The sequence below is a fragment of the Salegentibacter maritimus genome, assembly GCF_016236915.1.
Taxonomy (GTDB): Bacteria; Bacteroidota; Bacteroidia; order Flavobacteriales; family Flavobacteriaceae; genus Salegentibacter; species Salegentibacter maritimus.
In genome coordinates, this window is record NZ_JAEHOK010000027.1 from 1 (window position 1) to 41,897 (window position 41,897).

Annotated in this window: 30 protein-coding genes and 1 pseudogene; 11 read left to right on the forward strand and 20 right to left on the reverse strand. The window is 35.8% G+C overall.

Features of this window, described 5'->3' with window-relative positions; translation table 11 throughout:
- Positions 1-11: 11 nt before the first annotated feature.
- The 11 genes and pseudogenes from I6U49_RS14995 to I6U49_RS15045 form a co-directional block, all read right to left on the reverse strand.
- The gene (locus I6U49_RS14995; RefSeq protein ID WP_262894938.1) at positions 12-1,277 is read right to left on the reverse strand and encodes an IS256 family transposase; all 1,266 of its coding nucleotides are present in this window, start codon (positions 1,275-1,277) and stop codon (positions 12-14) included.
- Positions 1,278-1,547: 270 nt separating this feature from the next.
- Complete coding sequence (locus I6U49_RS15000) at positions 1,548-2,369, reverse strand: 3-keto-disaccharide hydrolase (protein ID WP_198629444.1); 822 nt, start codon at positions 2,367-2,369, stop codon at positions 1,548-1,550.
- 119 nt (positions 2,370-2,488) lie between these two features.
- Positions 2,489-3,244 (reverse strand): annotated as a pseudogene (locus I6U49_RS15005) (3-keto-disaccharide hydrolase).
- A 334-nt stretch (positions 3,245-3,578) separates the two neighbouring features.
- Positions 3,579-4,553 (reverse strand): sugar phosphate isomerase/epimerase family protein, encoded by a 975-nt coding sequence (locus I6U49_RS15010; protein WP_198629445.1) that lies wholly within the window; start codon positions 4,551-4,553, stop codon positions 3,579-3,581.
- A 61-nt stretch (positions 4,554-4,614) separates the two neighbouring features.
- Positions 4,615-5,958: a Gfo/Idh/MocA family protein gene (locus I6U49_RS15015; protein ID WP_198629446.1), complete on the reverse strand. Its 1,344-nt coding sequence runs from the start codon at positions 5,956-5,958 to the stop codon at positions 4,615-4,617.
- Positions 5,959-5,976: 18 nt separating this feature from the next.
- Positions 5,977-6,951 carry a formylglycine-generating enzyme family protein gene (locus tag I6U49_RS15020; RefSeq protein ID WP_198629447.1) on the reverse strand — a complete coding sequence of 325 codons (975 nt, stop codon included), beginning with the start codon at positions 6,949-6,951 and terminating at the stop codon, positions 5,977-5,979.
- 50 nt (positions 6,952-7,001) lie between these two features.
- Positions 7,002-7,688, reverse strand: a complete 687-nt coding sequence (locus I6U49_RS15025) for a 3-keto-disaccharide hydrolase (protein WP_198629448.1) — start codon at positions 7,686-7,688, stop codon at positions 7,002-7,004.
- Positions 7,689-7,727: 39 nt separating this feature from the next.
- Positions 7,728-9,569, reverse strand: coding sequence for a RagB/SusD family nutrient uptake outer membrane protein (locus tag I6U49_RS15030; RefSeq protein ID WP_232804740.1), 1,842 nt, complete (start codon positions 9,567-9,569; stop codon positions 7,728-7,730).
- A 30-nt stretch (positions 9,570-9,599) separates the two neighbouring features.
- Positions 9,600-13,091, reverse strand: a complete 3,492-nt coding sequence (locus tag I6U49_RS15035; RefSeq protein WP_198629450.1) for a TonB-dependent receptor — start codon at positions 13,089-13,091, stop codon at positions 9,600-9,602.
- Positions 13,092-13,247: 156 nt separating this feature from the next.
- Positions 13,248-14,462, reverse strand: a complete 1,215-nt coding sequence (locus I6U49_RS15040; protein WP_198629451.1) for a FecR family protein — start codon at positions 14,460-14,462, stop codon at positions 13,248-13,250.
- Positions 14,463-14,567: 105 nt separating this feature from the next.
- The gene (locus I6U49_RS15045) at positions 14,568-15,152 is read right to left on the reverse strand and encodes an RNA polymerase sigma factor (protein WP_198629452.1); all 585 of its coding nucleotides are present in this window, start codon (positions 15,150-15,152) and stop codon (positions 14,568-14,570) included.
- Between the two features lie 777 nt (positions 15,153-15,929).
- Here I6U49_RS15045 and I6U49_RS15050 point away from each other — a divergent pair.
- The 7 genes from I6U49_RS15050 (at position 15,930) to I6U49_RS15080 (ending at position 24,072) form a co-directional block, all read left to right on the forward strand.
- A complete protein-coding gene (locus I6U49_RS15050; RefSeq protein WP_193711219.1) occupies positions 15,930-16,343 on the forward strand; it encodes a response regulator in 414 nt (137 codons plus the stop codon).
- Position 16,344: 1 nt separating this feature from the next.
- Positions 16,345-16,935, forward strand: a complete 591-nt coding sequence (locus I6U49_RS15055; RefSeq protein ID WP_198629453.1) for a heme NO-binding domain-containing protein — start codon at positions 16,345-16,347, stop codon at positions 16,933-16,935.
- Positions 16,886-19,258, forward strand: a complete 2,373-nt coding sequence (locus I6U49_RS15060; protein ID WP_198629454.1) for a PAS domain-containing sensor histidine kinase — start codon at positions 16,886-16,888, stop codon at positions 19,256-19,258. The genes I6U49_RS15055 and I6U49_RS15060 overlap by 50 nt, the downstream gene beginning before the upstream one ends.
- Before the next feature lie 66 nt (positions 19,259-19,324).
- On the forward strand, positions 19,325-19,657 hold the full coding sequence (locus I6U49_RS15065) for an Hpt domain-containing protein (protein ID WP_198629455.1): 333 nt from the start codon (positions 19,325-19,327) through the stop codon (positions 19,655-19,657).
- Positions 19,654-20,361: a LytR/AlgR family response regulator transcription factor gene (locus I6U49_RS15070; RefSeq protein WP_198629456.1), complete on the forward strand. Its 708-nt coding sequence runs from the start codon at positions 19,654-19,656 to the stop codon at positions 20,359-20,361. The genes I6U49_RS15065 and I6U49_RS15070 overlap by 4 nt, the downstream gene beginning before the upstream one ends.
- A gap of 126 nt (positions 20,362-20,487) precedes the next feature.
- Positions 20,488-21,567, forward strand: coding sequence for a mannose-1-phosphate guanylyltransferase (locus I6U49_RS15075; RefSeq protein WP_198629457.1), 1,080 nt, complete (start codon positions 20,488-20,490; stop codon positions 21,565-21,567).
- Positions 21,568-21,624: 57 nt separating this feature from the next.
- Positions 21,625-24,072 carry a DUF4114 domain-containing protein gene (locus tag I6U49_RS15080; protein WP_198629458.1) on the forward strand — a complete coding sequence of 816 codons (2,448 nt, stop codon included), beginning with the start codon at positions 21,625-21,627 and terminating at the stop codon, positions 24,070-24,072.
- Positions 24,073-24,674: 602 nt separating this feature from the next.
- On the opposite strand, the gene I6U49_RS15085 is transcribed toward I6U49_RS15080, so the two are convergent.
- Positions 24,675-26,729, reverse strand: coding sequence for a tetratricopeptide repeat protein (locus tag I6U49_RS15085; RefSeq protein ID WP_198629459.1), 2,055 nt, complete (start codon positions 26,727-26,729; stop codon positions 24,675-24,677).
- Positions 26,730-26,878: 149 nt separating this feature from the next.
- On the opposite strand from I6U49_RS15085, the gene I6U49_RS15090 reads away from it, so the two are divergent.
- From I6U49_RS15090 to I6U49_RS15100, 3 genes are all read left to right on the forward strand, one after another.
- Positions 26,879-27,190 carry a hypothetical protein gene (locus I6U49_RS15090; RefSeq protein ID WP_198629460.1) on the forward strand — a complete coding sequence of 104 codons (312 nt, stop codon included), beginning with the start codon at positions 26,879-26,881 and terminating at the stop codon, positions 27,188-27,190.
- Between the two features lie 13 nt (positions 27,191-27,203).
- Complete coding sequence (locus tag I6U49_RS15095; RefSeq protein WP_198629461.1) at positions 27,204-28,454, forward strand: oligosaccharide flippase family protein; 1,251 nt, start codon at positions 27,204-27,206, stop codon at positions 28,452-28,454.
- An 89-nt stretch (positions 28,455-28,543) separates the two neighbouring features.
- Positions 28,544-29,749 carry a glycosyltransferase gene (locus I6U49_RS15100; protein ID WP_198629462.1) on the forward strand — a complete coding sequence of 402 codons (1,206 nt, stop codon included), beginning with the start codon at positions 28,544-28,546 and terminating at the stop codon, positions 29,747-29,749.
- 48 nt (positions 29,750-29,797) lie between these two features.
- On the opposite strand, the gene I6U49_RS15105 is transcribed toward I6U49_RS15100, so the two are convergent.
- The 6 genes from I6U49_RS15105 to I6U49_RS15130 all read right to left on the reverse strand — a co-directional run bounded on the left by I6U49_RS15105 (position 29,798) and on the right by I6U49_RS15130 (position 37,621).
- Positions 29,798-30,205, reverse strand: coding sequence for a response regulator (locus I6U49_RS15105; protein ID WP_198629463.1), 408 nt, complete (start codon positions 30,203-30,205; stop codon positions 29,798-29,800).
- Positions 30,202-31,431 carry a PAS domain-containing sensor histidine kinase gene (locus I6U49_RS17220; protein WP_317191886.1) on the reverse strand — a complete coding sequence of 410 codons (1,230 nt, stop codon included), beginning with the start codon at positions 31,429-31,431 and terminating at the stop codon, positions 30,202-30,204. Before I6U49_RS17220 ends, I6U49_RS15105 begins: the two co-directional genes overlap by 4 nt.
- The gene (locus I6U49_RS15115; protein ID WP_198629465.1) at positions 31,386-31,691 is read right to left on the reverse strand and encodes a PAS domain-containing protein; all 306 of its coding nucleotides are present in this window, start codon (positions 31,689-31,691) and stop codon (positions 31,386-31,388) included. The genes I6U49_RS17220 and I6U49_RS15115 overlap by 46 nt, the downstream gene beginning before the upstream one ends.
- A 99-nt stretch (positions 31,692-31,790) precedes the next feature.
- Positions 31,791-33,341: a cellulase family glycosylhydrolase gene (locus I6U49_RS15120; RefSeq protein ID WP_198629466.1), complete on the reverse strand. Its 1,551-nt coding sequence runs from the start codon at positions 33,339-33,341 to the stop codon at positions 31,791-31,793.
- Positions 33,342-33,347: 6 nt separating this feature from the next.
- Positions 33,348-34,535, reverse strand: a complete 1,188-nt coding sequence (locus I6U49_RS15125) for a hypothetical protein (RefSeq protein WP_198629467.1) — start codon at positions 34,533-34,535, stop codon at positions 33,348-33,350.
- Entirely contained in the window at positions 34,532-37,621 is a 3,090-nt protein-coding gene (locus I6U49_RS15130; protein WP_198629468.1) for a hypothetical protein, read from the reverse strand. The genes I6U49_RS15125 and I6U49_RS15130 overlap by 4 nt, the downstream gene beginning before the upstream one ends.
- Positions 37,622-37,795: 174 nt before the next feature.
- Between I6U49_RS15130 and I6U49_RS15135 the strand changes: the two genes are divergently transcribed.
- On the forward strand, positions 37,796-38,998 hold the full coding sequence (locus I6U49_RS15135; RefSeq protein WP_198629469.1) for a response regulator: 1,203 nt from the start codon (positions 37,796-37,798) through the stop codon (positions 38,996-38,998).
- Positions 38,999-39,112: 114 nt separating this feature from the next.
- Here I6U49_RS15135 and I6U49_RS15140 read toward each other — a convergent pair whose 3' ends face one another.
- Positions 39,113-39,991: a hypothetical protein gene (locus I6U49_RS15140; RefSeq protein WP_198629470.1), complete on the reverse strand. Its 879-nt coding sequence runs from the start codon at positions 39,989-39,991 to the stop codon at positions 39,113-39,115.
- 46 nt (positions 39,992-40,037) lie between these two features.
- On the reverse strand, positions 40,038-41,897 hold a 1,860-nt coding region (locus I6U49_RS15145; RefSeq protein ID WP_198629354.1), incomplete at its 5' end, for a T9SS type A sorting domain-containing protein.

A 41,897-nucleotide genomic window follows, 5' to 3' on the forward strand; every position in this document is an offset into this window, starting at 1 on the left:
GGGTCTGTAAATTAAACTCTGTCTGATGTTTCAATTCCTCTGGGGCTAGCCCCAGAGGAATTGGCGTTTATGTCCAGCGGTATCCGGTCTCCAAATTTAATATAAAATTGCTGAATCGTAAGGCTCCAATTATGCAAAGGAGCGGTCCATTTCTTCTCAATGTTTCGTGTGGCCAGGTAGACTAGCTTTAGCAGCGACATATCAGTGGTGAAAGCACCCTTGGTTTTGGTAACTTTCCGGATTTGCCGATGGAAGCCCTCTACGGCATTAGTGGTGTAAATAATCTTCCTAATGGGTTCTGTATACTCAAAATACTGGGATAGCTGTTCCCAGTTACGCTGCCAACTTTCAATAACTACAGGATATTTATTACCCCATTTCCCTTCCAGGTTCAATAGCTCATCTTCGGCTACATCTTTAGTGACAGCCCTATAGACCTTTTTCAGGTCTTTCATAAACTCTTTTTGATCTTTAGAGGCAATATACTTCAATGAATTACGGATTTGGTGTACAATACAAAGCTGAACCTGAGCCTTTGGATAAACGCTTAAGATGGCTTGTGTAAAGCCTTTGAGATTATCTGTACAGGCTATTAAGATATCCTGTAATCCACGGTTATGAAGGTCGGTTAAAACCTGTAGCCAGAAATTAGCACCTTCGCTCTCAGAGATATACATCCCCAGGATTTCCTTTTTCCCTTCTTTGGTAATACCCAGGATGTTATAAAGTGCTTTGTGGGCAATCTTTCCATCCACTTTAACTTTATAATGCATGGCATCAAGCCAAACAATACAGTAAAGGGGTTCTAAAGGACGACTTTGCCAGGCTTTGATATCAGGAATGATCTGATCGGTGATCTGGCTTAAAACCGTATGGGAAATATCGGTATCGTACATTTCTTTGATATGACCCGAGATGTCACGGTAGCTCATTCCAAGTCCATAAAGACCGATAATTTTTTCTGAAAGATTATCAGCCAGAATCGTCTGTCGCTTTTTAACCAGTTCCGGTTGGAAGCTACTTTGACGGTCTTCAGGGGTTTCAATGTCAAAAGAGCCAAAGCCACTTTTAAGCTTTTTCTTTCCCTTGCCATTGCGTTTATTCCCTTTGGAGCGTTCATCACTACTTAGATGAGAGTCCATCTCTGCCTGAAGGGCCTTCTCAATAACGTTCTTGAGCATCGGTGCAAAAGCACCGTCTGCACCAAAAAGGCTTTTGCCTGACATGAACTGGTCAAGCACCTTTTTCTCGAATTCTTGTTGTTCTTTTGTTGCCATAATTCTGTATGAATGAAATTAATAAATAATTCAATTCAGACAGAGTTTATTTTACACTCTCAAGACAACCTTAATCCCCTTATAAAATTAAATCTTCCAAACACTCTCTTAAAAAAATCCAGTATCACCCAGATAGAAGACCTACCGTTTAAGACCTTCATTATTATAGTGTTTTCAATTAAAAGTAATATTAATAAACTTTATTAAACTACCTGGGGGCTATGATACCCTGTGGCGATGCTAATAAATTAATACTTATAGCTATTTTTTCTATGATCTATTATTTCTATCTTTTAATAATTTATCTACTTTGGTTTTAAGTGTTTGAGAATCGCTTGCATAATCTTCAAGATTTACAATTTCCACCTTTCTAAAATCTGTAGGGTGGCTTTCGCTTTGCAGCGAAATAGTTCCTCCTGTTAATAATGTACCTTTATCGTTTTGTGGTTTCTCATATCTAAGTACTTCTTCTCCATTTGCATAATGTACAATTAAAGAATCGCGTACAACTAACACATCAACACGCACCCATTGATCTCCGGCAAAAGTTTTGGAATTTGAATTGGTGCAGTGATTAGTAATAAGCTTCCCGTCCATAACAAATTGGGTACCTGGAGTACATATGTTGGCATTTGTTCTTTCATCTTTCCCATTCCCACCCAATAATTGCACTTCAACAGAATTGGGAAAGTCCTGGTGTTTGTCCATGGTTTCAGGTTTCTGACCGTGAATCATAATACCATTATTGCGGTAGGCCCATCCCGGACCATTCTTTACTTGATCTCCTATAAAACGGTATTCAACACCCAATAAATAAGTTGAAAAAGCTTCTTTATAAAATATATGTCCATATTTATCATCAAACCCATTTTCGTACTCATCATACCTTACTTGTAAAAGACCATCATTAACCCTAAAAGTATTCCCGAAATTTTCCCCAAGTTGATGACCTTTAAATTTTATGTCCCAATCATTAAGGTCTTTACCATTAAATAGTGGTTCCCACTCATCTGAAATTTGCGAGGAACAACCTCCAAAATTAATAGAAATAAAGAGTATTAAAATGGTAGAAAATGGTATTTGTTTTATCATGATAATTTAATGTTTTAGATTTGATTTTTAGAGGTTTAATAAGGATTTCAAATAAACCTATAAAGTACTCCTACTTTTTTATTCTATTCACAGTACTGCAAAATAAGGTTAATTCCCTTTTATAATTCTTTAATTTTAATATTTCTAAACCACACTTTATCGCTGTGATCTTGAAGGGCTATATGGCCTTTGCGGGTTTTCCCAAAGTTTTCCCAGTTTTTAAATTTAGAAGATTTAACCATATCCTTCCATTCTTTACCGTGTACAGGAAATTCGTTTATGGTAAAACCGTTTAACCTAACAGACCCTTTATTGGTGTTATGATCAATTTTAATCACGGTTTTATTCTATTTTCCCGCATTTTTGGTTTTATCGCTTTTTGGTGGCATCATATCATAAAGCGCTCCTGCCTGCCTAATTGGGCCATTCGTGGCATCTGGATGTAATTCATTATCCAAAATTTGAATTTCCGGTCCTGTTAAATAAGGTTCAGAAAAAGCTTCACCTTCCTGTACTCCCCACATAATCCCACTATTTCCTCCTTTTGAAATTTTCCATTCTAGCGAAAGCTCAAAATTGGTATAAGTGTTTTTAGTGATAAGGTTTTCTGTACTCGTTCGTTTTCCCGGGGCAGGAGTAAAAACAATAACGCCGTCTTTCACCTGCCACTGGCTTGAAATTGAATCAGCATTAAAGGCTTTCCAACCATCCAAATTTTCACCATTAAAAAGTTGACTCCAAAGCTCTTCAGATTTATTTGTTCCTATAGCGTCTTTCTCTTCAACAAAATTCTTCTGCTTATCCCCTTTGTTATCGTGTTTACAGGCAATTGCCACTACGGCAAGCATTGTTATTATTAAACTAATTTTTCTCATATCATTAATTTAGTTAATCATTATATCGCTTCTATATTTTGTTTACGAAAAAAGTGGCAAGCTTAATTTTCATTCTGCAATTCAACTATTAGATAAGAAAATTATTCCCAACACCTAAAGCATACTGAGAATGTTTTTGTATTTCAAAATCTATCAATAGTAATCCTGTAGCACAAACAACAAATTTATCCCAGATTATGTAATGGTTTGTGCAAGAGCTAAGCTTAATTTTCAACTTAAAATGTACCGAAACCAACCATAAATCTGAAATACAACCTTTAGGAACATATTAGTTAATGATTGGCTTACGGCTTTATCTTTTATAAGTTATATTTTATTGATTTAATTCTTTCCCAACTTTCTGAAGAATATTTTTTGTTGCTATTATGCCTTCTTCTGGCGAAAGCCTTGAACCTTCATACTCCACTCCTACATAACCATTATAACCAGCATCTTTAACTATTTTCATTATTCGTTTATAATCCAAGGTGGTTTCTTCTCCTTTCTCATTAAAGTCGTAAGATTTTGCGCTTACAGCCTTGGCATATGGCATCATTTCTTTGATCCCCTGATATTTTGGGTATTCCTCTGCACAATTGCCTTCAGACCTTTTTATACAGAAATTCCCAAAATCTGGTAAAGTGCCGCAGTTATCCATATTAACTGCCTCAATCACTGCTACCAAAAGTTCGGCATTAGAAGATAGGTGTCCATGATTTTCAACTAAAATATTAACGCCTTTTTCTGCAGCATATTTACTAAGGGCCTGCAAGCCCATTATAGCCGATTTTTTCCACTCATCAGGCTCCCGGGAACCAAATAAGTTTACCCGAATAGAGTGCGCTCCCAGATATTGGGCTGCATCTACCCATTTTTTATGATTATCTACAGCACTTTCACGCTTGTCTTTGTTAGAAGATGCCAAATCTCCTTCGCCATCTATCATAATTAATACATTTTCCACTCCAAATTCTTCACTTTTCGCTTTTAGAGTATCCAGGGTTTGCTGAAATGCTATTTCAGGGTTTTCAGAATTCTTTATTCTTGCTGAATAAAAGCCACTCACATACTCAATCCCATCAAAACCCATCTCCTTTGCTTTTTCAGCAAAGTCCATCGGGTCTAAATCGCCGGCAAAAATAGGTTTGTTAAGTGACCATTGGGCCAGTGAAATTTTAAAAAAAGGTTCAGCATTATTAACGGTTTCGGCTATTAAACTACTGGCGTCGTCCTTTTGTTTATTTTGGTGCTTACATGAAAATAGAATGGGAAATAAAAAAGCCAGTAAAATTACGTTTATGCGCTTCATAATATAAGTTGAATAAAAATTAATTATAATGATGATTTTTCAAATAAGAGTATATTTTAATTTACAGAACTTTTGTTTTACCTGGTTTGGGTACAGGATATAAACCATCTTCTCCCGGTAATGTAGGTGGGGTGGAATTCCAGGTCACATCCCTAGGCATTAAAACCTCCTGAGATTTCAATGCTTCTTCCCAGTTAATTACCTGCCCCGAATAAGTAGCCATTCTTCCCATTATAGCGGTCATTGTACTTTTAGCGCCATTCTCGGCATCACTAATAACCTCATTATTTCTTATTGAAGCAAATAGTTTATCGTGCTCTACCTGATAAGGATTAGGGTCTCTTTGCCCCCGGTATCTAAACAAATCATTTCCATCAAGATCGGTTATACTTGCTGCACCCGCATCATTCATATCTACAGTTCCTTTGCTAGCCTGAAACTTCTCACCTACCTTAGACCAGGTACCTGGCTGGTGTCTACACTGGCTGGAAATTACTGCACCACCAGGGTACTTAAACTCTACAAAATGATGGTCGAAAATCTCTCCGTGTTCAGGCCCTGTTCTTATCAAACGACCTCCCATTCCTTGAGCAGAAATAGGATATTCTCCAATAAACCAGTTAGCAACATCAATATTATGAATATGCTGCTCAAGAATATGGTCTCCACATAGCCAATTAAAATAATACCAGTTTCGCATTTGATACTCCATTTCACTCTGCCCAGCTTTTCTTGGGTTTACCCAAACCCCAGCACTATTCCAATAAACCTGGCCAGACATAATTTTACCGGCCTTATTTTGTTTTATTTGTTCGGCAATTGCCAGGTAATTATTTTGATATCTCCGTTGAAGTCCAACTACTACGTTCAATTTCTTTTCCTTTGCAATTTTCGCCATTTCTAATACTTTGCGTATTCCCGGTACATCGGTTGCAACCGGTTTTTCCATAAATACGTGTTTTCCGGCATTAATGGCATATTCGAAGTGATATGGACGAAAACCAGGGGGAGTGGTAAGAATTACAACATCTGCCTCATCAATAGCTTTTTTATAAGCATCAAAACCTACATATTGATGTTTTTTCTGAACATTGACTTTCTTGCTACCTTCAAATTCTTTTTCAAGGCTTTGAAGACTACCGCTTAAACGGTCTTCAAAAGCATCAGCCATAGCTACTAATTGAACATTTTCGTCGGCTTTTAAAGCCTGATTTGCGGCACCTGTTCCTCTACCACCACAACCTACCACTGCAAGTTTTAAGGTCTTTTCGTTAAAAACATTTGCCATGGCACTCATTTCCATTCCGGGCAGCATCATCCCGGCTGCAACAATACTTGAGTTTCTTACAAAGTCTCTTCTGGAAGATTTTAAAATTGATTTCTGGTTCTTTTTAGAATTTTTCATTTTGTAATTTTTTAATGTTTAAGGTGTTTCTTCTCCCCAATATTTCTCTAATTCATTTTTTGAAGGAATGTCCTCTATTCTCACTACCCTAAAACCTACAAAGGGAGCATCGGTATTCCACCACTTGCTTTTAGGAAACTGTGGATCTCTCATTTTCCAGTTTTCAGTAGAGGCCATACGGGATGCACTTCTCAAATCCTGATTGTCGTCTAAATAAGAACCACCCCTCACCGATCTAGGATATTCCTCTATGGGGAATTCGATTGGATTTTTAGTGATAGAATTTCTATTTTGATAAGCTTTCGGTAAATATTGATCTAAAGTCCATTCTGCCACATTACCGTACATATCATAAAGCCCCCAGGGGTTTGACTCTTTTTGACCAACCTTATGGTAAGTACCGTTACTATTGGCATAGTACCAGGCATATTTATCCAGCTCTTTATTATTATCTCCAAAATAATATGCTGTATTGGTACCGGCACGTGCCGCATATTCCCATTCAGCTTCAGTAGGTAACCGATAGAAATGACCCGTTTTAGCCGATAACCATTTACAGAATTTAGAAGCGGCATGATGAGTTATATTTACAACTGGCTTGCCTTCATCTGTACCCATTCCCAAACTCATATCTACATAAGGAATAGTGGCTCCGGATATAGCATCGATTTCAATCTCAATATCAGACTTTTCTATATTTTTAGACACGGTATCTATTTCCCTGTTTAGAAATAGTTTATATAATTCCCAGGTAATCTCATATTGGGACATCCAAAAACCAGCGATCTCTACAGTATGAACGGGACCTTCATCTTCTCTCCTTTTATTTTCATCTGCCGGACTTCCCATTTTAAATTTCCCCTTCGGAATCCAGACCATAGGAATAACATATTCTGATCCATCTATTTTTTGAACGTAATCTTTTGGGGATCTTTCCTGGGAAAATAGATTAGTGGTTACAAAAGATAAAAATAGTAGTAGTTTAAAATTCATTTTTCATTTTTTACATACTCATTCAGCTATAATCAATAACACTTGCTTAATTATAAATGAGTAATTTCTATTTTCTTAAACTCAACTTCAGCACCTTCTGCTTGAACTGCTATTCGCCCACGTTGGGTGCTGGAATTAAACCCCTCATTAACTAAGTCACCATTCACCCATACTTTTATCTTATCAGCTCGGCACTCTATAACCATCTTATTCCATTCTCCTAAAGGATTTTCAGATTCGTTGGTTAAATTTTTAATTCTGCGGCTTTTACCTTCGGTTGTGCCCCATTTTTCTTTTGGACCACGTCGTTCTTCCATATCCTGCACTTCTATATTTTCTACTATACACCAAAAATCACCTGCATTTTTGTGCTGCATTTGTACCTCTATAGATTTTGGAAACATATCATATAGAGCTCGTGGGGTAGATGCATGAACCAGGACACCACAGTTCCCGGGGTTTCCCGGGAATCTATATACTAAATTTAATCTATAGTTTTCATAAATCGAATCTGTGATTAAATGGCCTCCTGGAGTACCAAGGCTCACCAACATTTTGTCACGAACAATAAAAGGGCTTTTTGATTGAGCATTACTGTCCATTTCAGGAACGTCTATATGCCATCCAGATAAATTCTTGCCGTTAAACAAACTGTAAGAATCAAAATTTTCTGGATTTTGTGCCTTACAAGAAAAAAACAAGAAGGATAGCAAAAACACTGAAATTATACTTTTCATTTTATTTACTTTAAGCATAGTCTCCAATTCACCAGGGAATTAATAACCAGGGTTTTGGACTAACTCAGCATTTCTGTTCATTTCGTCCCTTGGTATAGCTATAAAATACATTTTATCTAACCATTGACGATTTTCGATACCAGGATTAAGATCTCTTACATCATAGGTATATTCATAAAGTGTTGGGTCATAACGATAAATATCCACATCTGCGCCCGACTTTAAATCTCCATTAATATCCACTACTCTTACCTGTTGTCCTATTGTTTCCGGGGCAATTAGCCAGCGTCTTGCATCGTGAAAACGATGTTCTTCATAAACCAATTCCAACATTCGTTCTTCTCTATATTCTTGCATCAATTCTTCACCGGAAGCCTGAATTGCAGGCATTCCTGCTCTAAAACGGATCTTATTCAACCATTCTTTAGCAATATCTTCTTCTCCTAACTCTAAGGAAGCTTCAACATAATTTAACACCCCTTCTGTATATCGCAATAAGGGAAATGGAATTTGCTGTCTTGTATTTTGGTCTACAATAGAAGGGTCTGGATCAATAAATTTACGCATATAATAGCCGGTTCTAGTACCATTCCAATCCTCAATAGCACTATTTCGTGTATCTAAACCGTTCCAGGTACCATCATTAATTTCATAAGTTCCTGTTTGTATTTGATTATATGGGTCACTTCCAGCTACATCAGATGTTCTTGGCTTCCAATCGGCACCATCATATAAGATTGTTGCATAAAACCTTGGGTCCCTGTCGCTGTAAGGTCTGTTTGCCTGAGATGGATTATTCCAATCGAATTCGGTGCCATCTAATAATTCGTATTTATCGACAAGATTTTGTGTTGGAGTATTGCCTGCCCAGTTATGATAACCATTTGGACCATTAAAAAGGCCTATTCGCTGACCACTTTCATTTTTTGAAGCTATAAAATAGCGAGCAAATAGTAATTCTGACGCTGCTGCCGGATCTCCTACTGCACTACCTCCGCCAAGCGAAATTGATAAATAGTTTTGAGTTCCATCATTAGGTGAGACAGGCTGTGAATGATTAAGCTTATACCCTCTATTTAAATCTACAACTGCTTTTGCAGCCTCCTGTGCTCTTTTCCATCTTTCCATCTGGTTACCCTCTGTATACCCAAGATATTCTGGATTGGAAAAATCTGAAATGACAGGCGATTTTGCAGATGCAATTGAGATATCGTGCAAATCACTTGCTGCATATAACAGAACACGTGCTTTTAACGCCAAAGCTGCTGCCTGACTTGCACGGCCTTCTATAAAATTATCTGCCAAAAGACTGGAGGCAAGCTCTAAATCTGATACTATAAAATTTACTGTTTCTTCAAATGTATTTCTAGGTACTTCAAAATCATTAGAATCTAAGGTATAAACTTTATCTATTATTGGCACTCCTCCATGCATCCTCAAAAGGTTATGGTAATAGTAAGCCCTTAAGAATAAGGCTTCCCCCTTTAATTTATTTACCATCTCTTCATTGTCAAATTCAGGTTCTTCTAAATTTTCCAATGCTATATTGGCTGCTCGAATACGGCTGTATAGGTTTCCCCAGTTATAGGTGTAGTTTATAAATCCACGGTCTGAAGGTGAAGAACGCGATTCGGTTATAGTGTTTATTCCCCTACCAGGATGAGTAAATAATGCCTCATCTGAAAGGGAAGCTAGCATTTGTTCATCAAAACCACCCTGTCCTAATCCTCCATAAATGTCTAAAACAAATGCTTCAGCTAAAGCAGGATCTTTCCAAACAGCCGATTGTGAGAATTCGTCTAAAGGTTGAGTATTGACAAAATCATCATTACATCCTACTATTGAAAATAACATAAGCAGATAAATTCCTATATTTTTCATCTTATTATTTTTAATTTTATATAATTTCATTTAAAAAGTTATAGCTACCCCTAAATTTATAATTCGGGACTGCGGATAGTACTGCCCGGTAGAACTAGTTGCTTCCGGATCTAAAGCTTTCATTCCACTCCAGGTTAATAGATTAAACCCACTAGCATAAACTCTAAGACTACTTACACCTACTTTCTCACCTAATTCATTAGGTAGCGTATAGCCTAATTCTATATTTTTCAACCTAATATAATCGCTGCTTTGCAACCAGTATGTATTTCCATAAGAGTAATATTGATTGCCACGATCTGTAATTCTAGGATGAACAGAACTAGGCTTATCTATGGACCAACGATTTTCATAAACTTCCTCTAAATAGTTTCCAATAGATCCACTTTCATCTGTTCCTACCCTTAACTCACCGCCAGCAGCACCTTGAAATAATATTGATAAGTCGAAATTCTTATAAAAAGCTGCGAGATTTAAACCTCCCTGAAATGTGGGGGTGGTATTTTTGTCTCGACGTACCCTATCGTCTCCCGTTATGGCACCATCACCATCATAATCAACATACTTCATATCTCCAGGTCTTAAAGTATTAGTAACCTCACTATAATCCAGGGTATTATTAGCAATATCCTGCTCATCCTTAAAGACACCATCATAAATGTAATATAGACCAGAACCTATTGTTCTACCTGTAGTTTTCTGCCATTCGGGAGCACCCGGAGCTTCATCCCAGAAAATGATTTTATTCTTTGCATAGCCACCATTAATATTAACGCTGTATGATACTTCACCCGCGTTCCCAGCATGCCCAATATTAAAATCAAAACCTCTGTTTTCTATTTCTCCGATGTTTTCTGCAGGCAATGTCATACCGGTACTTTGAGGAATAGAAGCATTTCTCCTCCATAAGATGCTAGAACGCTTATTAAGAAAAGCATCAAATTCAAAATTGATCAAACCATCAAAAATTTGACCGTCTAAACCTATATTATAATTGTTTGCTACCTCCCAAGTGATTAAAGTATTAGGAACACGGGATTCATAAAGAGTTTGATTTACAGCTCCGCCCGCAACGTAAGACCCCAAACCATAAGTTGACAAAAATTGATATTCAGCGAGGTTCCCATCAAAAGTTACATTGTCATTACCCATTTGCCCCCAGGAACCCCTTAGCTTCAAGAAATTAACAACCGGGATATTGTCTTTCCAAAAGTTTTCTTCAGATATACGCCATCCTAACATAACTCCGGGAAAGAATCCATATCTTGTTTCTTTAGGAAACATATAGGAGCCATCGTATCTCCATAGAAATTCGGCAAGATATTTTTGATTATAATTATACCCCACTCGTCCAAAATAATTCAATCTAGCACGTTCGTATGCACTACCTGTATTATTGATTTCTTCCTGCCCTCCGGCAAACATTTGATCTACTGAAGTAGAAAGAAAATATCTTCTAAATGCTCCAAAACTTTCATTCTTTATAGTTTCCCGGTTTACCCCGGCCAAAATATTTATCTCATGATCATCAAACTTTCGATCGTAACTTAACACTCCTCCTAAAAGAATATTTAATTGATCTTCACTAGACTGATTTAGGTTAGGCTCTGCAGGACCTCTTTGTCCCTCTACTAATGCCGGTGTTTCACCGTCATCCTGATACTCTCCTTGCCATGTATATAAATACCAGGGAATTTCCCAACGTTTATTTTGTCTAATATATTTATCTACTGAAGCCGTACCGGTAAATTTAAGCCCTTCAACACCCGGAACTTCAATCTCTACCTGCCCATTTGTTTGAAAATAATATCTCTTATCTCTATCATAACCGGTTTGATTTGTAGTAATAACTACCGGGTTTTGCCCAAATTCAATATCAGGTCCAGGTTCGCCCGTTGGCCAATAAGCGTTAGACAAAGGGCTACTTCTCATTAACATCCTAAAAACGGCAGCTGCAGATTGTGTAGGGTAATTACGATCTTCTTCTCTTCCTAAAACTCCAATTTTAGCACTAATATATTCGTTAATATTAGCATCCATATTTATTCGTAAACCATACTGCTGGTAATTGGTTGCTGAATTTTTATAGAAAGCGTCTTGATCTTGATAATCCAATGAAGCCAAAAAATTCAGATCTTCAGTACCTCCGCTAATTTGCATATTATGCTTTTGTTGAGTAGACCATTCCTTTAATGTTTCCCCAAACCAATCTGTATTAGGATAACTCCAAGGGTCTTCTCCACTAGCTATCTTTTGAAATTCCTCTGGCGTAAATGGAGCTAAAACCTCACTACCATCAGGTCTTGTATATACTCCTGATGTTTCAAATCCATTCTTGGCAGATTGCCATTCATTTGTTGGCAACTTATATATTTCCAGTTCATTTCTCATCTCGGCATATTGTGATGCATCTGCCAGATCAGGTATAACTGTGGGTTGAGTAAACCCTAAATTGTAATTGTAGGAAAATTCAGGTTTACCTTCTTTTCCCCGCTTCGTGGTAACCAAAATTACACCATTAGCCGCGCGGGCCCCATAAATGGCAGCAGAAGCATCCTTAAGTACTGAGATATCTTTTATATCTGCCGGGTTTAAACGAGCAAATCCTCCGGGTCTTGCCGGTATACCATCAATCACAACTAGTGGGCTACTATCACCAAGTGTATTTGTTCCTCGAATTCTTATGTTAGAATTATCATTCCCTGGCTCAGCACTACCTTGTGTAGCCACAACACCAGCAACTCTACCAGTAATTGCATTTGATACATTTAAATTAGCCGATTTCTGGATATCTTCACCGCCTACCGTTGCGACCGATCCAACAATATTCTCTCTTTTTTGAGTTCCATACCCCACTACAACCACTTCTTCCAAAGCAGCAGCGTCCTCTTCTAACACGATATCGATTTCGTTACGATCATTAACATTAACTTCTTTGGTAGCATAACCTATATAACTTATTTGCAAAATTGCATCTGCCGGCACTTTAATTGAAAAATTCCCGTCAAAATCACTCATTACGCCATTTGAAGTTCCTTTTTCCAAAATATTTGCTGCCGGTATAGGCATACCGGTTTCTGCTTCAGTAACTGTACCGGTAACTGTGATCGTTTCCTGCATTACATTACTAGTGCCTGGGATAAGCTTTTCTTTAGGTTTTCCTTCTTTAAGGATAATTTGCTTTTTCTTTACTTTAAAATAAATATCGGTCTCGGAAAATAAAGAATCAAGGATATCAGAAATAGGTTTTTTATAAGCATTTAAGGAAACCTTTCGATTAACATCTACTTTATTCTGATTATACAAAAACCTGAACTCTGAAAGATCTTCTATTTCACGAAAAACCTCTTTTATTGTTGCGTTCTGAACTTCTAAGGTGATTTTCTTGTCCTGGGAATAAGTATTCGCATGAATTTTAAATAATGAAATAATTAATAAAAGTGTAGTTAGTTTCATTTTTAGGCTAAGGTTAGGTAGCTTTTCAGAATGGGAAAGCCTACACGAATAGTGTTTTTTTTTCATACTTTTGTAGTGGTTAGGTGATTTAACTTATTTGCTTAGATCACTTTTTCAAGCCGGGAAATGGGCCAACATTTTCCGGTTTTTTTATACAAGTGATTTCTTTTTAGATTTCAAATTATTTAATTCAACTCATATTTATTTTTTTGGTTTTAGAAATTAATCAGTTTTAATTATTACTCTATTATCGTTCAATTCAAATTCAAAAGGAGTGTCTTCTTTGAAAGCGTTTAGGATCTCCTCTATACTTTCTTCTTTAAATGTAGCTGTATAAACCTGCCTTTCTAGAACTTGATTATTATTTTTTATACTTACACCAAAATGCCGTTCCAATTTTCTCCTTATATCACTAAACTGCATATTTTCAAATCTTAGGATACCTTCTTTCCAGGCGATATATTTTGAAACATCTACTTTCTCCATGGTCATGCTGCCATTTTTATTACTCCAGGCTGCTTTATGCCCTGGAAGAAGCAACCTGGAAGAAGTTTTATCATCTTTATTGTTCTTTGCTCTTATTTTCACCGAACCTTCAACTAAAACAGTATTAATTTGGCTATCCTCGGGATAATTTGAGACATTAAATTCGGTACCCAGAACTTCAACGCCAACTGCACCTGTTTTTACTACGAATGGTCTAATTTTGTCCTCCGCAACATCAAAATATGCTTCCCCTTTAAAAAACACCTTTCTACTTCCATCTTTGGAAAACTCTACAGGATACTTAATCCAACTTCCGGCATTAAGTGTTACACGGGTTCCATCGGCTAAAACCAGGTCAAATTTTTTACCATATGGAATTGACAATTCATTATATGAAACCTTCTTAGTTTTGTTTTTACCCGTGTATGTTAACCAACTTCCATTTTGCTCTGCAACTACTCCCCCTTTTCTACCCAGAATTTCTTTTTGCTCATTTTGTGATATAACTACCACCTCACCATCTGCTAACTTAAGTATAACATTATCTTTATCTATACTGCCGGAAGTTGTAATGGCAGTATCTTGCGATATAAAAGCATCGTTATTGAAAAAATAAAATAATCCGACCAAAAAGATTAAAACAGCAGCTACTTTATAAAATTGATGTATAGAAATTTTTCCTACCCAGGTTTCCTTTCCTTTAACTTCTAACTCATCTTCATCTATGCTTTTCATTATACGGTTAAAAAGCTTGTCTACATCCTTTTCATTTCTATTAGAAGCAAAACCAGGAGCTTTTTCGGTTTCCAGGTATTCTCCCAAAATTCCTTTTATTTCTTCCTGATTTTCCGCTTTATCTATAATAGCGATGAGTTTATGGTACTCTTCTTCTGTAAGCTGGTTATTCACCAACTTATCCAAAAGCTCATCGATATATTTTTTGTTAATCATTTAACGATTTAAACCTTGTGTTTAATAGTAATACACATCAAAACACAAAAAGTCCCAAATAAATCTAAATTTTATTCGAATATTTTAATTTTAAGGAGGGAAGGTTTAGGATAAAAAGTAGGAAAAAGCAGGATATAGAAGCCCGAGATGTGGTTGTAGCTCAACCTTAATCTGCTTTAGGGTTTCCCAAAGATGGTTTTTTACTGTCTTCTTTGATATATTCAGTAAATCAGCAATCTCCTGATTGCTCTTCCCTTCATTCCTGGATAATATAAAAATGCTACGCTTCTTTTGAGGAAGGCCCGCTAAAATATCTTCAAGAATATCCTGATATTCCGAGTATATCAATTTGTTTTCTACATCATTAAGAAAAGCTATATTTTTCCATAATTCTTGTTTCAAATTCTCCTGATTAGCTATTTTACGTAGATGATTATAGGTAAGGTTGCGGGCTATGGTATAAATAAAGGCATTAAAAGACAAAGAGGTTTTTATATCAGCTTTCTTTTGCCACAGATTAATAAAAATCTCCTGCAACAGCTCTTCTGTAGAATAGTGCGATTTGGTAATGGAAAACACAAAAGCATACAACCTCTTTTCGTATAAATCAAAGACTGTTCTAAAGGCAGAACGGTCACCTTTTTTTACTAATTCAATAAGTTTTGCATCTACTGATTTTGATTCATCCATAATCTTGGCAGAATTATTTTTTACAGCTTACAAGCTATGAAATGAGAACCAATGCTCATTCTTAAACTTAGCCTATACGAATTAATAAGGAGCCAAATCTCTCTCTAACTAGAAAGAAGAACTAAAGGACTTTATAGCATAAGGTCATTTTAACCATATTGCCAGCCATCCCCGAAAAAATATAAATCACCTATTATTAAAACTATATGTCACTTAAATCTGTTTATATAAAAATGTAATTTTTTGAAAATATTTTTATTCATTCCATAAATTACTGACTAACTTATGTTGATTTTTTGTTAAAAACAAAATTAATTTTAATAAAAAATTATGATTTGAAAAATCTTTAAGATTTTCACTTGTCTTAAGCTAAATTCTTATAATTATTAATTAGATCTTTCTATTCACAGAGAATTCCTGAAAAAGAATTTAATAGTAATGAGTTCCCTTCTGGTAAGACAGGGATTAATTTAATGAAAAGATTTTTTATTTCGAGGTAAGTCTCGAGGTATTATATCCTTCGGAGGTGCCAATAAATAATAGTCAAAAAAACAGGTAAGCCAACAAGGTAACAACTACTAAGAAACCCTTTTAAGAATCACCATATTTTATTTAGGCTTACGTTAAAAATTGAGTGGGAAAATATTTAAATGAATCACGCTACATCTAAACTTAAATACCATTCACCGTTATTAAAACAAATCTGAACGAAATTTAAATTAATTTAAAAATCTTTGTAGCATATTTGATAGGTTAGTTAACTATATTTTCGCTAAAATGAGAAAGAAATTAAATATACTTTTTATTGAAGATGATGAAATTGAAGTGATGAAATTAAATCGCACTTTAAGTTCATTAGAACTAAAACATATTTTCCACGAAGCCCAGGATGGTGAAATGGCTTTAGATATATTAAAGAGCAATCAAAGCTTACCCGATATAATTTTCCTGGACTTAAATATGCCCAAAATGAATGGCATAGAATTTCTACGCATTTTAAAGGCTAATGATGTTTTAAAATATATACCTACCGTTATTTTAACCACTTCGAACAATAGAAAAGACGTTTTGGAATGTTATCGAATTGGCGTCTCTGGATACATCATAAAACCTTTAAAATATGATGATTATGTTACTAAAATAAAAGCTGTTCTAGAATACTGGAGCCTAAACGAATTAATTAAAGCCTAACATGAAAGGAATTGTATTCACCGAATTTTTAGATATGGTAGAACAGGAATTTGGACTCGAAACCCTGGATAAAATCATCTCTTCTTCTCAACTCGAATCCAATGGGGTTTATACTTCTGTGGGTACCTATGATTTCTTTGAAATGCAGAAACTTATAGGAAACCTAAGCATCGAAACCGGTATCCCGGCTAATGATCTTATCTACGCCTATGGGAAGTTTTTTTTTCAAGTACTAACCAGGCATCACAAAGATATATTTAGCCTATACAGTTCTCCTATAGAAATGCTGGCATCTGTAGAAAATCACATTCATGTACAGGTGCGAAAAATTTATCCCGGGGCCGAACTACCTACTTTCAAAATTATGAATCAGAAAGAAGATTCACTTGAAATGATGTATTTTTCTGAACGTTCCATGTATATGTTTGCAAAAGCTTTAATGGAAAAGACCTTTGAGCATTATCATAAAAATTGTTACATTGAAACAGAATTGATTAAAAATGATGGAAGCCAGGTAAAATTTAAGATATATATGCAGCCCCATGCAATTAGACCAAAAAATTCAAATATTAGAACGAGCCCTACAACGTGAAAAAGCAGCCAGAAAAGCAGCAGAAAACATACTTGAAGAGAAATCTACAGAACTCTATAACCTCTCTGAAGAATTAAGAAGATCTAAAAATTCATTAGAGGATCTTCTAAACAGGAAAACATCTGAACTTGAAGGTGTTTTCGAAAACATTATTGATGCCTACGTGGTAATGGAACTTTCAGGAGATGTCATTAAAATGAACCAGGCTGCAATAGATCTTCTTGGTTATAATGTAAGCCTAGAACCTATAAACCTGGTGAAGCTTGTAAAAAGAGAGTATCTAGACTACACCTTCGAAACATTTAAAGAGTTAATTACTCACGGAAAATTTAATAATTATAAAGCTGTAATTATCACTAAAAATGGTGAAGAAAAAACAGTTCAGATAAATGCCAGCGTTATTTACGACTCTAATGAAAATCCCATAGCAGCCCAGGGGATTGCCAGAGATATCACCGAGGATATGCGTCTTAGAAAGTTAATGGAGGAGCAAAAGCAACAACTGGATATTATCTTTAAAAACTCTCCTATTGGTGTAAGCTTATCCAAAAGCCTTGAAAGTGGTTTAATTATGGTAAACCAGGCAATGTGTGATATGTTAGGATATACAAAAGAAGAGTTTATGAACGTTCAGGTTCAGGATCTTACCCACCCAGACGATATTGAAGAATCTAAAATTCTTAGGCAGAAAATGTTTAAAGGAGAGATAGATAGGTTTAATATTGAAAAGAGATATATCACTAAAAATAAAGAAATAGTATGGGCTAAAACCTCTGTTACCGGGGTAAAAGACAGTAAAGGGATCACAGACCTTATGGTAGCCACGGTTGAAGACATTACAGAGCAGAAAGAAGCAAACACAAAATTAAAAGAGTCAGAAAATAGAATGGCTACGCTAATTATGAATCTGGAAACCGGTATTTTGTTAGAAGATGAAACCAGGCATATTAGCTTAACCAATCAAAAATTCTGCGATATGTTTAATATACCCGTACCACCGGAAGTTCTAATTGGAACCGACTGTAGCAATGCTGCTGAAGAATCTAAGCACCACTTTCAAAAACCAGAGCAATTTGTAGAAGGAATTACTCAACTCTTAGAGAATAAACAAACAGTTCTTGCAGAAGAACTTCATTTAAAAGATGGTAGAATTCTTGAAAGAAGCTATATCCCAATCTATAGTGAAGGAGTATACAAAGGACATTTATGGAGCTATGATGATGTTACCATTCCTAAGCGTTATAAAGAAAGCTTAAGGGCTCAAAAGGAAAAGTATAGCAATATTATAGCTAATATGAACCTTGGCCTTATAGAAGTAGACAACAACGATAAAATTCTCATGGCAAACCATAGTTTCTGTGACATAAGCGGCTATTCTGAGGAAGAATTAAAAGGAAAAGTTGCTTCCCAGCTTTTATTGCACGAAGAACAGGAAAATATTGTTTTGTCCAAAAATTCAGATCGGGGAAAAGGATTATCAGACTCTTACGAACTAAAGGTTAGAATGAAATCTGGCGAAATACGTAACTGGCTAGTTAGTGGCGCCCCAAATTACGATGTGAATGGAAATGTTATTGGCTCCATAGGTATACATTTAGATATAACCGACAGGAAAAAGTTAGAAGAGAAACAGGTTGAGCTTTTGAAAAGTCTGGAAAGCCAGAACGAAAAATTAAACGACTATGCGCACGTGGTTTCGCATGATCTTAAATCTCCACTAAGGAATATTTCTGCTTTATTGAGCTGGACGCGTGAAGACTTTGCCCACAAATTAGGACCAGAAAGTGTTACCAATATAGACCTTATGCAAAACAAGGTGGAAAAAATGGATCACCTCATCGAGAGTATTTTAAAGTATTCCAGTATTGGCAGCACCACGACAATTGCCGAAAATGTAGATGCTCATGAAGTTGTAGAAGAAATTTTATCTATGATTTTTATCCCAAAAAATATAAAAGTGGTAATAAAAAATAAACTACCCGTAATTAAAGCAGATGCAACCGGTATACAGCAACTATTCCAAAATTTAATAAGTAATGCCGTTAATTATATCGATAAAACCGAAGGTTTGGTTGAAATAGATGTTGAAGAAAAAAATAAAGAGTATATTTTCTCTATAAAGGACAATGGTTGCGGAATTCCAAAAGAATATCACGAAAAAATATTCAAAATTTTTAGTTCGGCCAGTACTCACCAAAAGTCTACCGGCATAGGTTTAAGTATAGTGCGTAAAATAATAGACCTCAACAATGGAAAGATATGGTTGGAAAGTGAAACAGGAATAGGAACCACTTTCTATTTTAGTTTGAATAAAACTGCATAACAGTAACGCATATTTTACAATTAGCGGTAAAGTATCATATTCCTATTTTTTTTGTATTTTTCTATAATGGAAGAGCAAGCAAATTTCTCATATATCCAACAACTTTCTGGTGGGGATAAAGATTTTGAAATAGAACTTTTAAAAGTTATAAAACGAGAATTACCCGGAGAAATTGAGGTGTTCAGGAAAAACACTCAAAATAGAGCATATAAAAATGCTTCAGACAGTGTTCATAAATTAAAACATAAAATAAGCATTTTAGGTTTTGAAAAAGCCTATCACCTGGCCGAGCTCTATGAGGCCGAATTAAGGGAAGGACAAAATAATAAACAGCCTGAATTTGAGGAAGTACTGGAAAAAATGCTTAGGTTTATAAAGTCCCAAAAATCTTTACAATGAAGTCTTTAATAATCGATGATGAAGCTACAGCCCGACTAATCATTAATCAATTAATTGAAAAAAATCCAAATCTGGAATTAGAGGCAGAGTTTTCTAATGCCATGCAAGCAATTAAGTACCTAAATCAAGATAGCGCAGATCTTATTTTTCTTGATATACATATGCCAGATTTTACGGGCTTTGACTTCATTCAAACCATTAAAAACCCACCAAATATTATTCTTACCACTTCAGACAAAAGCTTTGCCATAGAGGCCTTTGAATATGATTGTATTTTAGGATACCTGGTAAAACCCATCACGCAAGAGAGGTTTGACAAAGCAGTTCAGAAAGCACTAAAGGCCAAACCTTCAATTAAAACAGAAGACCCGGTTTCTGACCTTAATAAATCAGATAATAATCTATACGTAAATATAGACCGAAGACTAATAAAGATTGATATTCCCAGTATTTATCTAATTGAAGCAAAAGGCGATTACATTCAAATTAAAACTTTTGAGAAAAACTATACGGTACACTCCACCCTTAAAAAAATTACCGATAAATTACCAGACGAGCTGTTTTTAAAGATTCATAGATCGTTTGTTATTAACACCAAACATATTATAGATATCGAAGATAACAGTGTACTAATTGAAAAAGATGTTGTTCCTGTAAGTCGCAGTAATAGACCTGAATTGATGAAGAGGCTTAACCTTCTATAAACCATTCATCTATATAAACTTCCCATTCGCGTATACAAAAATTGGCTTAATCGAATAAAAATCCGCTTATCGCTTTCCTGAGGTATTTTTAACTAACGAAATACCTAACTACTTAAAATTGAAGCGATGAAAAATCATAACTATGCGGTAATTATGGCCGGCGGGGTTGGAAGTAGGTTCTGGCCTGTAAGCAAACAAACAAACCCAAAACAATTTCAGGACATTCTTGGAAGTGGTAGAACTTTAATCCAATCTACTTTTGATAGGCTTCAAAAGTTCATTCCAGTTGCCAACATTTATATTCTAACCAATAGTAGCTATAGCGAGATCGTTAAAGACCAGCTCCCAGGAATTAAGGATGAACAGATTGTTCTGGAGCCGGTAATGAGAAATACCGCCCCATGCATCCTGCTTGCTGCAATGAAAATTCACAAAAAAGATGCTGCGGCTAAAATGTTGGTTGCTCCCAGCGACCATTGGATTCAGACCGAAGAACAGTTTCAAAAAGATATGGAATTAGCTTTTTTTGAGGCTGGAAGCAACGATAAGATCATAACCTTTGGTATTCCTCCTACATTTCCAAATACTGGCTATGGATATATTCAATATAACCCGGCTACTTCTAATGAAGTTTATAAGGTTACCAGGTTTACCGAAAAGCCCGATTTTCAAACAGCTCAGCAATTTGTTTCTTCTGGGGAATATTTATGGAACAGCGGAATTTTTGTATGGAAAGCCAAATCTATCCTGAAAAAGTTTCAAAAATTTCTTCCACAGATGTATCAATTGTTTTCTACCGGACAGGAGTATTTCAACACTACAGAAGAGCCTGGTTTTTTAGCTGCCAATTTCCAAAAGGCCGAAAATATTTCTATTGATTATGGAATTATTGAAAAGTCTAAAGATGTAAAAGTTATCCCGGCAGGTTTTTCCTGGAATGACCTGGGTACATGGTGTTCCTTGCAAGATGAATTGCCAACTGATGAAGAATTAAATACTGTGGTAAATTCAAGGTTTATTCCCATAGATGCTAAAAGGAATATTATTCGTACCGAAGAGGATAAAGTTGTTTTCATAGATGGCCTTACAGATTATATGGTGCTGGAAAACAAGGAGGTCTTGCTTATTGTTCCCAAGAGTAAAGAACAGCATATCAAGAACATTCGCGAAAATGTTATGGAAAAGTACGGTGTGCATTTCGGGTAGACATTAAAGCACAATTTTTTTGATGGTTTGCATTTAAACTAAAAATATCGATCTACTATGAAAAAACTACTACTACTTTTCTTCTTTATTCTTAACCAGTACATAATTGCCCAAAACTTCAATTTTTTGGGTGAATATGATTCCCAGGGAGTACCAGAATACCTGGAGCCTGTAGATGATGTTATAAGTACTGAAAGTATGGATATGATAATGAATGCGCTACCTGAAAGTTATCCTGTGCCAGATTATAATCCGCATTATATCACTTCAGGCTATGATACTAATATTGAACTGCAAAAAGATGCCACAGTATGGGTTACTTTTGTAAAAGAAGGTGCCGGGTATAAAAACGTTCTTGGGTTTTATACCTATAGTATAAATGATAAAAACCGAAAGCAACCCAGGGATAATGAAATAACTATAATCTTTCCCAATGCTTCGGAAAGTGGTTACGGCGGCGGCCTACGGAAAGGAAATAAAGTTAAGATTGGTGATTTTAAGTCGGGAACCGGGATAGGCTGGATTTTACTGGCAAATGCCTGGAATGGATCTCAGGTAACAAAGGGGCTGTGGCAAATCCATTCCGATCCCGATTTTAATCCTGAAGCCAATGAAAACTTAAGGCATCATACAGTCTTACTATCTGACCCTGAAAATGAGAGAGTCTACCTGGGATTTGAAGATATTAGAAGAGATTATGCTTCGTGTGATCAGGATTTTAATGATGCTATCTTTTACGTAACTGCCAACCCATATGACGCTATTAAAACTCAAAACCTGGTCGATGTAAAATCTGCAACAGATGTTTCCTCTGCCAATAAAGGTGGGTTAGAAAGCGACGGTAATTTGGCTAAATTAATTGCTAAAAGAAATTTCAACAGACTTAAATCGGGCTATAATAAGTTTCAGAAGACAAAACAGCAAAAGTTTGTACAGAAATATTCAGTACAAAAAAACTCTAAAGGTTATGATCTTACCAGCCTTATACCAGAAACCGGTATGTTTGGTTCAGAAACTGCAAAAATATCCAGCCCAGAAGACCTTATGGGCATAACCAATGCGACACAAGTCTTTTCTGCCGACTATTACCAGGGCAACAAAAGAATTGCAGCTGCTTTAATGACTGAAACCAAAAATGGAATCTACGATCATTCAAAGGTAATTTGCGACCGCTTAAACGCATCTAGCCTGGAAGATATTAGAACTCTTAAACTTAAAGGTTATAACCTGATAATGTTAAAAATGCTAAGAGCCAGCGGACAATTAGAATATGCTGTGAATTTTTCGGTAAGTATTTCAGAGGAACCTAAACTACACTCTTACTGGAATATCTCAGATTATCCTGAAGGAGACTACCTAAATTTTCAAATATGGGGAAGCAATATGGGACAGGTTAGTAGCATCACAGGCCATATTATAGACAAACTGAATGCATATAAAACAATGACAAGCGATGAGGTAGCCGTCAAGTACCCTACTGTTTTTGTTAAAAGTGGTTTTTATAAAGACAGCCGGCTTCACCTGATCGTGAAGAATAAAAATAAAGATTCTGGCTTAAATTTAAGCGGAAATTTACGAACCACCGAAACTGAAGATGAAACCAAAATTTCAAAAAACGTAGCACTAAATACAGAATTTGAACAGGAACTTAGCCTTGAGGCTGGAAAATTATTTGATATTGGCTTTCAAATAGAAGGAAACAATTCACCAAACGCAGATGCACTGTACCTCGCAGATGGTCCCTGGGGAATGGATTATTCTGAAAACGAAACCCGGGTAGATGAATTTCAAATTATTTCCGGGAACCTTCAAACCGGAAAGGACATCTTTCATCTGGAAAGAAATGTTTATGCACGTGGAAGTATTTATGGCACTGCAAACATATTCAGAACAATTCTACCCGGTGATCAGTCTTTTAAAGTAGAAGATTTTAAATCTATTCAATTCAATGCAAAAAACTCATTACCAATGGAAATCATTCTCGTTACGGAAGATCTTGAAAATTGGGAAAACAGGTACAGGCTGCAAATGGAAGTGAATGAAGATTTTACAGTCAACAATTTTAATCTATCTGAATTCACTAATGGTTCTAAAACTTATGCTGGTGAACCCCTTAAGGCAGTTGTATTTTCAATTAAGGGTAATTATTCAAATTTTCAGGATTACAATATCAGGCTTCAAGATGTTATGTTTACTATAGATGAGTTTACGCCCTTAAAACCCGAAGTAGATCCTTTACTAGACGAGAAGCCCGAATTAAAAGCTTTTAATTACCCGAATCCCTTTCAATATAAAACAACCATTGTTTCCCCTATGGATGCTGAAAGCGCTCTTTTAGACATTTATGACCTCACGGGAAGAAAGATCTGGTCTAAAAGCTATAATTCAAAAACATTTACCAGAAAAATCCCTGTAGAGCTTAATGTATCTCCGGGAATTTATAAAGCCATATTATTAATTAATGGTAATAAAAAGTTTACGCTTAGTTTGCTGGTTACTTACTAAGCTTTTTAGGTGGTTAGGTTGATAAGCCGGAGTAATTTCTCCGGCTTATTTTTTTGGTTAGAAAAACATAAAACTACAACATCAAATAATTAAAAATCTTAAGTTTATTTTATTGGCTTTTAGTCCAGGCTAAAAAAGGATTAAACCTCTTTATCTGGGACCAATAAATGAATAAATTCAGGATAATTAAAAGCCAGGCAAGTTATTCAACCATAGTATAAGTATCCGGCCAAATCGAATTGATTAGCCTAAATGCCAATTTAGCTTATAAGATCATTGTGTCTTCTGTCATCTATCTTTTTTACTAAGCTTATTTAAGCACGTACCTTTCTTGCAGAAATAAAAATGGGCAAAAAAAAGAAGCTGTCTGAAAAGGTTTTAAAATCATCATCTTGAATTTATTTCAGAGCCTGCCCCGATTCTTTATCGGGGATCTAACGTGTTGGTAATTAAAAACATGTTAGAAGCTGAAACAAGTTCAGCTTGACGAGAATAGACTTTTCAGACAGCCTCCTTTTTAGGTTGATATAATATTTTTATAGGAAAATATATCTAAAATATAATAACACCTTACTTATAAATAATTTCCATGGTTTTAAAGATTATAATTTAAACAAGGGTTTCTTAGTGATTTGCCACCTAAGGTTAATACCAAATTCAGTAAAAGTAAAACCTGCAGCAGTAGCCGATGCGATATTGGAGTGGTTGCCATACACACCTGCTGTAAACCTATCCCCTATTCTATAACCAAGCCTTCCCTGAAACCTATAAGTAGATTGCTTGGGTTCATTTTCTATAAACTGATATCCGGTAGCTATGGTAAGGTCGTAATTTAATTTGGAATTAGGGTCGTTTCCCAGGAGGTTGATAAAAACTTCTGCAGCCTGAAATTTTTCCGGGCTAAAATACAACTCGGGCATTTGCTTTTTAAAACTAATATACTGGTAATTGAATCCCCCCTTTAATATTGGTTTTTTTATAAAACTATAATATATAGAGGTAAATAAAAGATTCCTGTTATTTTCATCACTTTGCTCGGTATACATATATTGCAAATACCAGCCTAAACCATTGGAAGCAGTATAATTGTTATTTAAAAACAAATGATTTCCGGCAATTTGTCTATTCAATAATTCTGCATTAAAATCCTGTAAGTCTCTACGATAACCTATCTCAAGGTCATCTCTAACAAAAGGTTTTACCGCTAAAGAGAATTCTCCTACCAGGTTGGTATAATCGGTTTGAGAAGAATTTGCAGTAACAAATCCGCCACGGGCTTTTAAGCTAAAAACAGGCGACAGCCTATACAACCCTGCCAAATCGAATTGATTAGAAGCGGCCTCCAAATTTGTAGTTGAATTTTTCGTCTCTCTATATGTAAAAGCACCCGAAAATTCCAGGTTTGAATTTACCGGAAACCTTACTCCTGTTCTGGAAGCAACAGCTTTATTATCTCCATTATCATAAGAATAGCTTAAGTTTTCCTCCAAAACCGGAGCATAAATTTTATCTATTTTTTTTAGAAATTGCATGGCATCCTGCTGATTTGTATAATAACTAAGAGTTTTATCTGCTGCATTTTTTGCTTTGCCCGCTTCTCCCCTGGCAAAATACGCATTGGCTATTCCCAGGTTCCCATCAAAAGATGCTGAATCCTTCTCCAGTATTCTTTTATAATTTTCAATACTCATTTTAAAATCGCCGGTATACATCCCTAATGTAGCTTCCAAAGCCAAAATTCTAATCTCCGGTCCATATTCAATTTTCATTTCAGCAATTAAATCTTCGGCAGTACCGTATTTATTATTCCATATTAAGGCCTGAGCATATCGCTCTTTTGCCTCTAAAACTTTTAAGGAATCAGTTGATTTTTCTGAAAGTGATAATGCTAAATTGGCATATTTTAAAGCTTCCTTTTCCTGTCCTCCCACATGTGCTGCCAGAGCCATACCATTATAGGCCACAATGCTATCGTTCAAATTAAGCGCAAGCGACTCATAAACCGATTTTGCTGCTGAAGAATTCCTGGTTATTAAATAAACATTTGCCTTATTAAGCAAACTCTCCTTATCATTCGGAAAATCCCTAAGATTAGCGTCTAATAAGTTTAGGGCATTCTCATATTGTGTTTCCCGAAGGTATTGGTTGGCATACCCAAGCCGTATATATTTTCTGGAAGTTAAGGCGTTTGGGTTCTTATGAGAAACATTTAAAGCCCGGTTTACCAAGGTTAATGCCGGCTGATAATCTTTCAGGTTACTTAAGGTATTTGCATAGCCAAGCAATGCACCAAAATTTTCGGGATTTTCCGAAACTAATGTCTTATAATAAACTTCGGCTTTTTCATATTGCTTGTTCCATAGCAGCGACTCTGCATAATTCAGCTTTACTTCCAGATCATTTGGATAATCCTTTAAAAGATTACCGAATAAATCTTTAGCTAGACCAGGATTATTATGTAGCCCCACTGCCCGTGCATAACACAATCTGGCTGTTTTATTTTCGGGATGATCTTCAAGAATAGCTGCAAAGAAGCTTTCGGCCTCTTCAAATTCTCCATTTTCTAAATTATAAAAGCCTTGTTGCATTTCCTGCGCATTCACTTTTACGCAGAAAAGCAATAAAAAAATATTCAATAACAATACAAAAATCTTCATGGTTTAGGTGGTTTAGATTGTTATTGGCAAGTTAAAACCACTTTCACCATATTTCATCTACAGAAAAACGCCATCCATCGAAAGAGACCGATTACTCATTGCTTTTCGAAAGATATTAGCATCAGATATTAACTCAAAAACCTAAAATTATGGCACTTTCAATTAAAGAAAACAACAGAATTTTTGAAGTAAACGGAAATCTTTCTGCATCTAATTCTTACCAAGTTAGAAAGTATTTTGAAATCATGCTAAAAATGAATGGTAACATAAAAGTAAGCCTTGAAAATCTGGATAGTATGGATATAGGTAGTGTATTTGAATTGAAAGCACTTGCCGCTTTTGCATCAAGACAGGGAAAGACAGTCACTTTTATTGGTTCTAAAAACAAAAAAATCCAGGGTGCATTTCTGGGTTCTGGTTGCGATCTCTTCAGCTTTAATCACCTTAAGCTTAGTGCTTAAAAAAATTCACAACATGCTCAGCTTAAAACTTTACAACTTCCGGTTTAGCCTTCAGGCATCGCAGGTATTTATGCTAAGTGCGCTAGTGGTAAACATAGGTAACTATCTATATAATCTTGCCCTGGGTCGCTTACTTGGCCCAAAAGCCTTTGCAGACGCCGCAATCCTGATTACGTTTTTATTAATCCTGTCTTTTATGGCGATGACACTTCAATTAAGTGTTGCAAAATTTACCGGGAGTTTCAATGGTGCCAAAAAAGACGCTTTCTTGAAATATTGCAGGAATTTGAGTCTTTTTATTGGGGTTATTGTTGGGGCCTTAATAGTCTTTATTTCCACACAATTACAAGCCTGGTTTAATACTGAATCTGCTGCGATGTTTAGAATATTCGGAATGGGGGTTCCCGTTTATTTCCTAATGAGTGTAAATAGAGGCTATTTTCAGGGCGAACAGGAATTTATTAAGCTCTTTATCACCTATCAGGGAGAAATGCTAAGTAGACTTTTTATAACATTGGCCTTTATTCTTTTTCTTCCATTTGAAAGTTCTGAACTGGTTGCTTTGGGAATATTAATATCCCTGGTTCCCGGTATGTTACCTTTTAGGAGAATTAAAACCAAAGTGCTACCGGCTATAGATAAAACAGAAATTTCACACCTTAAAAAATTCGTGATAGTAACTGCCTTTTATGAGCTTACCCAAATCTTAATCAACAATGGTGATATCTTATTGGTAAAGCATTTCTTTGATTCCCATGCGGCCGGACTGTATTCTTCCATGGCACTTATTGGCAGGGGAGTTTATTTTGTAGCCTGGATGTTTGTGATGTTGCTGCTACCTGAAGTTGTAAAAAAGCATAAAGAAGGGCTGGAAACCAAAAGAATATTTTTTAAATACCTGGGAATGATTAGCATCTTAGTGACTGCGGTCGTTGCTTCAACACTGCTTTTTCCAAACCTTATTATTCAGGTTTTATTTGGAAGTGCTTATACAGAAGTTGCCGGTATTCTTTGGAAATATGCACTTGCAAGTGCTCTTTTTGCCATCGCCAATGTTTTTGTATACTACTTTCTATCTCTAGATCGGTACTTACCGGTAGTGGTTTCGGGCGTATTTGGGGTGTTACAGTTGTCTGTAATATTTTTTAGGCACGCAAGCCTGGAGATGGTAGTAGAAGCTCAAATTTATGTAATGCTAGGGTTACTAATTCTGCAATTAATATATTTTCTTCACCAACATAAAACTTCTATTCACCGAAAGTAATTTTCGATCTATCGAAAAAGAGAAATTAAACCGAAAAGCAGGCAGATATTTACCTTATCAACTAATCCCTAACCCTAAACAAAGAAATTATGAAACTGGCTATTGTAACCGCATTTCCCCCCAGTAAAGTAACATTAAATGAATATGGATATCATCTGGCAAAGCATTTCGCCCAGAATAGCGAAATAGAAGAACTTATCCTTATAACCGATTATACCCAGGAGAAAAAGCAAATAGATTTTGAAGCTCCTAATTGTAAGATTACGGTTAAGGACAGCTGGAGTTTTAACAGCTATAAAAATATTTTTAGTATTTATAAAAGTCTAAAAACCTCAAAACCAGATGCGATTCTTTTTAACCTTCAGTTCATGAAATTTGGAGACAAAAAAATTCCTGCAGCGCTTGGCCTTTTTCTACCTCTAATATTTAGAATTAAAAAAATTCCTACAATTGTACTCTTGCATAACATACTGGAAACAGTAGATCTTGGAAATGCAGGATTTACAGAAAACAAAATATTACAAAAAGTGTTTAACACTATTGGCAGTATACTTACTAGAGTGATTCTGCAAGCAGATACGGTAGCCCTTACCATAGGAAAATATGTAGAAGTAGTTAAGCAAAAGTATAAGGCGCAGAATGTAATTCAAATTCCGCATGGTTCGTTTGAAACACCTCCTGAACCAAATTTTGATCTACCAGCAGGATCTAAAAAGATCATGACGTTCGGGAAATTTGGAACGTATAAAAAAGTAGAGATTCTAATTGAAGCTGTTGAAAAACTTAGAAAGAAAACAAACCAGGAATTGGAAATAGTAATTGCCGGTACCGATAGCCCAAACACGCCGGGCTATCTAGATACTGTAAAGCAAAAATACAAGCGCGTTAAAAATCTTACTTTCACAGGCTATGTTGCCGAAGAGGATGTTCCCATTATCTTCGGAGAAAGTGCTGTGGTAGTATTTCCCTATACCTCAACAACCGGCAGTTCGGGGGTTTTACATCAGGCAGGCAGTTATGGAAAAGCAGTAGTTATGCCCAACCTGGGAGATCTTGCACTATTGGTAGAGGAAGAGGGTTATACCGGAGAATTCTTTATTCCCGGTAATGTTGATTCTTTGGCAAATTCATTAGAATGTATTGTGGAAGATGAGGCCTATAGAAAGCGCATTGGAGCAACGAACTATAAAGCGGCTTGCAGCTTACCTATGGAAAAAATTACACAAATGTATTTAAATGAATTCAAGAAAATTGAAGGAAAAAAACTAGGTTTTAAATATGCCAATATTGGTTAGTAGTTTTAATTTTAAGGTTTGGAAGAAGAGCATATCTTGCTCTTCTTCTTATTTTTTTGAATATTGAAAGTAACTTTCTAAAATATTCTTTATTTGTTCGGTTTTAAGGGGCTTGATAATGTACCTATCTATATGAGTGTCTTCCTGGGCCTTTACAATATCTTCTGTAGCGACGCTGCTACTACAAATATGAATGACCGATTTTTTTTGAAAATTGATGTTCTTTAATTCTTCTAAAAAATCCCAACCGTTTAAACCGGGCATATTCAAATCAAGAAAGATAATATCTGGAATTTTATCTTCATCATTAATATTTTCACGCAAGTAATCCAATGCAGAAACGGCGTCATAAAACTGGAGGACCTCTTTTACCCTGCCTGGCATTCCTTCCAGCATTCGTTTGGTAAAAAACTGATAGAACTTATCATCGTCTATCAAACAAATCATTATTTTCATAGTATTTCCTCCTTAATCCTATATTTATCCAGATTTATTTTTACCATTGTACCTAAGCCCGGTTTACTTATAAACTCCATTTTACCTTTATTGCTCTCTAAAAGTGTTTTGGCCATAAAGATGCCGGTGCCTTTGCCAGATAGATCGTCGTGTAGCCTGGTATTTCTTGTAAATCCTGCTTTCCTCAATTTGGTAAGATCCATTCCTATTCCATTATCTTCAATGCTAATAATGCGTTGTCCGTTTTTAAGATACGTTCTTAAGGTAAGAAGCCGTTCTGGTTTTTCGATATCTGAAAAGTAAATTACGTTTTCAATTAAATTTTGCAGTATTATCTTAATTGTTGGTTCATGAAAAGTAATTTTATCCCAATCTGAAAAATCTTTCCTTATCGTAATTTGGTACTCCCTGAATAGGGTTTTATTATCGTTCAATAACTTATCTATAGATTTGGAGATACTAATTTCCCGGTTATTTTGAATAGATTCGCTTCCACCGGTTATTTTAGACAAATAATTAAGTTTATCGAAAAGTTTGGATAAATTTTCTTCAAAATGAGGAACAAGATTACTTACCTGCTCATCTTCACTATTTTTCAACTCTTCAATAAGCAATTGTAAACTTGTTGCAGGTCCCCTAAGGTCGTGCGAAGTAATTTGACCAAATTCTTTCATTAAATGATTCTGGCCATCTAAATATTCTGAAAGGCTAAAGATTTTATTATGAGAATTTTCTTCAAGTTCTGTTACATCCTGAAAAATTCCGAATATTTGAATACACTTCCCTTTACGCAGTAATGGGGTACCTATTGCCCTTACCCATTTCCTATTATTTTTAGCATCTACAAGCTGAAGCTTAAGTCTATACTCCAATCCCTTTTCTATTGCATCCTTAACAGCATTTTTAATTTTCTTCTGAGAAGTTTCAGAATAAAATTCAATAGCTCTTTCAAAATCAATGGGCTCTTTTTCTGAAAGACCATAAATTTCATATACTTTTTTACTCCAGGTAACTTCTCCAGACCCAATATTATAAGACCAATGACCTACATCTGCAGCTTTCTCTATTTCACTATTAATCTTACGTTGCTTTTTTAAATCTTCTATTAATTTCTGATTCTCATCTATAGAACGAGAGATGGTAATAAGCTTTTTGACAAGCTTTTCTTCCTTAACAGGAATTATTTGACTTTCGAGCCAGACATAATCGCCATTTTTTTTCTTAATCTAAACCTTATGTTTTCAACCAGCTTGCCTTCAAGGGCTAGCTCGTTGGAGTTGCTTTCCACCATATCCTGATCTTCCGGATGAACCAATGGATAAAAACTCTTACCAATAAGATCCTTAGATTGATAACCTAATAGTTTCTCTACTGTTTGGTTTACAAACACAAATTTACCATTAGGTTCCTTATAAAAAATTATATTAGGCGAATACCGAAGAGCATAGTCTTTAAGATGTCTTAAAAACAATGATTCTTTAAGCATATATTGTTTTTTACGATTTGAGGCGTAGGGGACCTTCTCCAATATACAAAATTCTGTATATCAATAACATATACTTTCCAAAATTAAGTTAAGAAATGCTTAGTGCGAGATATAAATAAAGGCCGGTTTTTCTTCTCCCCTAGAGTTAATAAAACCAAAATTTCTTTGACGCGCTTTACGCCAGGGCTTGTGTCCTACAACAGAAGCCGGGATTTCATTAAAGTCATAAAGCGTCCACGATAGGAACGAAATATTAACTTTTTTTAGGAATTGTTGCATCAACTGATGGTATTCTGCCTGATCCTGTTCATCGTATCCCCAGGGATTCCAAAAACCCTTATAAGAAGATATTCCAAACTCTCCCATAACCAATGGCTTGTCTATTTCTTCTATTAGGCCGGCATAAGTCACTTCAAGTTCTGTTATATCTTTATAATAATGAAAAGTTACCAAGTCTACTTGGTCTTTTAACAATACAGCACTTTCAGGATTAGACCAACCAATGGTTACCAAATGGTTTGGCGCTATATTTCTTAACTGATGAATAATACTTTTAAGCCAGTTCAAAACTAAATCTTTCCCCCTGCTTTCAAAATCAAGGTCAGGTTCGTTTTTAATATCCCAGCCTAAAATGGCCTGATGATCTTTAAACCTGGAAACAATCTTCCGCAGGTGTTCATGCGTCAATGTCCAATTAAGAACCGAATAATCTCCGTAGAAGTCGAATAAAGTAACAAACACCTTAATATCCATATCTTCAGCTGCATCAAGTACTTTATTTAACTTTTGAAGTTTAGCTTCCTTCACATCTGCACCTCCAAAATCCTCATAAGGAATAAAAATCCTAATAGTGTTTAAGCCTGTTTCTTTAATAAGCTGAAAATCAGCTTCAATGGTAACAATATCAAATTCATCACCAAACATATTCCAGGGTGTTTTCTGCGGATAATAATTGATACCTTTTATTTTGTATCTCTTATCCTTATAAAAAACCTGATCTTCCTGAATGCTCCAGTAAGATTTATTCTCTATTTGTTCGGCCTTGAAATTCTCTTCTAGCTTTTGCATATGCCTTACCCTCCAAAAACCATCTTCCAGAAGCATCATTACCCGGTAAGAAGAAGTGTCTACGCCCCTATCTAAAACTTTATCATTTTCAAGGCTTTCTGAATATTCAATAACATTTCTATCCTTAAAAACAACCAGTTGCCCATCTGCACTATAAAACTGAAGTTTTGGATGATGTGCCGTAGTAGTCGACCTAAAATTGATATTTTTTGCCTTATTAGTATCCAGTATCTTATAGATATTCACCCGGGCACTATCTGTATAGTAATCTTCAATTCCATAATCCTTATTGGTTTGTAAGGCTAAATTCTTAACGTACCAGGAATTCAAATAATCGCGTTCTATCTCTTTTAGGTTTTGTACTTCCATGGGCCTGCCTTCATACGAACTGGTATCCCAGCTAATCTCCGGCAAATACATTCGACGACTTTTGATCTCGGTATGCAACATAGTAGAACGATCGGCACCAGTGTTTAGATAGCCTAAAACCGTACTTATCCCAAAAATAAGAAAGGCATTCACTGCGAGAAAGCTAAGGATAAGAATCGCACGGTATAAGTTTTTATTAATCTTTTGCCGCATGTAGGTTTATTGAATAGATTTGGTGACACCAAGAGTTCCTATTTTAAAGGTAAAAGAATCTGCATAATTAATACCCCTGCCAGGCTTAAAAATTGCAAAGCCAGCTTTGCTTGTTTCCCTATGCCTGGAATGAATCTCATTATTACTATCCAAAATTTTTAAAACCACTTCTGTCCCGTCGGGAATATATTGTCCCAGAAAACTAGTTAAGGGCCCCACCTTAATGAAGTTGTTTTCTAAATCGAGCTCTACATTAAAATCCTCTATAACAGGCTCATAATCTACTACAACCTCATTACTTTTGGCCATTCCGGTAATATTGGCTGAGATTTTCCAAGTAATGGGCTTTTCGGGGTGTAGTAATTGTGCCGTGGCCACTCCGTTTATGGTAGCGGCGTAGGTTTTCTGTATTATATTTTCTGAATCTATAATCAAAAACTCTACAAAAGTCCCATCGCCCACCAGGTTATTAAACTCATCCTTAATTACCGAAGTTTTAACCCTGGTTACCTGGTTTCCATCGGCAAAAGAATGTTCTCTTTGTATGGCAAGTTTAAAATCTGTAGCCACCGAAGGATAAACCTGGCTAATCATTTCCTTAGTCTGTAAACCTTTAGAAGTACCTGAAACTATAATGTTACCGACTTTCTCTTTTGAAGTGATATTCTTCCAGGCAAACATATTTTTTATTTCGATGCTATCTGTTTTCAATACTCCCTGAAAGAATTCTGAAATTTCAACTCCGGTACCATCAGATAAAGGATTATCAAACCTGTCTGTGGGAATACTTATCAGCATAGAATAATCTTTACCTCCTGCCTGTATACTCCTGGGGCCAAAGTAGTTCTCAATAAGTTTGGGTTGTAACTCTGGCAAAACCATAACCTTTCCCGACTTCATAAGGCTAACTCCCAATAATTTCCATTTTATAGTTCCTGCTTTTTCTGAAATAAACCCGGGAACCTCAAATATTACTGAATTACCCACTATTTGAGGAATTAACATAGTTTTACCGTAAGAGCTATTAACGAGCAAACGTGCATCAGCATGAATATTATTAAACTCCAGCACAAGTTTTTCACCTGCAATTATTTCTTTTGGTATAGGCGATACAGCCTTTCCCGACACAACATCTTCTGCCTTTAAGATGCTAATAATCAACAAACAAAGCATGAGTAAGTAATTTTTCATCATTTGGGGTTTCCTATATAGTTATTCATTTCAATCTTTAAAAAGTGAAAACCAGCTCCTTCAAACTCCTGCAGTGCAAGTTTTGATTGTATTAGGTCCCTTACAGGAATTACCTTCCCGGCAATCGATTTGTTCGGCAAGCCATTCACATATATATTTTCCATCGAAGAATTAATTACCGAAAGTTGACCTAGATCCTGAGGTGAACTTTCAAAATACTGTTTCCGCTGTACTCGAATACCTTCTTGTAAATATTGATGATCTACCCAGATCAATTCTGAATTCTCATTATAATATGAATATATAAGTTGAGGAATAGTTACTTCTTCTATCCCATAATTAAATAGCATTCCTTTTAATTTTCCATTTTCAATCTGCAGTTTATTTAAGCTAACACTTTTATAAAGATCTGTAGTAGCCACATTCCCGGCACATTGCAGGTTAAATTTTACGGGGTAAGATTCTAATTTAACAGGAGTAAATTCATTAGGGTCAAAGGTTTCTGGAATCACATCCTCTTCATTCAACCAGGCTATACCTTCAAAATCTACCCTAAAGCTACTAATTTCTTTAGGCATTAGTTTATGTTTTATAACCTGCCTGGCATTATAACTGGCCAGTTCGTTATTGGCTTCATCATATAAAGTTCCTTTAACCACTACATCTGCAGGAACATGATCTACGTTTTGAATCTCCCCAACTATAGAATACCTGCCATTGAGCACAACAAGCTTAGCCGAGAGTACTTCTAATACAGGCTGCTTTAGTACATCTTCATGGTGGGTTTGCTGGGTAGTGATTCTTCTTCTACCGTGATTGTAGAACTCTGTTCGGTTCTGTGAGAATAACTGATCAGCAGGAAGATCTGTATCCAATTTTGTTGGTTCCATATACCACTTATTATTAATCTTGCTCAACTTATGATGAAACTTCCTTTCAACAATTTCAATAGGCGTCACCCAGGAGGTAAATACTTTAGCATTTGCCACAGAATCATTTACCCTGCTAACTGCTACGTTAATGCTATCTAGTTTAGCATAAGAACTCAGCACCCCATCACTAACAGAAACTTCCAGCATAAACTGGGCAATACTTTTACCGCTTTCAGGATTAAGATAGGAATGTGCCCTTTCAAATTCTTTAAAATCTATCGCATCATAATAGGCTTTCACTACATTTTCTTCAGAAACCTGATCCTGGTTATCGTTGTATATATAGTAAAGTGAAACTAAAATTACCGCCAAAAGCAAGAAACCGTATATATGGCTCACTTTTAATACCGCTGGCCTGAACCTATTGTAACTAAGTTGAAACCTTAAAAAATCTGGTTTTTTAAGATCTCCCGTCTTTAATGCATTGAACCAAATTAGTTGCAAGTTGATAAAAAAAGCGATCAGGACAGTCAATACAGGAATAATTCCCCACATCAATTTTAGAAAGACCGGTACATCCTGAATTCCTATAATCTTGGATAAAGGGGGAACATTTAATTTCTCCCAAACTACAATTCCATTTTCCAATTGCTGCAATCGCTGCCATCCACTAAAATATAATAAAGGATCATAAAACTTATCATTAGAAAAAATATACTTAAGATTATATTTTTCGGGTACGGCAAGGAACTGCTGCAACGAACCTATTCCCTCCACGCCCCTAAACTTCGAATTTTCCAATCGCTCTACCGCCCTGGTGGTAAGCTCGGGCAATCTCCTGGCCGAATGATAATTTCCATCTACTGTAAGTGCCCGTGTTTGGGCAGAAAGCCAGGCCATCTGGTCTCCAAACCCCAGGGTTAAAAACCGCCAACGATCGTGCTGATCCTGGTTTAAGAAGTTTACAATAGGTAACATTTTAATACTTTGAGGTTGCATGGGCCTAAAATACCCCAGGCTTAGCGTGAATACCGTCAAAAAAAGGAATACACCAACCATACAAGCTCCTATCACCCTATGGTATACCGCACCAAATTGCTCCTGTATTCTTTTTTTTAGATCTCCCTCAGCAAATCGGTAGGCGAATTCGCCAAATATGGGTAGGGCTATTATAGACCCCCATAGCGTAAACCTATCCAGTGTTAAAATATTGAAAGCAGTCTCTCCAAGTAACATTCTTGGTATAGGAGTGGTGCCTCCTGTTCCTAAAATGAATAGCATAGAAAACGATAAACCGAAGAAAAGATATCTTTTTGAATAGTATCGGTAAAAAATATAGGGAAACAGAAAAAACAAAATTCCCCATGGAATAATAAAAAAAACCAAACCTGAAGAGGTCACCTCTATAAAACTATCTCTACTACCATGTGGTATAGGCACCTGAGTGATAGGGTTCTTTTTGGTATTAATCCAATATGGTAAAATACATACAATTATGGCTACCAACGATGAAAGCCCAAATATTATGATACGTTTAAATAACCGAAAGAATGTCTTTAAAAAAGTTCTAAAAGTCACTTTTGCAAACCCGCCTACCTTTTCGGAAGACACGTCCATAATTACCATTCCTATTAATGGGAATATAAAAAATATCATTCCAAATATTGGGGTTACATGATGTGAAGTAACTGTAACAGCTATTAGAGATAATGCCCTAAAGTAAAATTGCCTTTTACCGGTTTTTATAAACAAATAAATTTCAGGTAAAGAATGCATTAAAACAGAGACCCCAATAATACTGGGAAGCTGCCCAAATATATGCAGAGTCTCTACAAAAGATGAAGAAAAAACAGCCAATAAAGCCGCATAACCTGCAACTTTCCTATTGGCGGTTATTAAGAGGCTAAACCTGTAAACACCGGTAATAAATAAAACTACCCCGATAATTGCCACTAAGAACATTCCAAATTTAAATCCGCCTATAAAAGAAAACAAAGCTATGGCTTGATGCACCAGGGGAGGATAGCCCATCACGGTAAACCCGGTATACCATTTATAGTTCCAGGGCTCAAACCAACTATTGGTATAATGTTCGGCAAAGAACAAGTGAATTAAAGCATCATAGGTGTTCTCCAGAGTAAAAAATATTGTTGAGGTATGAAAAACGACTCCTATAATTAGAGCAGTGATTAGGTATTTATTGGTTGTTTCTTTCATTATAAAACTAATGGTGGTTACTCAATTATAAAAGTAGTACAGGATTTAAACACCTCAAACTCACTGACCGAAAGCAACTTGCCATTCACCGATAAAAATTAACTACTTTATCTAATTCTCAAAAGCCGAAGGCAGGTTCCATCTATTTTTGGATTATAAACTAAACTTATTACCATGAAAATCCTAGCAGTAGACGATCAGCAATTGGTATTAATGCCACTTGAAAAGAGGTTAAAAGAATTAGGCTACACTGTAAAAACAACTACAAATGCCGAAAATGCAATAGACCTTTATAGGGAGTTTGAACCAGATCTATTGATAATAGATATCAATATGCCCGGAGTCTCCGGTTTAGAGATCGTACAATATATCCGCATTAAAATTACCGCAACCAAACCTATTATTGTACTGTCGGGAAATACCGATGACAAATTAATTGTAGAAGGATTTGAACTTGGCATTCAGGATTTCATGAAAAAACCATTAAGCCTGGATGAAATTTCTGCCAGAGTTAAAAGACTTATTGGTTCACCGGTCACAGAAAATCTACAAGTATCCACCAATAGTATACTTCAGAATAGATGCGTAGGGGTTGTGATTCCCTGTTACAATGAAGAAAAAAGGTTAAAATCTGAAGAGTTCATCAACTTTATAGAAAAAAATAGTGGTTACCACTTATGTTTTGTAAATGATGGTAGCAAAGACAATACTCTACAGGTACTGCAAAGTTTGCGAAAAGGAAGGGAAAACTTTATAAGCATTTATAATTGTGAAAAAAACGCTGGTAAAGCAGAAGCTGTTAGACAGGGCTTGGTTTATATGTCGCAATTTAAAGATCTGGATTATGTTGGTTTCCTGGATGCCGATCTATCTACAGACTTCCAGGATTTTGATGATCTTGTGAAGACTATTGAATCTACAAATTTTCAGATTGTAAACGGATCGCGTATCTCAAGAATGGGTGCAAATATTACCAAAGAAAGCGCTAGAAAAATAATAAGTAGCACAATAAACCTCCTTATAACCAAAATTGTTGGTATGCCTTTTAAGGATACTCAATGTGGCGCAAAAATTATGAGAAAGGATCTAATTCCGGTAGCTTTTCAATCGCCTTTTTTAACAAAATGGTTGTTCGATGTAGAAATATTTATGAGAATGAAAAATCATTTTGGATCAGAAAAAGCGCAAAAAATGATTTGTGAACAACCGTTAAAACGCTGGATCCACGCTGATGGCTCTAAACTTTCTATAAAAGATTCACTCAATATTGGATTTCAGTTAATAAAAATATACGGAACTTATACGCTTACCCCTTTGTTTACAAAAACAAAACCCGATTTTCAAAAAGAAGATTCATTAAACCCTTTAATAAAATAGAAAAAACTACTTAGAATATAGAATGCTCGTCTGCTGTGGCTAGAAGTTATTAAAATTAAAAAGCCCTCTCAAAATTGAAAGGGCTTTACTTACGTAAATTATTTATAAATAATATTAAAACTGAAATGCATACTGAATTTTCAAGCCAAATGCCAGGGTTTTAACTTCATCTAAATCCTGTATTTCACGGGCTGACAACAAGCTGCTAAAAGCAAAGTCTGTAGGGGCCTGGGCATTATAATGAACAAACCTCTCCCCTGAGGTGTCTGGCTTAATATCATTTAATCCGTAATCTAGAAAAAGCCCCATATAAAGCGACCTATTATTCTCCAACATTAATTTCACACCGCTTTCCAAATGAGCTACAAAATTTGTTTTTAGGTCGAGCTCAGATTTAGAATTATTTACAGCTTTAAATTCGCCAAAACCTGCAAATGTAGGACTGGTAAGTTCCACGTCATACTGTGAATAATATCCGCTGGTTTCTAGTGAACCGGCCGAACTTTGGTATTCTGAATTTAAAACTAAACCTGCTTTAACTCCGGCAGCTGCATAAAACCTGGTCGTACCAAGCGATTCGTATTGAACCTGAAGAGGTATATTTAAAAAGTAAACCTCCTGGTTCTCTGAAAAATTTGAAGCTGCATATCTAAATTCAAAAGATTCTGCCTCAGAATCCTGAGTCATATACGCCCCTTGGGCAGTAGGTACAAAAATGGCCCCTTCCATATACTGCAATTCGGCACCTGTCCCAAGGCTCCAATTTTCAGTTAGGTAATAGGAATATTTGGCCCCAAGACCAAAACCATTTTCCAATTCACTACTCGCTCCTAAAGCTTCATAATTAAGCTTAGAAAAAGAGCCCTGTAGGTAAAAGGAAACTTCGTTATTAGACTGGGCAAATGTCGCCATATTAGCACTAAGTAAACTTAGTGCTAATATAAGACCTAAAGTAACTCTACTAGTTACGTTGTTTATATTGCTATTTTTCATATTTGTTTTAATCATTAAAGTAAATTTCAATAAGCATAAAACTATCTTATTTTACTATGAATTTGAGTGATTTATAAATGCTCTTAGTTTCAATTTTAAGAATATATACTCCTATTTCAAGATTATAAGGCAATGTTATGTTTGTACTTTTACTATTTGATTTCATTTGTTGGATAAGCCCCCCGTTAAGGGTATGTATTGATAGGTGCATGGTCTCAAGCTCCTCTTCCGGGAAATCGGTTAATAGTTCCATAGTTCCTCCAGAATTAACCGGGTTTGGTGCTAATGAAACATTTAAAGAGCTTTTTAACTGAACTGAAGAAATACAAGTTCTTAAAACTTCGCCATCTTCCGTTTCCAAAACCACGTAGTAGGAAGCATCAGCATCTAACTGATCACCGGTATTATTCCCTACAGAGTAGTATTGGTCATTACCAATTACAGAACCATTTTTGTACCAACGGAAACTCACAAATTTGTATCCGCCGTTGGTTTCAGGGTTGTTGTTAACCAGTAGTACATTATTAAATTTCTGAATTACAATATCCTCAAAATTGAAATTCTTTTCTATTATTATATTGTAAGTAGTACTCACATTTCCATCCCCTGAAGTAACTACAAGCGTTCTTCTATAAATCCCGGGAGTTGGCGTGTTTACAGTAAAGATATTTTGACTATCTATGGATGAACCTTGATTTGGTTCAAGTTCAATTTGAATCTCATTTTCTGAACTTCCACAACCAATTAGGTAGTAAATATCAATATTAGGATCGTTATAAGTTGTACCATTAATACTCGCGCTAACCAATCGGGCTTCACTACCATTTATAGTTAGGGTTCTTACCACAGGAGTGGCTGCCTCGTAGTTTTGGTTTCCTTCCTGCCTGGCCGTAATGGTAATTTGCCCACCACCTAGAATTCTCACAAAACCTCTAGGGCCAACTGTAGCTGCCGGGTTTTCTGATTCATAAGTGTAAGAATACATTACCGGTAAACCTGATGTAGCAACTGCATTTAGCTGAAAATGTTCATCTGATAATTGATTTCTATCTTCAAGTTCATCGAAAGTGATGCTTTGTGATGCTTTATTAATTACCATATTAGCGGTTAGCACCAAGTCTTTATACCCTGGTTTGCTAACTTTTGCCGTAACAAGGTAAGTCCCGGCATTTGTTTGCCCATTATTGGTATATTCTACCGTAGCACCCTCTGGAAGGCCAGATACAAATATACTGTGTTCTGTGCCGTTATAAACAAAAGCCTCAGTGTTATCAGCAAAACTCACTCCGGTAAATTCTGCTTTTTCAATCACTAAAGTCACCTCTTTTGAGGTCGCAAAGTAATTTTCAGTTTCAACTGAATTCACCGTAATTTCATAAGTTCCGGGTTCTATAAATCCTTTTTGAGGAGTATAGGTCAACTCAGTTTCTGAATGATTTAGGTTTGCTACGATATTCTTAACCGTTCCATCATAAACAAAAGTCTGAACAGCATCTGCGCTTATTTCTGCCTCAGCTTTATCAATCGTGAGTGTAGCAGTCAACTGAGCATCAGGACAAGTTTCAATTCCTGAAAAAAGATTTGCCGTTACAGTATACACCCCTGCTTTTATAGCTCCGTTTTGAATTCCTGTTTCCGGAACAATAGAATATTCTACAGAAGCAGTTTCAGGAAGATTTTTAACTTCCAGGCTATGGGCGTCTCCATTATATTCAAAACTTGCATCATGAAATGTCACCGCGTTTAATGGTGAAGGTTCTACAATTACTTTTTGCTTTTGTATAGTTGTATTTCCGTTCCCGTCATCAAAACTCCAGGTAATAACATAAGATCCTATTTCGTTGTATGTTAGCGGATCTGACGTTGTCGCAGTTAATTCTGAACAATTATCTTTAGCTGTTGGAGC

Coding starts and splice junctions, on each gene's coding strand:
- I6U49_RS14995 (WP_262894938.1), bottom strand. CDS start 1,277: ATGGCAACAAAAGAACAACAAGAATTCGAGAAAAAGGTGCTTGACCAG.
- I6U49_RS15000 (WP_198629444.1), bottom strand. CDS start 2,369: ATGATAAAACAAATACCATTTTCTACCATTTTAATACTCTTTATTTCT.
- I6U49_RS15010 (WP_198629445.1), bottom strand. CDS start 4,553: ATGAAGCGCATAAACGTAATTTTACTGGCTTTTTTATTTCCCATTCTA.
- I6U49_RS15015 (WP_198629446.1), bottom strand. CDS start 5,958: ATGAAAAATTCTAAAAAGAACCAGAAATCAATTTTAAAATCTTCCAGA.
- I6U49_RS15020 (WP_198629447.1), bottom strand. CDS start 6,951: ATGAATTTTAAACTACTACTATTTTTATCTTTTGTAACCACTAATCTA.
- I6U49_RS15025 (WP_198629448.1), bottom strand. CDS start 7,688: ATGAAAAGTATAATTTCAGTGTTTTTGCTATCCTTCTTGTTTTTTTCT.
- I6U49_RS15030 (WP_232804740.1), bottom strand. CDS start 9,569: ATGAAAAATATAGGAATTTATCTGCTTATGTTATTTTCAATAGTAGGA.
- I6U49_RS15035 (WP_198629450.1), bottom strand. CDS start 13,091: ATGAAAAAAAAACACTATTCGTGTAGGCTTTCCCATTCTGAAAAGCTA.
- I6U49_RS15040 (WP_198629451.1), bottom strand. CDS start 14,462: ATGATTAACAAAAAATATATCGATGAGCTTTTGGATAAGTTGGTGAAT.
- I6U49_RS15045 (WP_198629452.1), bottom strand. CDS start 15,152: ATGGATGAATCAAAATCAGTAGATGCAAAACTTATTGAATTAGTAAAA.
- I6U49_RS15050 (WP_193711219.1), top strand. CDS start 15,930: ATGAGAAAGAAATTAAATATACTTTTTATTGAAGATGATGAAATTGAA.
- I6U49_RS15055 (WP_198629453.1), top strand. CDS start 16,345: ATGAAAGGAATTGTATTCACCGAATTTTTAGATATGGTAGAACAGGAA.
- I6U49_RS15060 (WP_198629454.1), top strand. CDS start 16,886: ATGCAATTAGACCAAAAAATTCAAATATTAGAACGAGCCCTACAACGT.
- I6U49_RS15065 (WP_198629455.1), top strand. CDS start 19,325: ATGGAAGAGCAAGCAAATTTCTCATATATCCAACAACTTTCTGGTGGG.
- I6U49_RS15070 (WP_198629456.1), top strand. CDS start 19,654: ATGAAGTCTTTAATAATCGATGATGAAGCTACAGCCCGACTAATCATT.
- I6U49_RS15075 (WP_198629457.1), top strand. CDS start 20,488: ATGAAAAATCATAACTATGCGGTAATTATGGCCGGCGGGGTTGGAAGT.
- I6U49_RS15080 (WP_198629458.1), top strand. CDS start 21,625: ATGAAAAAACTACTACTACTTTTCTTCTTTATTCTTAACCAGTACATA.
- I6U49_RS15085 (WP_198629459.1), bottom strand. CDS start 26,729: ATGAAGATTTTTGTATTGTTATTGAATATTTTTTTATTGCTTTTCTGC.
- I6U49_RS15090 (WP_198629460.1), top strand. CDS start 26,879: ATGGCACTTTCAATTAAAGAAAACAACAGAATTTTTGAAGTAAACGGA.
- I6U49_RS15095 (WP_198629461.1), top strand. CDS start 27,204: ATGCTCAGCTTAAAACTTTACAACTTCCGGTTTAGCCTTCAGGCATCG.
- I6U49_RS15100 (WP_198629462.1), top strand. CDS start 28,544: ATGAAACTGGCTATTGTAACCGCATTTCCCCCCAGTAAAGTAACATTA.
- I6U49_RS15105 (WP_198629463.1), bottom strand. CDS start 30,205: ATGAAAATAATGATTTGTTTGATAGACGATGATAAGTTCTATCAGTTT.
- I6U49_RS15115 (WP_198629465.1), bottom strand. CDS start 31,691: ATGCTTAAAGAATCATTGTTTTTAAGACATCTTAAAGACTATGCTCTT.
- I6U49_RS15120 (WP_198629466.1), bottom strand. CDS start 33,341: ATGCGGCAAAAGATTAATAAAAACTTATACCGTGCGATTCTTATCCTT.
- I6U49_RS15125 (WP_198629467.1), bottom strand. CDS start 34,535: ATGATGAAAAATTACTTACTCATGCTTTGTTTGTTGATTATTAGCATC.
- I6U49_RS15130 (WP_198629468.1), bottom strand. CDS start 37,621: ATGAAAGAAACAACCAATAAATACCTAATCACTGCTCTAATTATAGGA.
- I6U49_RS15135 (WP_198629469.1), top strand. CDS start 37,796: ATGAAAATCCTAGCAGTAGACGATCAGCAATTGGTATTAATGCCACTT.
- I6U49_RS15140 (WP_198629470.1), bottom strand. CDS start 39,991: ATGAAAAATAGCAATATAAACAACGTAACTAGTAGAGTTACTTTAGGT.